At 31.0% G+C, this 57671-nt stretch carries 56 protein-coding genes (1 of these 56 running past the window's edge); 49 read left to right on the top strand and 7 right to left on the bottom strand.

What is annotated here, in order from left to right; genetic code table 11:
• The 23 genes from purM to HMPREF9131_RS01635 form a co-directional block, all read left to right on the top strand.
• On the top strand, positions 1-821 hold the 3' portion of the coding sequence (gene purM / locus HMPREF9131_RS01745) for a phosphoribosylformylglycinamidine cyclo-ligase (protein ID WP_009345033.1). Its footprint begins 208 nt before the window's first position; 821 of the gene's 1029 nt are visible here — the last part of the coding sequence; its start codon lies off the left edge, out of view; its stop codon occupies positions 819-821.
• Positions 805-1407 carry a phosphoribosylglycinamide formyltransferase gene (gene purN, locus HMPREF9131_RS01740; protein WP_009345029.1) on the top strand — a complete coding sequence of 201 codons (603 nt, stop codon included), beginning with the start codon at positions 805-807 and terminating at the stop codon, positions 1405-1407. The genes purM and purN overlap by 17 nt, the downstream gene beginning before the upstream one ends.
• Before the next feature lie 4 nt (positions 1408-1411).
• Positions 1412-2917 (top strand): bifunctional phosphoribosylaminoimidazolecarboxamide formyltransferase/IMP cyclohydrolase, encoded by a 1506-nt coding sequence (gene purH / locus HMPREF9131_RS01735; protein ID WP_009344996.1) that lies wholly within the window; start codon positions 1412-1414, stop codon positions 2915-2917.
• Positions 2918-2924: 7 nt separating this feature from the next.
• A complete protein-coding gene (gene purD / locus HMPREF9131_RS01730) occupies positions 2925-4175 on the top strand; it encodes a phosphoribosylamine--glycine ligase (protein ID WP_009344993.1) in 1251 nt (416 codons plus the stop codon).
• Between the two features lie 215 nt (positions 4176-4390).
• Positions 4391-4726 carry a hypothetical protein gene (locus HMPREF9131_RS01725; protein WP_036744135.1) on the top strand — a complete coding sequence of 112 codons (336 nt, stop codon included), beginning with the start codon at positions 4391-4393 and terminating at the stop codon, positions 4724-4726.
• Positions 4727-4818: 92 nt separating this feature from the next.
• The gene (locus tag HMPREF9131_RS01720) at positions 4819-5349 is read left to right on the top strand and encodes a hypothetical protein (protein WP_004825981.1); all 531 of its coding nucleotides are present in this window, start codon (positions 4819-4821) and stop codon (positions 5347-5349) included.
• Positions 5350-5632: 283 nt separating this feature from the next.
• Positions 5633-5863 (top strand): acyl carrier protein, encoded by a 231-nt coding sequence (gene acpP, locus HMPREF9131_RS01715; protein ID WP_004825905.1) that lies wholly within the window; start codon positions 5633-5635, stop codon positions 5861-5863.
• Positions 5856-6260 carry an acetyl-CoA carboxylase biotin carboxyl carrier protein subunit gene (locus HMPREF9131_RS01710; RefSeq protein WP_009345001.1) on the top strand — a complete coding sequence of 135 codons (405 nt, stop codon included), beginning with the start codon at positions 5856-5858 and terminating at the stop codon, positions 6258-6260. Before acpP ends, HMPREF9131_RS01710 begins: the two co-directional genes overlap by 8 nt.
• Positions 6254-7633: an acetyl/propionyl/methylcrotonyl-CoA carboxylase subunit alpha gene (locus tag HMPREF9131_RS01705; protein ID WP_009345026.1), complete on the top strand. Its 1380-nt coding sequence runs from the start codon at positions 6254-6256 to the stop codon at positions 7631-7633. The genes HMPREF9131_RS01710 and HMPREF9131_RS01705 overlap by 7 nt, the downstream gene beginning before the upstream one ends.
• Positions 7614-8468 (top strand): acetyl-CoA carboxylase carboxyltransferase subunit beta, encoded by an 855-nt coding sequence (locus HMPREF9131_RS01700; RefSeq protein WP_009345006.1) that lies wholly within the window; start codon positions 7614-7616, stop codon positions 8466-8468. Before HMPREF9131_RS01705 ends, HMPREF9131_RS01700 begins: the two co-directional genes overlap by 20 nt.
• Positions 8458-9345 (top strand): carboxyl transferase domain-containing protein, encoded by an 888-nt coding sequence (locus tag HMPREF9131_RS01695; protein WP_009345011.1) that lies wholly within the window; start codon positions 8458-8460, stop codon positions 9343-9345. Before HMPREF9131_RS01700 ends, HMPREF9131_RS01695 begins: the two co-directional genes overlap by 11 nt.
• A complete protein-coding gene (locus HMPREF9131_RS01690; protein ID WP_009345023.1) occupies positions 9336-10232 on the top strand; it encodes a 3-oxoacyl-[acyl-carrier-protein] synthase III C-terminal domain-containing protein in 897 nt (298 codons plus the stop codon). Before HMPREF9131_RS01695 ends, HMPREF9131_RS01690 begins: the two co-directional genes overlap by 10 nt.
• A gap of 1 nt (position 10233) precedes the next feature.
• Positions 10234-11166 (top strand): nitronate monooxygenase, encoded by a 933-nt coding sequence (locus HMPREF9131_RS01685; protein WP_009345025.1) that lies wholly within the window; start codon positions 10234-10236, stop codon positions 11164-11166.
• Positions 11150-12166, top strand: a complete 1017-nt coding sequence (locus HMPREF9131_RS01680; protein WP_009345034.1) for a nitronate monooxygenase family protein — start codon at positions 11150-11152, stop codon at positions 12164-12166. Before HMPREF9131_RS01685 ends, HMPREF9131_RS01680 begins: the two co-directional genes overlap by 17 nt.
• Complete coding sequence (locus HMPREF9131_RS01675; protein WP_009345032.1) at positions 12163-13071, top strand: ACP S-malonyltransferase; 909 nt, start codon at positions 12163-12165, stop codon at positions 13069-13071. Before HMPREF9131_RS01680 ends, HMPREF9131_RS01675 begins: the two co-directional genes overlap by 4 nt.
• Positions 13064-13774, top strand: a complete 711-nt coding sequence (locus HMPREF9131_RS01670; RefSeq protein ID WP_009345028.1) for an SDR family oxidoreductase — start codon at positions 13064-13066, stop codon at positions 13772-13774. The genes HMPREF9131_RS01675 and HMPREF9131_RS01670 overlap by 8 nt, the downstream gene beginning before the upstream one ends.
• The gene (gene fabF / locus HMPREF9131_RS01665; RefSeq protein WP_009344991.1) at positions 13771-14988 is read left to right on the top strand and encodes a beta-ketoacyl-ACP synthase II; all 1218 of its coding nucleotides are present in this window, start codon (positions 13771-13773) and stop codon (positions 14986-14988) included. Before HMPREF9131_RS01670 ends, fabF begins: the two co-directional genes overlap by 4 nt.
• The gene (fabZ, locus tag HMPREF9131_RS01660) at positions 14978-15403 is read left to right on the top strand and encodes a 3-hydroxyacyl-ACP dehydratase FabZ (RefSeq protein ID WP_004826083.1); all 426 of its coding nucleotides are present in this window, start codon (positions 14978-14980) and stop codon (positions 15401-15403) included. The genes fabF and fabZ overlap by 11 nt, the downstream gene beginning before the upstream one ends.
• Positions 15404-15806: 403 nt before the next feature.
• Positions 15807-16319 (top strand): GAF domain-containing protein, encoded by a 513-nt coding sequence (locus HMPREF9131_RS01655; protein ID WP_009345041.1) that lies wholly within the window; start codon positions 15807-15809, stop codon positions 16317-16319.
• Positions 16320-16493: 174 nt separating this feature from the next.
• A complete protein-coding gene (locus HMPREF9131_RS01650; protein ID WP_009345037.1) occupies positions 16494-17690 on the top strand; it encodes a dicarboxylate/amino acid:cation symporter in 1197 nt (398 codons plus the stop codon).
• Between the two features lie 120 nt (positions 17691-17810).
• The gene (locus HMPREF9131_RS01645; RefSeq protein WP_009345010.1) at positions 17811-18536 is read left to right on the top strand and encodes a YoaK family protein; all 726 of its coding nucleotides are present in this window, start codon (positions 17811-17813) and stop codon (positions 18534-18536) included.
• A gap of 244 nt (positions 18537-18780) precedes the next feature.
• A complete protein-coding gene (locus HMPREF9131_RS01640) occupies positions 18781-20019 on the top strand; it encodes a DNA polymerase IV (protein ID WP_009344994.1) in 1239 nt (412 codons plus the stop codon).
• 199 nt (positions 20020-20218) lie between these two features.
• Positions 20219-20674 (top strand): QueT transporter family protein, encoded by a 456-nt coding sequence (locus HMPREF9131_RS01635; RefSeq protein ID WP_009345021.1) that lies wholly within the window; start codon positions 20219-20221, stop codon positions 20672-20674.
• Positions 20675-20706: 32 nt separating this feature from the next.
• Here HMPREF9131_RS01635 and HMPREF9131_RS01630 read toward each other — a convergent pair whose 3' ends face one another.
• On the bottom strand, positions 20707-21333 hold the full coding sequence (locus HMPREF9131_RS01630) for an AraC family transcriptional regulator (protein ID WP_004825910.1): 627 nt from the start codon (positions 21331-21333) through the stop codon (positions 20707-20709).
• Positions 21334-21457: 124 nt separating this feature from the next.
• Here HMPREF9131_RS01630 and HMPREF9131_RS01625 point away from each other — a divergent pair, with 124 nt between their 5' ends.
• Positions 21458-21886, top strand: coding sequence for a flavodoxin (locus HMPREF9131_RS01625; protein ID WP_009345007.1), 429 nt, complete (start codon positions 21458-21460; stop codon positions 21884-21886).
• 12 nt (positions 21887-21898) lie between these two features.
• On the top strand, positions 21899-22480 hold the full coding sequence (locus HMPREF9131_RS01620) for a DUF3793 family protein (RefSeq protein ID WP_004826059.1): 582 nt from the start codon (positions 21899-21901) through the stop codon (positions 22478-22480).
• 60 nt (positions 22481-22540) lie between these two features.
• Here the strand turns inward: HMPREF9131_RS01620 and alr are convergent, their stop codons facing one another.
• From alr to lepA, 5 genes are all read right to left on the bottom strand, one after another.
• Entirely contained in the window at positions 22541-23707 is a 1167-nt protein-coding gene (alr, locus tag HMPREF9131_RS01615) for an alanine racemase (RefSeq protein ID WP_009345035.1), read from the bottom strand.
• A gap of 251 nt (positions 23708-23958) precedes the next feature.
• Positions 23959-26280, bottom strand: coding sequence for a bifunctional dihydroorotate dehydrogenase B NAD binding subunit/NADPH-dependent glutamate synthase (locus HMPREF9131_RS01610; protein WP_009344998.1), 2322 nt, complete (start codon positions 26278-26280; stop codon positions 23959-23961).
• A gap of 109 nt (positions 26281-26389) precedes the next feature.
• Entirely contained in the window at positions 26390-27139 is a 750-nt protein-coding gene (locus HMPREF9131_RS01605) for a nitroreductase family protein (RefSeq protein ID WP_009345002.1), read from the bottom strand.
• A 33-nt stretch (positions 27140-27172) separates the two neighbouring features.
• Positions 27173-28315, bottom strand: a complete 1143-nt coding sequence (gene hemW / locus HMPREF9131_RS01600) for a radical SAM family heme chaperone HemW (RefSeq protein ID WP_036744131.1) — start codon at positions 28313-28315, stop codon at positions 27173-27175.
• Positions 28299-30110: a translation elongation factor 4 gene (gene lepA, locus HMPREF9131_RS01595; RefSeq protein ID WP_004825970.1), complete on the bottom strand. Its 1812-nt coding sequence runs from the start codon at positions 30108-30110 to the stop codon at positions 28299-28301. The genes hemW and lepA overlap by 17 nt, the downstream gene beginning before the upstream one ends.
• Positions 30111-30412: 302 nt before the next feature.
• On the opposite strand from lepA, the gene hrcA reads away from it, so the two are divergent.
• From hrcA to HMPREF9131_RS01485, 22 genes are all read left to right on the top strand, one after another.
• A complete protein-coding gene (gene hrcA, locus HMPREF9131_RS01590) occupies positions 30413-31438 on the top strand; it encodes a heat-inducible transcriptional repressor HrcA (RefSeq protein WP_009345008.1) in 1026 nt (341 codons plus the stop codon).
• A complete protein-coding gene (grpE, locus tag HMPREF9131_RS01585; RefSeq protein WP_009345039.1) occupies positions 31438-32040 on the top strand; it encodes a nucleotide exchange factor GrpE in 603 nt (200 codons plus the stop codon). The genes hrcA and grpE overlap by 1 nt, the downstream gene beginning before the upstream one ends.
• A 13-nt stretch (positions 32041-32053) precedes the next feature.
• Positions 32054-33892: a molecular chaperone DnaK gene (gene dnaK / locus HMPREF9131_RS01580; RefSeq protein WP_009345016.1), complete on the top strand. Its 1839-nt coding sequence runs from the start codon at positions 32054-32056 to the stop codon at positions 33890-33892.
• Positions 33893-33981: 89 nt separating this feature from the next.
• Positions 33982-35109 carry a molecular chaperone DnaJ gene (gene dnaJ, locus HMPREF9131_RS01575; protein ID WP_009345031.1) on the top strand — a complete coding sequence of 376 codons (1128 nt, stop codon included), beginning with the start codon at positions 33982-33984 and terminating at the stop codon, positions 35107-35109.
• Between the two features lie 83 nt (positions 35110-35192).
• The gene (locus tag HMPREF9131_RS01570; RefSeq protein WP_009345014.1) at positions 35193-35615 is read left to right on the top strand and encodes a DNA starvation/stationary phase protection protein; all 423 of its coding nucleotides are present in this window, start codon (positions 35193-35195) and stop codon (positions 35613-35615) included.
• A gap of 220 nt (positions 35616-35835) precedes the next feature.
• The gene (locus tag HMPREF9131_RS01565; protein ID WP_009345036.1) at positions 35836-36984 is read left to right on the top strand and encodes an ArgE/DapE family deacylase; all 1149 of its coding nucleotides are present in this window, start codon (positions 35836-35838) and stop codon (positions 36982-36984) included.
• Between the two features lie 18 nt (positions 36985-37002).
• The gene (locus HMPREF9131_RS01560; RefSeq protein ID WP_009345040.1) at positions 37003-37725 is read left to right on the top strand and encodes a DUF5058 family protein; all 723 of its coding nucleotides are present in this window, start codon (positions 37003-37005) and stop codon (positions 37723-37725) included.
• Positions 37726-37738: 13 nt separating this feature from the next.
• Positions 37739-38422: a hypothetical protein gene (locus HMPREF9131_RS01555; protein WP_009344990.1), complete on the top strand. Its 684-nt coding sequence runs from the start codon at positions 37739-37741 to the stop codon at positions 38420-38422.
• Between the two features lie 88 nt (positions 38423-38510).
• Complete coding sequence (prmA, locus tag HMPREF9131_RS01550) at positions 38511-39416, top strand: 50S ribosomal protein L11 methyltransferase (protein ID WP_009345000.1); 906 nt, start codon at positions 38511-38513, stop codon at positions 39414-39416.
• Entirely contained in the window at positions 39409-40101 is a 693-nt protein-coding gene (locus HMPREF9131_RS01545) for a 16S rRNA (uracil(1498)-N(3))-methyltransferase (RefSeq protein WP_009345015.1), read from the top strand. Before prmA ends, HMPREF9131_RS01545 begins: the two co-directional genes overlap by 8 nt.
• Entirely contained in the window at positions 40102-41397 is a 1296-nt protein-coding gene (gene mtaB, locus HMPREF9131_RS01540) for a tRNA (N(6)-L-threonylcarbamoyladenosine(37)-C(2))-methylthiotransferase MtaB (RefSeq protein WP_009344992.1), read from the top strand.
• Between the two features lie 13 nt (positions 41398-41410).
• Entirely contained in the window at positions 41411-42103 is a 693-nt protein-coding gene (gene nth / locus HMPREF9131_RS01535; RefSeq protein ID WP_009345005.1) for an endonuclease III, read from the top strand.
• A gap of 219 nt (positions 42104-42322) precedes the next feature.
• Positions 42323-42661, top strand: coding sequence for a histidine triad nucleotide-binding protein (locus HMPREF9131_RS01530; RefSeq protein WP_004825930.1), 339 nt, complete (start codon positions 42323-42325; stop codon positions 42659-42661).
• Between the two features lie 342 nt (positions 42662-43003).
• Positions 43004-43312: an OadG family protein gene (locus tag HMPREF9131_RS01525; protein ID WP_004825924.1), complete on the top strand. Its 309-nt coding sequence runs from the start codon at positions 43004-43006 to the stop codon at positions 43310-43312.
• Positions 43313-43344: 32 nt separating this feature from the next.
• Entirely contained in the window at positions 43345-43776 is a 432-nt protein-coding gene (locus HMPREF9131_RS01520; protein ID WP_009345003.1) for a biotin/lipoyl-containing protein, read from the top strand.
• A gap of 17 nt (positions 43777-43793) precedes the next feature.
• A complete protein-coding gene (locus HMPREF9131_RS01515; protein WP_009345022.1) occupies positions 43794-44930 on the top strand; it encodes a sodium ion-translocating decarboxylase subunit beta in 1137 nt (378 codons plus the stop codon).
• 59 nt (positions 44931-44989) lie between these two features.
• Positions 44990-45958 carry a glutaconate CoA-transferase subunit A gene (gctA, locus tag HMPREF9131_RS01510; protein WP_009345017.1) on the top strand — a complete coding sequence of 323 codons (969 nt, stop codon included), beginning with the start codon at positions 44990-44992 and terminating at the stop codon, positions 45956-45958.
• Complete coding sequence (gctB, locus tag HMPREF9131_RS01505) at positions 45958-46755, top strand: glutaconate CoA-transferase subunit B (protein WP_004825866.1); 798 nt, start codon at positions 45958-45960, stop codon at positions 46753-46755. The genes gctA and gctB overlap by 1 nt, the downstream gene beginning before the upstream one ends.
• 10 nt (positions 46756-46765) lie before the next feature.
• Entirely contained in the window at positions 46766-48529 is a 1764-nt protein-coding gene (locus HMPREF9131_RS01500) for an acyl-CoA carboxylase subunit beta (RefSeq protein WP_009345004.1), read from the top strand.
• Positions 48530-48798: 269 nt separating this feature from the next.
• Entirely contained in the window at positions 48799-49614 is an 816-nt protein-coding gene (locus HMPREF9131_RS01495) for an acyl-CoA dehydratase activase (protein ID WP_009344995.1), read from the top strand.
• A gap of 13 nt (positions 49615-49627) precedes the next feature.
• Entirely contained in the window at positions 49628-50953 is a 1326-nt protein-coding gene (locus HMPREF9131_RS01490; RefSeq protein ID WP_009344987.1) for a 2-hydroxyacyl-CoA dehydratase subunit D, read from the top strand.
• A gap of 11 nt (positions 50954-50964) precedes the next feature.
• Positions 50965-52113, top strand: a complete 1149-nt coding sequence (locus HMPREF9131_RS01485) for a 2-hydroxyacyl-CoA dehydratase subunit D (RefSeq protein ID WP_009345038.1) — start codon at positions 50965-50967, stop codon at positions 52111-52113.
• A 329-nt stretch (positions 52114-52442) separates the two neighbouring features.
• On the opposite strand, the gene carB is transcribed toward HMPREF9131_RS01485, so the two are convergent.
• On the bottom strand, positions 52443-55646 hold the full coding sequence (gene carB, locus HMPREF9131_RS01480; protein WP_009345024.1) for a carbamoyl-phosphate synthase large subunit: 3204 nt from the start codon (positions 55644-55646) through the stop codon (positions 52443-52445).
• 330 nt (positions 55647-55976) lie between these two features.
• On the opposite strand from carB, the gene HMPREF9131_RS01475 reads away from it, so the two are divergent.
• Positions 55977-56549 carry a nitroreductase family protein gene (locus HMPREF9131_RS01475; protein ID WP_009345009.1) on the top strand — a complete coding sequence of 191 codons (573 nt, stop codon included), beginning with the start codon at positions 55977-55979 and terminating at the stop codon, positions 56547-56549.
• A gap of 97 nt (positions 56550-56646) precedes the next feature.
• Positions 56647-57671 (top strand): glycosyltransferase family 4 protein (locus tag HMPREF9131_RS01470; protein WP_009345042.1); only part of this gene is annotated, 1025 nt, incomplete at its 3' end.

Here is a 57671-nt window from a genome sequence, read left to right as displayed (position 1 = left end):
TAGCTCAAAAGATGAAAAAAAATGACACTATTGGCATAGATTGTGTAGCAATGTGTGTAAATGATATTTTGTGCCAAGGTGCTAAACCTTTATTTTTCCTTGACTATATTGGAGCTGGTAAACTTGTGCCTGAAAAAATGGCAGAAATTGTTAAGGGTGTAAGTTTAGGATGTAAGATTGCTGGAGCTTCTTTAATTGGTGGAGAAACTGCAGAAATGCCAGGTGTTTATAACATTGACGATTATGATTTAGCAGGCTTTGCAGTAGGAATTGTTGATAAGAAAAAAATTATAGATAAATCTTTAATAAAAGAAGGGGATATTCTTTTTGGACTATCCTCTTCAGGCATACATTCAAATGGTTATTCACTGGTTAGAAAAATTGTATTTGAAGAAAATAACTTTTCCCTAGATCAAAAATTTCAAGGACTAGAAAAAAACTTAGGTCAAACTTTATTGGAACCGACAAAAATTTATGTTAAAGAGATGCTACCCCTTGTGGAAGAAGGTCTAATTCATGGAATGTGCCATATCACAGGTGGAGGTTTCTACGAAAATGTGCCGCGTATGATTCCAAATGGATTTTGTGCAAAAGTTGATTTAAGTAAAGTTAAAAGACCTCAAATTTTTAATTTATTACAAGAATGGGGAAATCTTAAATTAGAAGATATGTATGGAACTTTTAATATGGGTATAGGTCTAATTTTTGCAGTGGATAAAAATGATGAAAAGAAAGTAATGGATCATTTTAAAGATTATGATTCAATTTATAAAGTTGGTAGTGTAGTAAAAGGGGATAATAAGATTGACCTCAAATATTAATATTGCAGTTTTTATTTCAGGTGGCGGCACTAATCTTGCCGCCTTAATAGAAGGACAAGACAAAAACGTTTTTAAGGGTAAAATTAAGCTTGTTTTATCTAACAAAAAAAGTGCCTACGGCTTAGTTAGAGCTCAAAATGCAGGCATAAAAAATATTGTAGAAAAAGATAATGAAAAAATCCTTAAAATTTTACAAGATGAAGATATTGATTTAATAGTCTTAGCGGGCTATTTAAAAATTTTACCAGATTTTATTATTAAAAACTTTGAGAATAGGATTATTAATATCCATCCTTCTCTAATACCATCTTTTTGTGGAGATGGTTTTTATGGTATAAAGGTTCATGAAAAAGTTATTGAAAGTGGAGTTAAGCTAACAGGAGCAACTACTCATTTTGTTACGGCTGAAACTGACATGGGACCGATCATTATGCAAGAAGCTGTAAAGGTTAATTTTGAAGATAGTCCAGAAGTTTTACAAAAAAGAGTTTTGGAAGTTGAACATAGAATTTTAGTAGAAAGTGTAAGACTTTTTTGCCAAGGGTCTTTAAGAGTTATTGAAAACAGAGTGAAAATAGAAAGGTAGTATTATGAGAGCTTTAATTTCGGTTTATGACAAAGAAAATATTGTAGAATTTGCAAGAGAACTTGTAGCTTTAGATTGGGAAATTATCTCTACTGGAGGGACATTTAAAACACTAAAAGAAAATAATATTCCTGTTAAAGAAGTTGAAGAAGTAACAGGACAAAGAGAGATATTATCAGGCAGAGTAAAAACCCTTCATCCTAAAATTCATGGTGGTATTTTATTCAGAAGAGATAATAAAGACGATAAAAAAACTATAGAAGAAGAACAAATAAAGCCAATTGATATGATAGTTAATAATCTTTATCCCTTTGAAAATTGTCTTAGAGAAGGTAAAGACCATGAAACTTTAATAGAAAACATAGATATAGGTGGTCCATCAATGATTAGGGCTGCAGCAAAAAATTATAAGGATGTACTTATTGTTACAGAACCGTCAGATTATAAGAGCATAATAGAAGCTCTAAAAGAGAATAAAATTGATATGACTTTTAGAGAAACATTAGCCAGAAAAGCTTTTTCATTAACTGCTCATTATGACTCAGTTATCTGTAATTATTTTCAAGAAAAAGCAGAAGAAAAATTTCCAAAATATATTAATAAATCATATACCTTCTCAAATAAGTTGAGATATGGAGAAAATTCTCATCAAGAGGCAGCTTATTACCAAGGTAAGATTTATGCACCATATAAAAAATTACATGGCAAAGAAATTTCCTACAATAATCTTTATGATATGTTTGCAGCAGTTAAAGCAGCTCGTGAATTTGATGAGATAACAGTTGTTGCAGTAAAACATACTAATCCTTGTGGCATAGGAAGTGGAAAAAGTGTTAAGGAAGCTTTTATAAAAGCAAGAGATTGTGATGATGAATCAATTTTTGGTGGTATCATTGCAATAAATAATATTGTAGATAAAGAAGCAGCCGAACTTTTGCATGAAATTTTCTTGGAAATTATTGTAGCACAAGGCTTTACTCCTGAAGCTCTTGAAATCTTGGAAAAGAAGAAAAATATAAGACTTATTGAGCTTAAAGATTTCAATAACTTTGAATTAGACACATCTTCTAAAGAAGTTTTAAATGGGATAATTGTTCAAGATTATGATGATATTTTATTAGATGAAGATAAGTTGCAAATTGTTTCAAAAAATAAACCCACAGAAAAAGAAATGGAAGATTTGAAATTTGCCTTTAAGTGTGTAAAATATACTGCTTCAAATTCAATAGTAATTGCAAAAGATGGAGCAAGTCTTGGGATAGGTCAAGGACAAACAAAGAGATCTTGGGCAGTTGAGGAAGCAATTGAAAGGGCTGGAGAAAAAATTAAGGGAGCAGTTTGTGCATCTGATGGATTTTTCTTTAGAGATACTATGGAACTTTTAAATAAGGCTGGAGTAAGGGCTATTATACAGCCAGGAGGTTCTGTAAAAGACAAGGAAGTAATTGAATATGCAGATGAACACGAAATGGCAATAATTTTTACAGGAATCAGACATTTTAGACACTAGGAGGAATATGAAAGTATTAATTATTGGAACAGGCGGAAGAGAAAATGCTCTTGCTTGGAAAATTTCTAAATCAAAAAATATAGATAAGATTTATATGGCAAAGGGCAACGGAGGAAGTCAAGATTTTGCTACAAATGTTGATATTTCCCCTACAGATATTGATGGACTATTAGATTTTGCCAAAAAAGAAAAAATTGATTTAACAGTTGTGGGTCCTGAAGATCCACTTTGTGCAGGAATTGTAGATAAATTCAAAGAAAATAATTTGAAAATTTTCGGACCCGATAAAGCTTGTGCAAGGTTTGAAGGGTCAAAAGAATTCACCAAGAAATTTTTGGAAAAATATAATATCCCTACTGCAAAATATAAATCTTTCATAGATTATGACGGTGCAAAAAATTCTCTAGGAGAATTTTCCTATCCCTTAGTTATTAAGGCTGACGGTTTGTGCTTAGGTAAAGGTGTATTTATATGCCAAGATAAAAAAGAAGCATTGGAATCTCTGGAAAAAATTTTTATAGATAAAATATTTAAAGACCAAGGAAAAAAAGTAGTAATAGAAGAATATCTAAAGGGTTTTGAAGCATCGCTATTGTGCATAGTTTCAAATAATAAACTCTTCCCATTACAAACTTGCAAGGACCATAAGCAAATATTTGACGGCAACGTGGGACCAAATACAGGGGGAGTTGGCACATATTCGCCAGGCGATAAATTTTCACAAAAAACCGAGGAAGAGATAAGAAAGATTTTAAAAGGCATAGAAATAGGATTTAATAAAGAAAAAATATCCTACTATGGAATTTTATTTATTGGTTTTATGATTGAAAATGATATTCCAAAAGTCTTGGAATTTAATGTGCGTTTTGGAGATCCGGAAACAGAAGTATTGATGCCAAGATTAAAAGGCGATTTACTGGAAATTATGATGAAAACTTTAGATAATACCTTAAGTGAAGATGATATAAAGTGGAAAGATGAGGTTTCTTTAACAACAATTTTATGTTCAGGAGGTTATCCCAGCTCCTATCAAAAAGGTAAAGAAATTACAGGACTTGATAAAGTTGATGGAGATGTAATTATTTTCCATAATGGAACAGTAAAAAAAGATGGAAAGTATTATACTGATGGTGGAAGAGTTTTATCAGTAACAAGCCTTGGAAAAGATTTAATAGAAGCAAGGAAAAAAGTATATAAAAATATTGAAAAAATAAATTTTCAAGATATGTACTACAGAAAAGACATAGGCTTAATATAAATTAATAATAAAATGTCATAGTGATAGGCTATGGCATTTTTTAAACGGAGAAATGGTTTGTAAATAAATTAGAAAGATAAATTTAATACAAAAAAGTTAACACAATAAATTGTTGTTTAAATAATATTTTTATGGTATTGTATAAACACAAAGGTTTTGTTGCATATAGGAGGTTATAATTAATAAAAATATAATTAAAAAAACTGAGTATAATGATGGCAATTTCTTTTATTTTTATTACAATGCAAACATTTGCATGTAATATTAATAGCTGTGCTAATGATATTACAAAAGAAGGGATGGAGATTCAAGAAAGTAAAATTATTGATACTTCAATAAATCTTAGAGGATTTGACGATGATGTTATATATGGCTATAGGACAACTCTAAGACAATCATATCCAAATTTCGCTAAAGAAATAAGAGGGTTTGAAATAGTTAGAAATGGTTTAAGGTTTAGAGGAACCTTATATTTTCAATATTCAGGAGGAACTCCAGGAGATTACTTTGGCGTTTATGAAGGTGACCTTTATTTTGCGGGACGTGCTTAAATTTTAGAGGATTTTAAATTATAGTAACAAATAATCATAATGTAGCAAGACCTTTAATTTATATATTTAAATTTATAAAGTGGAGTGATTAAATGAAAAGAAATTTAAAAATTTTGTGCGGGATTCTAATATTTATTTTATTAAGCTTTGTAGCTTGCAACAAAGCTCCAGCTAATGAAAAAAAGCCTGAAGTAGGAAAAAATGAAACAGAAGTTGTACAGGAAAATCCTAAGAATAATTCTTCGGTAAATGTAGAAGAAAATAATCTGAAAAACGAAACTAAAGACCAGGCACAAACCAGCACAAATCAAAATGTAAAAGTGGAAGAAGACGAAACGGATTTAAGTTCTGTTGATATGGAAAAAGAGAAATTTATAAATTATAAGGACGCGGGTTTTACTAAAGAAGAAAATGATAGTTTTAAAGAATCAGATGATGGGAAAAAACTTGAAAACTTTAAGATTAATTTCAGAAAAGATGACTTTGACTTTAGACAAATAGTTAAAGATTATGAATATAAGTATAAGGATAAAACTTACAGAGGAGATTTAACAATTCTTCTTACAGGCGGAGGAGAAGGAGATTATTTTGCTACTTATACTGGAGTTTTAGAAGAAGTTTAAAAAATATTGAGGGTGGTGCTTTAGTGCTACCCTTTTATAGACTGAATTTTTACCATAATATATAACTTTAATTAGAAACAAAAAACTTATTTTAAAAATATTGAAAAAGTTTAGAAATTTAACCTAATAAGTAATTAAATGTATCAGCTCATAATTTTAAGTGGCTGATTTTTTTTAATTTTTAGGAATAAAAAAGTTATTAAAAATCTATTGACATAGTTATTAAAACAATATAAACTATTTAAAGAAATTAAATAAAACAATTATAAAAAGGAGAATAATTATGACTTTTGATAAAATTAAAAATATTATTGTAGAAAATTTAGGAGTTAGCCCTGAAGAAGTTAAGCTCGACTCGCTTCTTTCTGATGATTTAGGAGCTGATTCTTTGGATGCTGTCGAAATTTCTATGGCTATTGAAGAAGAATTTGGTATAGATATTCCTGATGAAGTTTTGGAAAAGTTTAAAAAAGTTTCAGATATAGTAAACTTCGTAGATAAAGAAAATGAATAATTTTGACACTATCTTTGATAAATTTATAAATTCAAATTTGTCAAAATTAAAATTTAAAGATAATAATTTTGAACTTTTTTTAGAAAAGGGTGGAGAAAAAGCGGAAATTGAAATAAAAAATTCAAAGACACCTTTAAAAGAAAATCATGAAAAGACTTTTGAAGAGATACGTTCTCCAATTGTCGGTGTTATTTATTTATCACAGGGACAGGGTAAGGAAAATTATGTTTCACTAAATTCCAAGGTTAAGAAGGGTCAAGTTTTATGTATCCTAGAAGCAATGAAAGTTTTTAACGAGCTTAAGGCACCCTTTGATGGAATTATAAGAAAAATTAACTTCAATAGCGAAGACTTGGTTGGTCAGGGAGATGTAATTTTTGAGATGGAAAAATGTTAAAAAAAGTATTAATTGCAAATAGGGGAGAAATTGCCCTGAGAATTATTAGAGCTTGCCATGAAATGGGAATCAAAACTTGCGCAGTTTATTCCAAGGCAGATGAAAATTCATTGTTTGTAAAACTAGCTGATGAAAGTTATTCAATTGGCGAGGCTTTGCCGGCTAAATCATATTTAAATGTTGATAAAATTTTGACTGTGGCAAAGGCAAGAAATTGTGATGGTATTCATCCAGGCTATGGATTTTTATCAGAATCATATTATTTTGCAAATCTTGTCAGGAAAAATAAAATCAAATTTATAGGACCGGACCCAGAAACTATTAAAAATATGGGCAATAAATCTCTTGCTATAAAAACAATGAGAGAAAATGGAGTGCCAACAGTTCCTGGTTCTGATGGGAATGTAAAAAGTGTTGAAGAGGCTATAAAAATAGCCGAAAAAATTTCTTATCCCTTGCTTTTAAAGGCATCTAGTGGCGGTGGTGGCAAAGGAATAAGAAGGGTAGATTCTAGGGAAGAATTGGTGGAAAAATTTCCTCTAGTTAAAATGGAAGCTAAGGCATCTTTTAAAGATGATTCAATATACATGGAAAAATTAATAGAAAATCCTCGACATATAGAAGTCCAAATACTTTGTGATGATTTTTCTAATATTTTATGTTTAGGTGAAAGAAACTGCTCTATACAAAGAGAAAATCAAAAAATGATTGAGGAATCTCCATCACCTGGCATATCCCAAGGCTTGAGAGAAAAATTATATGATGCAGCAAGAAAATCTGCCAAGGCTTGTGCATATAAAAATGCTGGGACTGTGGAATTTTTAGTAGATAAAGATGAAAATTTTTATTTTTTAGAGATGAATACAAGAATCCAAGTTGAGCATCCGATTACAGAAATGGTTACAGGTGTTGATTTAGTCAAGAGCCAACTTAAAATAGCATCTGGTCTTGATATAAAAAATTTAAAAGTTGAACTTAAGGGTCATGCTATAGAAGCAAGAATTATAGCTAAAGACCCCCTAAATAATTTTTCAGTTTCCTGCGGACGAGTAAATTTTTTTCATGAGCCTGGGGGAGTTGATACAAGATTTGATTCAGATTTATTTACTGGATCAGAAATTTCACCTTATTATGATTCTATGGTCGGTAAATTAATTGTCAAGGATAGGACAAGAACTTTAGCTATAAAAAAACTTAGGAGGGCCTTGGAAGAAACCTTCGTTTCTGGAATTTCAACAAATATCTGGTACTTATACACAATTTGCCACGATTTTTCCTTTATTAAAGGTAATTATGATACGTCCTTTATAAAAAATAATGAAGAAAATATATTAAAAATAATGAGGTCTTACTATGACAAGTTTTTGGAATAATAGAAAAAAACTTTTAGCTGATATAAGGTCTGGAAGAAATTTGGCAAAGATTAAGGCTAGAGGTAAAAAAATCCGAAAATGTCCCATCTGCAACAAGTATATATCAGAGGAAGAATTAGAAAAAAATTCCTACATTTGCAAATGCGGTGGATATTTTCCCATTCCAGCCTTAAAAAGAATTGATGAAATTATGGATGCCTCCTATGAAGTCATTGATTTTGATATTTCATTTTCAAATAAAATAAATTATCCCAATTATGATAGAAAATATTTAAACGCTCATATAAGAACTGGTTTAAAGGAAGCTGTGGTACTAGCAAAAGGGAAAATTTTATCCTATCCTTGCCTTGTTTTTGCCATGGAAAAAGAATTTTTCATGGGTTCAATGGCATTAAATACAGGTAAAATTATCAGAAAAGCCATTGAAATCGCACAAGAAAACTCCCTTCCTTTGATTTCCTTCGCCCTAAGTGGGGGTGCAAGAATGCAGGAGGGGATTTTTTCTCTTATGCAGATGGCAAATACTGTCAACGCTTTATCAAAATTTTTGCAAAAAAATTTATACATTTCAGTTTTGACAAATCCCACAATGGGTGGTGTAACGGCAAGTTTTGCAAGCCTAGGCGATATAATCATTGCTGAAAAGGATGCTCATATTGGTTTTTCAGGTCCAAGAGTTATAGAAAAAACTTTAAATATTAAATTATCTGAGGATTTTCAAAGTGCTGAGCTTCTTTTAGAAAATGGTTTTGTAGATGAAATTTTATGTAGAAAAGAAATACGTCAATATTTAGGAAAAATTTTATCATTTCATGAGGATATGTATGGCAATTAAAGATATATTTGAAAATTATTACAGAAAATTAAATAAAGATATAGATATGAAAAGCTACAAAAAATATATGGAAAATAAAATTTCTAATATTTCCATCAGTCCGACTGATAGGCTCTATCTTGCTAGAGAAAAAAACAGACCAACATCTATAGATTTTTTAGATAATATTTTAGAGGATAAGCTGATTTTTAAAGGCGACCGTATAGGTGGAGAAGACTCTTCAATAATTTCTGGAATAGGTAGAATAAAAGACTTAAATATTTCTTTCGTAGCTATAGAAAAAGGAAAAACTTTTCAGGAAAAAGTAGAAAACAATTTTGGTATGGTTAGCCCTGAAGGTTTCAGAAAAGCTATAAGAATTTTTAAAGAAGCAGAAAAATTTAATAGACCTGTACTAACAATAATTGATACTCCAGGAGCTAATCCCTCACCAAAATCAGAAGAAAATGGTCAATCTCAACAAATTGCCAATTCTCTTTTAACGATGTCTTCTTTAAAAGTTCCTATAATTTCAATAATTATTTCTGAAGGATATTCCGGAGGAGCCTTATCTTTAAGTCTTTGTGATTATTTAATTATGCTTGAAAATGCAATATTTTCCATTCTTTCACCTGAGGGTTTCGGTTCAATAATTTTTAGAGATTCAAGTAAAGTAGAAGAAGCTGCAAAACTTTTAAAATTTACTGCAAAGGATATGAAAGATTTTGACATCTGTCAGGAAATAATTCCGGAGAAAATTGATCCATCTTATGAGTATTATAAAGAAATTTTTTCTTATTTACAAAAAGATGTATATGAAAAATTTAAAGATTTACAAAAATTTTCATCAGTAGAATTAATAGAAAAAAGACACGAGAGGTATATGAATTGGGATTAATTATAGAAAAAGCTTCAAAAATTGATTTAGAGGATAAAAGAGATAATGTTTATTTTGAAAAAAGACTGGATACTACAGATGAGTGGATAAGAAAAAGAACAGGAATAAAAGAAAGATTTATATCCCATACGCCTCTTTCTGAAATGGCTACAGATGTGGCTTTTAAATTAAACTTAAGTCAGGAAGAGAAAGAAAGAATAAAAATACTTATAGTTTCAACTATTGGTGGGGACTATATTGTTCCATCTTTAGCTTCTTATGTTCATGGAAAATTATCTCTTCCACAGGAAGTTTTAGCCTTTGATATAAATATGGCTTGTTCAGGTTTTGTTGGAGCAAGCATCTTATGCGAAACTTATCTCAAAGAAAATGAGCTAGCTCTTGTAATTGGAGCTGAAAAATTATCAGATTTTACAGATATGGCAGATAGGTCTACTGCGATAATTTTTGCCGATGGTGCAGGAGCAGTTTTGTATAAAAAGGATTCATCAAAATTTTATAAGGACTTAGGGACAATTTTTGATAGTAAAAATTTGACTTTAAAAAGAAATTCTTATTTAAAAATGAATGGTAGGGAAGTTTTTAAATTTGCTATCAATGAAGTTCCCAAGTCTATAAAGAAACTTTTGCAAGAATCATGCCTAAAAGATGAGGATATAGATATATTTTTACTTCATCAGGCAAATGAGAGAATAAAAAATTCAGTAGAGAAACATTTTAAAGGATATTTTTATTCAAACATAGAAACAATGGGCAATACATCTTCGGCTTCTGTGGCAATGAGCCTGGGAGATTTGTATGAAAAAAATAGATTAAAGGACAAAAAAATTCTTCTCTGCGGTTTTGGAGGAGGATTAAATTATCAAACGTGTATAGTTAGGGGTTAAAATGAATTTAGAAAAAATTTTGAATATAAAATATCCCTTTATTCAGGGAGGGATGGCAAATATTTCTAAGGGAAAGTTTGCAGCAAGCGTATCTGAAGCTGGTGGATTAGGTTTAATAGGTACAGGTGGGATGAGCCCAGAAGATCTGCTTAAAGAAATAAAAATCGCAAAAGAAAATACAGATAAATTATTTGGAGTTAATCTTCTTTTGCTAAATCCTCAAGTTGATGCCTTGGTTGATATTGTGATTTCACAAGGAATAAAATTTCTAACTACAGGAGCAGGAAACCCTGGCAAATATATGAAAAGATTTAAAGAAAATAAGATCAAAGTGTTTCCAATAGTATCATCCATAGCCCTTGCAAAAAGAATGGAAAAATTAGGTGCTGATGGAATAATTGTTGAAGGTGAGGAGGCGGCTGGCCACATAGGAGATATTTCAACAATGGTACTTCTGCCTCAAGTAGCACAAGCAGTAAATATTCCTGTAGTAGCAGCCGGTGGTATAGGATCAGGTAGGCAAATTTTTGCTGCGGAAGTTTTAGGAGCAAGTGGAATTCAGTTTGGCACAAGTTTACTAGCAACTTTTGAATGTCCAATCCACCAAAATTATAAGGAAAAAATAATAAAATCAAAATCTTCTAACATAACAGTTATAGGACTGACAAATGCTTATAAAACAAGAGTAATAAAAAATAAGATGGCAAGGACTTATCTTGAAATTGAAAAAACAAATAAAGATAAACTTGCTCTAGAAAAACTTACCTTAGGAGCCTTGAAAAAAGCAGTTGAGGTTGGTGATATGGAAAATGGGTCAATTATGGCAGGAGAAGTTGTCGGGCAAATAAATGAAATACTCTCTATCAAGGACTTATTTGAAAAATTTTACCATGAATATAAAGAAGTTCGAGAATTTTATGAGAATAGAAGATAAGGTAAAAATACCAATAATCCAGGGAGGAATGGGAGTAGGAATTTCTCTTTCAAAACTTGCAGGAAGTGTTGCATCATTAGGCGGCATTGGAACAATTTCAGCAGCTGATATTGGCTTTAAAGAAAAAGATTTTTTTAAAAACAGAAAGACTGCTAACTATAGGGCAATTTTTCAGGAAGTTAAAAAAGCTAAAGAAATTTCTAAAGGCAAAGGTATTATTGCCATGAATATTATGTATGCGAGCTTTGATTACGATGAGATTGTAAAAAAATCAATTGAAGCTGGTGTAGATTTGATAGTTTCTGGAGCAGGACTTCCTTTAAATTTAGCCGAGCTGGCAAAGGGAAAAAATGTCCTAATTGGTCCTATTGTTTCATCTCTAAGGGCATTAAAAATAATTTTAAAGAGATGGAAAAAAATTGATAAAGTTCCAGATCTAATAATTGTAGAAGGCCCTTTAGCTGGTGGCCATCTCGGCTTTAAAGATGTAAATAAAGCTAAAAGCCTAAGAGAAATTACAAAAGAAATTTTAGATTATTTAAAAGAAGAAAATTTACCCATCAAAGTTTTTCCGGCGGGTGGTATAAGAAATAAAGAAGAAGTCCAAGAATTTTTATCAATGGGAGCTTATGGAGTTCAAGTTGCAACACCCTTTATAGCAAGCTACCAGTGTGATGCTCATGAAAATTTCAAAAAAGAAATCATAAGGGCAAGAGATGAAGATTTGGCAATAATAAATTCTCCCGTAGGCATGCCTGCAAGGGCAATAAAAAATAAGTTTCTTTATGATATAGAAAAAGAAAATATCAAGAAAAGAAATATTTCTTGCATAAGATGTATAAAAACTTGCGATTCAATAAATATGAAATATTGTATTTCAGAATATCTAATAAAATCTGTCCTAGGCTTTGAGGGACTTGTATTTTCTGGAGCAAGAATAGATCAAATAAATAAAATTAGAAATGTAAAAGAAATTATAGGAGATTATTTTAATATATGAAAGCACTACTATTTGCTGGTCAAGGCTCACAAATAATAAACATGGGTCTTGATTTTTATGAAAATTCTAAAGAGGCAAGAAGTTTTATTGATAATTTAAAAGAAAAAGATGAAATTTTAAAAGTTTTTAATATGGATGAAAAAAAACTTAAAGAAACAAAAAACACCCAGCTTGCCCTTATAGGTTTCCAAACAATGGTATCTTTTTTGCTAAGAGATATAGATTTTGATGGCTTTTCTGGTTTATCTATTGGGGAATACTCTGCCCTTTATAAGTCAGATGTAATAAGCATAGAAGATACAATTAAAATTGCAAAATATAGGGGGCAAAGGATGCAGGAAGTTTCCAAAAAACTTGATACATCAATGTATGCCTTGATGACAAATAATTATATCCTTGTAGAAGAAGTTTTAAAAAAATTAAGTACAAAAGAAAATTTTGGACAAATTTCAAACATCAATACTGATGGACAGATAGTAATTTCTGGGTCTAAGGATATTTTGCAGGAAGCAGTAAAAATATTTAAAGATAGGGGAATTAGATCTATTTCCCTAAAAGTTTCAGGACCTTTCCACACATCTTATATGGATCCAGTAAAAGAAGATTTGCGAGATTTTTTTGAAAATATTGAATTTAAACCACCCAAAAAAAGTCTTTACCTAAACCTAAGCGGACAAAAATATAAGGGTGGAGATTTAAAAGAAATAATGGCTTTTCAAGTAGCAAGCCCAGTAAAATTTAAAAGTATAATTGAAAATATGATAAATGATGGAATTGATACCTTTGTAGAGATAGGATTTTATAATGTTCTTTCAAAGTTTGTCAAAAAAATTAATAAAAACGTAAAGACTTATGCTATATCAACTTACAAGTCTTATGAAGAATTTAGGAGTAAATATGAATAAAGTAGCCCTGATCACGGGAGCAAGTGGCAAGATTGGTCTAGCTTGTGCTAGAAAATTTAAAGAAGAAAATTATAAGCTTGCACTGGCTTATAGAAGTGAAGAAAAATTAATAAATTTATGTGAATTTAAAGATGATAAGGATGTAATATTCCTTAGAGGTGACTTAAGAAATTCATCCGATTGTAAAAATATTGTAGAAAAAACCATTGAAAAATTTGGTCAGATTCATGTCCTTATTAATAATGCTGGAGTCACAAGAGATAAACTTCTATTGACAATGAAAGATGAAGATTTTTCCTATGTTATAGAAAGCAATTTATATTCAGCCTTTTATATGTGTAAATATGTCTTGAAAAATATGATAAAAAATAAATATGGAAAGATTATAAATATTTCCTCTGTGGTAGCATTAAGAGGTAATATTGGTCAGGCAAATTATGCAGCATCAAAAGCAGGACTTTTGGGTCTAACAAAATCTTTAAGTGCAGAAGTTGCATCAAGAAATATAAATGTAAATGCCATATGTCCAGGCTTTATAAAAAGTCAGATGACACAGGGCTTAGAAGATAAATATGTAGATAAAATTTCAGCAAAAAGATTGGGAGAAGCAAAAGATGTTGCAAGTCTTGCATATTTTTTAGCAAGCTCAGATTCCTCTTATATTCATGGACAAGAAATTGTAGTTGATGGAGGCTTATTATGAATAGAGTCGTAGTTACTGGAATTGGTTTTATATCTCCCTTGGGAAATACCATAGATAAGCTTACAAAAAATTTAAAAATAGGCAAGAATGCTTTAAATGAAATTTCATTCTTCGATAACAAAAATTCTAAAGTAAAATTTGCATGCCAAGCTGATATAAATCTTGAAGATTTTTTTTCAAAAAAAGAATTGAGAAGGATGGATAGGGTCAGTGCCTTTGGCATTTTGGCAGCTAGAGATGCATTAAAAGATAGTAAACTTTCAAAAGAAGAAATAAAAAACGCATCAATAATTATAGGGACAGGAATTGGTGGACTTACAACAATAGAGGAAGAAAGCGAGAAAGCAAATACCAAGGGATATGAAAAAATTTCTCCATTTTTTATTCCAAAGTCAATAGCAAATATAACATCTGCCATGATAGCAATAGATTTAGGTCTTCATGGATACTCCTCCACAAGTGTAACAGCATGCGCTTCATCACTAACAGCAATTTTAGATGCTTACAGGCATATAAAAGATGGTTACAATAATATAGTTATAGTTGGTGGCAGCGAAGCATCTATTAATAGATTAGGAATTTTTGGTTTTGAATCAATGAAAGCTTTAAGCACTTCAGATGATATAAATAGAGCCTCTATCCCCTTCGATAAAGAACGACAAGGATTTGTAATGGGAGAGGGAGCAGGAATTTTAGTTTTAGAAGAATATAAGCAAGCTAAAAAAAGAAAGGCAAAAATTTATGGGGAAATTATAGGAGCAGGAGCAACAACAGATGCCTATCATATAACTGCTCCCTTAGAAAGTGGAGAATTTGCCAAAAGAGCCATGGAAGATGCCTTAGCTTCAGCTAAAATTGATGCCACAAAAATTGAATATATAAATGCTCACGGAACTTCAACTAAGTTAAACGACAAAGTAGAAAGTAAAATTTATAAAGAATTTTTTACTCATGCAAATATTTCCTCCACAAAATCAATGACAGGTCATCTCTTAGGTGCAAGCGGAGCCTTAGAAGCAATAATTTCTTTAATAGCCTTGAATAATAATTTCATTCCTCCGACAATTAATTATAAAGAAAAAGATGATGAGTGCCCAATAAATATAAATACCAAAGCCCTAGACAAAAATTTGACCTATGTAATGACAAATTCACTTGGTTTTGGCGGTCATAATGTTTCAGTAATTTTTAAGAAGGTAAAAGATGAAATATGAAATAGAAGAAATTTTAAAAATTCTTCCCCACAAATATCCTTTTGTATTAATAGATAAAATAATAGATGGTGAAGAAGGTAAATGGGCATTAGGGGTAAAAAATCTCACATACAATGAAGAATTTTTTCAGGGACATTTTCCAGATAGACCCATAATGCCAGGGGTTTTAATAATAGAAGCCTGTGCACAAACAGGAGCAATTGCAATTTTATCAGCAAATAAAAATAAACTTGCAGTCTTTACGTCTATAAAAAATGCAAAATTTAAAAGCCAGTTGAAGCCAGGCGACACAGCATATATAAAAACTCAGCTTGTAAAAGAAAAATTAAATATTGGCATAGCAAAATCACAAGTAAAAGTAGAAGATAGGATAGTAGCCACTTGCGAATTTTCCTTTGCCCTTATAGATAAATAAAAAAGTTTAAAAATTCATATTATATTTTACTTTAGTAACATTTAAACTTGAAATTTAATGTACTTTTATTATGAGTAAATTGTCCAATTCTATTTTTCTATATATTTTTATAGATATTATAGACCATTGTTAAAAATAAAATATAATTATTAATTATAGACTAAAATTTTATCCTACTATATAATTACAAGGAAAGTGCTAATATTTATGATTATCACTATTTATAAGTATGGTAGAGAAATTCTAAATTTATTGTTTTTGATAAGTTTTACTTTATTTATAAATTATTTTGTGCATAAAAATAATAACAAGTTTTAAAATATAGAATATTTTCTTTAGCACTTTAAAAAATATGGAAAAATATTATAAATTATTAAAATTCTATAAAAATTGCAGGTGTAAAATGAGTTTTGAAATAAAAGGAATAGAAAATTTAAATAATGAAGAAAGATTAAAATATATGGTGAGTTTTGCCAAAGCAACAATAGAAATTGAAAGTGATTTTGTAGCAATGATGGCAAATTTGTCTTCAGTAATAATGGCAACAATAAAAGATCTTAATTGGGCAGGATTTTATATAGTTCGTAAAGACCAGTTAGTTCTTGGACCTTTTCAAGGATTGCCAGCTTGCACTAGACTAAAAGATAAGGGTGTATGTGTAAGTGCTTGGCAAAATAAGTCTATTATAAGAGTCAAAAACGTGCATGAATTTAAGGATCATGTAGCTTGTGACAGTGCATCAAATTCTGAAATGGTTCTTCCTATAAAAATACATGGAGAGGTGATTGCGGTTTTGGATCTAGACTCGCCAAAAATTGCAAGATTTGGAGAAGTTGAAGAAAAATATTTTGCAGACTTAGTAAAACTTATGGAAGACCAATTAGAAAAAACATATGAAGAATTAAAAAATAATTAATTTTGGATTAAGCATTTATATAATTTAATATAATTACTACAGGTTTTTATTAAAAAATTTTTCTTGTTTATATTAACTCTGTGTGAATTTCAATTGACAAAAATTTATCATAGTTATATTATGGTAGAGGTTAGGCGATTTTTTGTCTAAGAAAAATGTTAATGGAGTGTGAATATGAAAAAGAAAGTTAATTTTTTTGATAGTCTTGTTTTTAAATTAATTATTGCAATAATTATAGGTATTTTTCTTGGGCAGAATATCAATGAGAATTTAGTAGGAGTTGTTGATGCCATAAAAAGAATATTAGGAGATTTTATTGGCTATATGGTTCCTCTAATAATACTTGGTTTTATTTCACCTTCTATTGTTAGTTTGAAAGATTCAGCAGGAAAGATTTTATCTGTAACTTTAGCTATTTGTTATATATCCTCAGTTGGAGCTGCTACTATGTCTTTATTTGCAGGAAGAATTATTATTCCTCATTTAAATATTGCTGAAAATGTAGTAAGTGCTAATGAACTTCCTAAAGCTATTTTTAATCTTGAAATAGCACCTATTATGCCTGTAATGACTGCTCTTATAACATCAGTCTTGATTGGACTGAGCGTCTTATGGACAAACTCAAAAACTTGGGAGAATCTTCTTTTGGAATTTAATAAGATTGTTTTAGCTATGGTTGATAAAGTCGTTATTAGATTTTTGCCTTTTTATATTGGTCTGACTTTTACCGAACTTTCTTATGAAGGTGTAGTTATACATGAACTTCCAGTATTTTTAAAGATAATTTTAATTGTTATAGTTGGTCATTTTATTTGGATGGGGCTTCTATATTCTATTGGAGGTTTTATTTCTAAGGTAAAACCTAAAGAAGTTTTTAAACATTATGGTCCGGCTTATTTTACAGCAGTGGGAACAATGTCTAGTGCGGCAACTCTTCCTGTAGCTTTAAAATGTGCCAGAAAATCTAAGGTTTTAGATGCTCAGATAAGAGATTTTGTCATACCTATTTGTGCTAATACACATCTGTGCGGCTCAGTTTTAACAGAAACTTTTTTTGTTATGACTGTATCTCAAATTCTTTATGGCGCTATGCCTAAAATTCCTACCATGATTTTATTTATTTTGCTTTTGGGTATTTTTGCAATTGCAGCTCCTGGAGTTCCAGGAGGGACTGTTGTAGCATCTCTTGGTTTGATTACTAGCGTTTTAGGTTTTAACGATACAGGCACAGCCCTTATGTTGTCAATTTTTGCCCTTCAAGATTCTTTTGGAACTGCTTGTAATATAACTGGAGATGGAGCTATCGCTCTTATTGTTACAGGTATTTTTAAAAAAGTTCCGGGGAAAAATGAAGATTCTATAAATGTGTAAAAGAATAATAATTAGTTAATTGGAAACTTGCTTTGTTCAAGTTTCTATTTTTTTATTTGACAAAATGAAAAATGAGTAATATTATAAGTGGGAATTCGCAAAAGAAGGAAAGTGGATGATATGATTATTGATTACAGAAGAGAAAATATGGCTGAATCTTTCCGATTGGCAGTTTTATTGACATTAACGGGTGGATTCCAAGATGCATATTCATACTTTGCCAGAGGAGGAGTTTTTGCAAATGCCCAAACGGGTAATGTGGTTCTTTTGGCTAAGCAGCTTGTTACAGGAAATCTTGAAGGCACAATAAAATACTTAATTCCTATAGGGGCATTTTTTATAGGAGTTTTTGTAGCTGTTTTTATTGAAGAAAAATTAGCCGATAAGTTAAAATTTAATTGGCGACAAATGATTTTAGGCTTACAAATTCTTATAGTTATTTTTTGTGGCTTTATGCCCGAAAAATATAACAGTATTGTTAATGCACTCTTGTCTTTGTCTTGTTCTATGCAGATTACTGCTTTTAAAAAAATAAAGGGACTTTCTACAAATACCGCTATGTGTGTTGGAAATATTAGAAATGCTAGTGATCACTTGGCAAGGTTTTTATTTTTAAAAGAGAGAGGATTCTTTAAAAATGCTATTCATTATTATACAATTATTTTTGTATTTGCTATTGGCGCAGCTTTTGGTTATACCTGTGTTAGCAAATTTTCTTTAAGAGGTGTTTGGGGAGCTTTGATTTCTTTAATTATTGCTTTTATTCTATTTTTCCTTGAAATTGATGAGGATGAAAGGGAAGAAGATATTGAAGAAGATATTAAAGAAGGAAAGTTAGTTAAGTAAAAATTTTATATTGTTTTAATAAATAAGGGAACTTCAAAAAATGAAGTTCTTTTTTTGTTGCCTTTTAATGATAAAAAAATTAGTGAATTTGCATATTATTTATATATTTTAAAATACCAATAAATTTTTGTATTTTGCTCAATGGCTGACATAAAAACAAAGTTTTATACAATCTATAAAAACATATTGACAAACGAAACTGATGTTTTTAGAATATATTTAAACAAATGTTTGGGAGGTTTTTATGGATATATTACATGTGGATATGAACAGTTTTTATGTTTCTTGCGAACTTATAGACAAGCCAAATTTAAAAAGTCAACCCGTTGCTGTTGGTGGAGATGAAAAGTTAAGACACGGGATAATTCTTGCTAAGACTCCTATGGCAAAAAAGTTTGGAGTTTTAACTGGTGAACCTATATGGCAGGCTAAAAAGAAATGCCCAAATCTTTTAATTTTCCCACCAAATTATGAGAAATACATAAGAATTTCCAAGGCTGCTCAAAAAATTTATTATTCTTATACAAATCAAGTTGAACCTTACGGTATGGATGAGTGTTTTTTAGATATCACGGGAAGTAAAAAACTTTTTGGAAGTCCTGAAAAGATTGCCTTTGAAATTAAGGAAAGAATAAAAACTGAGCTTAAAGTTACCGTTTCTGTGGGTCTGAGTTTTAATAAAGTCTTTGCTAAATTGGCAAGCGATATGAGAAAACCAGATTATTGCACTTTTATATATAAGGAAAATTATAAAAAAATTGTATGGCCTTTGAAGGTTCAGGATATGATAATGATTGGACCTCAAACTACTAAAAAGCTAAATAAAATCAATATAAAAACCCTAGGAGATTTAGCGGAGGCTGACCCTGAAATTTTGAGAAAAAATTTGGGCATTAATGGGATAAAAATTTATAATTGGGCAAATGGTATGGATAATACTAGGGTTAAGGATTATTATCAGATTATTCCAATAAAAAGTATAGGCCGTTCTATAACTTGTAAGGAAGATCTTTTAAATTATGAAGAGGTGAGGGCTGTAATTCAAAAGCTTTGTGAAGATATATCTAAAAGGTTAATAGAGAATAACTATCTGGCAAGGGGTGTTAATGTTGGTTATAGAAAAAATAATTTATCTCACGAGAGTTCAGATGTTTTATTAGATTATCCGTCAAATTCCACCCTGGAAATTTCAGCTAAGGCTATGGATGTTTTTTTGAAAGACTTTACTTTTAAAGATGATGAAAAAATAAGGGCCTTATATATAAGGGCTATAAAGCTTATACAAAATAGAGAGGCTATTCAGGTGGATTTATTTAATGATGTAAAAAAACATTTCAAATACTTAAGTCTGGAAAAAGCTATTTATAATATAAGAAATAGATATGGTAAAAATTCAATAACTTATGGGAATTTGATAGGGGATTTAAAAATGCCTAATGATGGTAGGGAACTTGTGACAATGCCGACTTCGTTTTGGATTTAAGAAAAATAAAGAGAAATTATGTAGATAAGATTAGAGGTTTTTATAAACTGATAAATTTGATGCAATTTTTAAGGTAAATTTTATATAATGAGGCGGCTCTATTTTACTATTATTTGAAAAATATATTAATTTCTGCTAAAATCTTTGATGTTGGTTCGAAACCATCCCAACTAAAAAAAACTAAGGAGGACAATTTAATATGAAAGTCAAAGACTTAGCCAAAAATGCTATATTAATTGCAGTTTATATTTTAGCAGTAAATATAAATCCTATAGGATTTATGGCTATTCAATTTCGTGTAGCTGAAGCACTTTCAGTTATACCATTTTTTAATCGCAAGTTTGTACCTGCCCTTATTATAGGTGGAGCTTTAGCAAACTTATATTCACCACTAGGATTAGTAGATATGGCTGTGGGGGGAGCATGTGCCATTATAACTTATATTTTTAGCAAGTACATCGAAAATAATTATATTAACTCATTTATTTTTGCACTTGCATCAGGCATACTTGTATCTCTAGAATTATATTATACAGCAGGAACACCGTATTTTTTAACAGTTCTAACAGTTGGACTGCCAACACTTGTAATAACTTGCCTTTCAGTTTATATTATTGAGCATACAAATCTTAAAGATATTATAAAAAGAGCATAAAAAAAGCAAGCCTAAGCTTGCCCCAGGTCCTATTATAGGGCCTGTTTTTTATATTCATTAGGAGTTAAGCCTACATACTTTTTGAAAGTTGTAGAGAAGTGAGATTGAGAAGAAAATCCACAATCAAATGAAATAAACTCAAAAGTTTTCTTATCTTCTTCTATTAAAGCCTTAGCTTTGTTTACCCTTTGTAAATTAATATACTCGCAAAATTTATAACCTGTTTTAATTTTAAACAAATGGCATAGGTAATTTCTTGAGATATGTAATTTTGAGGCAACTGATTGAAGAGTAATTTTTTTTGTATAATTTTTATTTATATATTCTAAGGCGATTTCTACAAGTTCATGGTCATTTTCTTTTAAAGCTAAGGAGAAATTGTTAGAGTATCCTATAAGCATTTTTTCTCCTATTGCACGAAGTTTTTCAGGACTATTTTCCTTGGTAAATAATTTTGAACATTTAAGTGCATAGCTTTCAAGGTCCTTATTATATTGAACAAGAAAATATGTGTATAGAAACATATTAAGTTTAGATAAGTATAATTTAAGTTCTTTAGCAGAGCGTTTAAAGTCTTTTATGTTAGACTCATAAATATCTAAAGCCATATTTATTGAATTAGACTTTAAATTCTTAGCAATATTTAAGTGATTTATCATTTCATACTCCTTTTTTAAAGATATTATATTAATTTTTTATAATTTATTGACTATACTTATATTATAATAGGTATGAGATTGATAGTCAATATCAAAAAAAGTTAAATAAATGGAGGATGAAAAAATGAGCAAAGTAAATGTAATTTATTGGTCAGGAACTGGTCATACTGAAGCTATGGCTAATGCAATTGTTAAGGGAGCTGAAGGAGCAGGAGCAGAAGTTAAATTAATTCCTGTTGGTCAAGCAACTGAAGACGATGTGAAGGAAGTTGAAAATATAGCATTCGGTTGCCCAGCTATGGGTTCTGAAGAACTAGAAGAAACTGAAATGAGACCATTTATGGATAATGTAAATTCTTTATTATCAGGTAAAAAAGTTTTATTGTTCGGTTCTTATGAATGGGCTGACGGTGAATGGATGAGACTTTGGCAAGAAGAAGTTGAAGGAACTGGAGCTAATTTAATAGCTGATGGTTTTGCTGCTTATGATGATCCAGATGAAGATGCTCTTGAAGAATGTGAAGCTTTAGGAAAGGAATTAGCTAACGCTTAATTAATTCTATCAATGTATAAAAAATTTGTTATAGATTTTTACAAACATATCAAAAAATTTGATGATTTTGAATATCTTGTAGCAATTTTACAAGCACAAATTGCCCCCACTTCAAAAAACTTGAAGCTGGGGACAATGTTAAATTTGAGGAACGGTAAAAGACCTACAAGGGATTATTTTTTACTTTATAAGGATTCTATAAAGGAAAAACTTGACATAGATTTTTGCGTATTGCGCTCAAGTGATGAGAGTGTTTTAGTATATTTTTATAAGGCAAAAAGGCTTTTGAAAAAGTTACAAGAAAAAAAGATCATTAATTTTCTTAGTCCTTTGGGCTATGAAGATTGTAAAAAAATTGGAGATTACTTAGAAAAATTACAGGAAAGATTCACAGGGGCTTGCCCTGATGAAATCGGAATATTTTTAGGCTATCCCCTAAAAGATGTAATTGATTTTAAAAATAAAGACAAAAAAAATTGCAAATGTGTAGGATATTGGAAGTGCTTTAATAATATTGAAAGTTCCAAAAAAGCTTTTGCAAGATATGACAAGGTAAAATATGAAGAAATAAAAAAAATAGTGAGTTCTATGTAAGATAAACATAAAAGTTCACTATTTTTTTATTTATTAATTTAATTATTATAATATAATTTTTTATAAATCTCTAACCAAATCTCTGTGGCATTTAATTTTGTTGTTCTCAATAAATGTTATAGGCATTCTGTAATTTAAGTGGTCTATAAAGGAAAGTTCAATATCTCCTGTAAGCTGACATAAATCAAAGGCACTTATCTCCTCATCACCATCTTTTCCCAATAAAACAGCTACATCATCAATTTTACAATCAATACCTGTAGCATCTACCATAAACTGGTCCATGCATATATTACCAATTTGTGGGCATTTCTTTCCACCGATAAGGACACTGAACTTGCCTGATAAGATTCTAGGAAATCCGTCTGCATATCCAAGAGGTATGGTTACAACTTTTGTATCTTTTGTAGCTATATATTTGTGCCCATAACTTACTCCTTGACCTTTTTTAATAGTTTTTATATTGGCAATCATTGCAAAAACTTGCAAATCTTTTTTTAAAGGGAGTTTTTCATCCTTAAAAAATCCTTTATATAAACCGTGCATTATAGCACCTGGTCTAACCATATCAAGATCATATTCTCGGTGTTTTAAAATAGAAGCGGAGTTTGATATATGTTTTAAACCTAAATTTACTCCTGCATTTTCGATTTCTTTAGTGAAAGATGTGAATGTGTCAAATTGTTTTTTTGTGAAATCTTCATCTACATCAGCTTTAGCAAAATGTGAAAAAACTCCATCAATTTTGATGTTGGAAAGTTTTGAAATTTTTATAATATCAAAAAAAGCTTCCTTTCCAGGAATAAAACCGACTCTATTCATGCCTGTATCAATGGACAAGTGAATTTTTCCAACTTTTCCATATTTCTTACATATTTCGTTATAGTCTTTACAATTATCGTATGAATAAATATTAGGCATTATATCATACTTACACAAGTCTTCTAAAAGATAGGAAGGAGTATAACCCAGTATCAAGATATTAATATCTTTAAAATGTTTTCTCAGAGAAATACCTTCACTAAGAGTTGCTACTCCAAAATAATTTATTCCAAATTTTATCGAAGCTTCAGTTAGTTCTAAAGCCCCTGCTCTATAACCGTCACTTTTAATGACGCACATAATTTTGCTATTTTTATTTATAATTGATTTAATATATTTTAAATTACTTATATAATTATCTAAGTTAACCTCTACCCAAGCACTTCTCGTGGGATTTTTATACATATTCTTTCCCCCTTTAGGATATTATATCATAGGGGAAAAAGCCTTTAAATAAAAAATATTTGAAAAACATTTAGGCTTATTTATCCAGTCTTTTGATTTTTTTTAAGAAACATTATATTTTCCATGATTTTATGTTTTCTTATTTTTTATAAGTATGCTAAATTACCTTTACTTTAAATTTTTTATATTTTGCCATCAAAAAAACCCCAAAATCTTTATAGCGGATTTTGAGGTTTACTTAAATAAGCTTATTAATTATTAATTTTTTCTTTTTCAGTTTGCTTTCTTAAATATTCATCAATAGATTTTGCGGCTTTTTTCCCTGCACCCATGGCAAGAATTACTGTAGCTGATCCAGTTACGGCATCTCCACCTGCAAATATATTTTCACGACTTGTAACTGCCTCTTCGTTTATAACAATACCACCTTTTTTATTTATTTCTAAATTTTTAGTAGTATGAGCAATTAATGGATTAGGGCTTGTTCCTAAAGCCATTATTACAGTTTGAAAATCTGCTAAAAACTCTGAACCTTCTATTGGGACAGGACTTCTTCTTCCTGATGCATCAGGTTCTCCCAATTCGTTTCTTACACATTTTAGAGATTTTACCCAACCTTTTTCATCAGCAATTATTTCAGTTGGAGCAGTAAGCATTTGAAAATCAATGCCTTCTTCTTTAGCATGGCCGACTTCTTCAATTCTTGCTGGGAGTTCTTTTTCAGTTCTTCTGTAAAGAATTGAAACATCTCCGCCGAGTCTTTTTGCAACTCTTGCAGCATCCATTGCAACATTACCGCCACCTATTACTGCAATTTTTTCTCCAACATTTACAGGAGTATCATATTCTTTGTCAAAAGATTTCATTAAATTATTTCTTGTTAAAAATTCATTGGCTGAGTAAACTCCATTAAGATTTTCTCCAGGTATTCCCATAAATCTTGGTAGACCTGCACCTGAACCTATAAATATAGCTTCAAAGCCTTCATCTATTAAAGAATCTATAGTAACAGTTCTTCCAACTATAACATCATTTTCAATTTTTACTCCCAAATTTTTTATATTTTCAACTTCTGCTTCAACTATTTTTTTGGGAAGTCTAAATTCAGGGATACCATAGACAAGTACACCGCCACTTTTTTGTAAAGCTTCAAAGATTGTTACTTGATAGCCCATTTTAGCAAGTTCGCCAGCACATGTAAGTCCGGCAGGGCCTGCACCAATAATTGCAACTTTTTTGTCAAGTTTCTTTAAGCTTTGATTTAGTTTAACATTGTTTTCTCTAGCATAGTCTGCTGCAAATCTTTCTAGTTTTCCAATTGAAACAGCATCACCTTTTTTTGCTAGGACACAACCTTTTTCACATTGAGATTCTTGAGGACAAACTCTACCGCAAACTGCTGGAAGAGCAGTATACATTGATAAAACCTTAGCTGATTGTTCGAAATTAGCATTGGCAATTTCTTTAATAAATCCTGGTATGTCGATAGAAACAGGACATCCCTTAACGCAACCAGGAACCTTACAATTTAAGCATCTGCTTGCTTCAACCACAGCTTCTTGTGGAGTATATCCCAAGCAAACTTCATCAAAGTTTTTATTTCTAACATTTGGATCTTGTTCAGCTATTGGTGTTCTTTTCCACCTATCTTTTGCTTTTTCTATCTTAACATCATTTATTTTTTTATTTTCTAAATTTGCATCTGTAACATTAAGCCCATCTAAATTATTTTTGTGTTCAGAAAGTTCTTTTGTCTTGAAATTATCTATATATTGCTTTGATCTTGACATTGCACTGTCCCAATCAACTAGATGGCCATCAAATTCAGGACCATCAACGCAAGCAAATTTTGTTTTTCCGTCAACAAGGCAACGGCAAGCTCCGCACATGCCAGTTCCATCAACCATAATAGGATTTAATGAAACGATAGTGGGAAGATTATATTTTTTAGTAGTAAGACAGACAAATTTCATCATTATCATTGGTCCGATACATACACATTGGTCATATTTTTTCCCTTGATTTTCATAAAGATCATCAAGCCTAGCTGTAACCATTCCCTTAAATTCATAAGAACCATCATCTGTACAAATATAAAGATTATCACAGACAGACTTTAATTTTTCTTCAAGAATAACAAATTCCTTATTTTTTGCGCCAAGAATTATGTCACAATGAAGTCCATGTTCTTTGAAAAATCTCGCTTGAGGATATACTGGAGCTGTTCCAACTCCACCTGCTACAAAAAGATATTTTTTGTTTTTTAGTGTATCTAAATCCATATTGCAAAATTCTGAAGGTCTTCCCAGTGGACCCACAAAATCTTTTAAGTAATCACCCTTATTGAGTTTGCATATCTTCTTTGTAGATTGGCCTGAAGCTTGCACTACAATTTGAACTGTACCTTTTTCTAAATCATAATCAGAAATTGTTAAAGGTATTCTTTCAGAATATTCATCAGCAATAACTATTACAAATTGACCGGGCAGCGCTGATGCAGCGACCCTTGGCGCATATATATCAAGTGAAAATATATTTGGCGCCAATTCTTTTTTTTCAACTATCTTATTCAATCTTACTCCCTCCATCAATTAAATTATAGCATATTCCACATAATAAAAACATAAAAAAGAAAGCTAAGTTTTAACTTATTACTTAGATAACAAATTAAGCATATATCAATTATTTACTCAGTATGAATCCTTGCTTTTCGATGGATTTTAAGATATCTTTTCTTTCAATAAAACTTTTTTTAGCTTGGGTAATTACTTGATTGGTATAGGAATCAACTCTTCTATTAGCATCTCTTAAATCATAATAAGTTTGCATAATATTATCATATTCTTTAAAAGTTTCCAAATAGTCATCATAAATCTTATAAGAATTATCGAATACCTTATTTTCTAAATTCATCCTTGGTTTAACTTGTGGATTTTGGTCTATTATGCCAATGCCTAAGGCTATTACAGGAAAAGTGAGTTTGGGTAATTTTAAAATTTCTATGACCTTGTCTATGTCGTTAAAAATATTTCCAAAGTAATTAGTGCCGTATCCTAAAGATTCAGCAGCCACAACTAAATTTTGACAAGCTATATAAGAATCACCGATAGATTGAAAAAGCATTTCAAAGGAAGTAAATAAAGACTCATTTTCTCCTTTTTCTTTTGCAATTTGTGCATTTCTGAAAAGGTCAGCTATAAAAATAAAAAGTTCTGTGGCATCTTTCATATAAGATTGTTTGCCTATTTGTGAGAGCTTATCTTTTATATTTTTATCTGTAACATGAATTATTGAATATTTTTGTAACCCATTGGCTGAAGGTGCACGATTAGAGGCTTCAAGCATCATTTTTAAATCTTCATCTCTTATTTTATCTTTAGTAAATTTTCTTATTGTTCTGTGCTTCATTAATAAATTTATAGTTTCATTCATAATTTACTCCTTTTAATAATTTTAATTAAGATTTTATTTTATAAAATCAACTTCTACAATGTTTGATAGGTCCCTGCCTTTTTTACTTAGGCATATTTTATCCTCCTTAACTTCTATAAGACCATCTTTTATATGCTTATAAATTTCTTTTTCATAATATTTAAAAAAATTAGTTGAAAAAATCTCTTCGAAATTTTTGGTATCAATTCCAGAATTTAACCTTATTCCCATAATAGAAAATTCGTTCATCCTATCTTTTTTACTTAAGATTTCAGAAAAATCTATAGGCTTTTTTTCCTTATCCAAGGACTTATAATAAGAAGAAAAAGAGCAAGTATTTGTAAATCTTTTGTCACGAAGATTAGACGAAGCGGAGAGTCCAAAACCTAAATAGTCTTTAAGTGTCCAGTAGGATAAGTTGTGCTTGCATTCAAAAGATTTCTTTGCAAAATTAGAAATTTCATATTGGTTATAACCAATTTTTTCTAAGTTATCTACAAGGTAATGATACATCTTTCTATCCATATTTTCTGATGGAAATAGAGATGAATTTTTATCATATAATTTTTTGATATTAGTATTATCTTCAATTATCAGTGAATAATATGAAATATGATTTGGATTTAGTATTTTTAAAATTTCTACAGATTCTTCTATATCTTTTAAAGTTTGGTAGGGAAGGGCAAGCATTAAATCTATATTAAAATTTATAAATCCAGCTTCTTTAATTTTTTCCACTGTTTTAAAAATTTCTTCCTTATTATGAATTCTTCCTATTGTTTTTAAAATTTTATTATTGAATGATTGTGCCCCGATTGAAATTCTATTTATATTAAAATTTCTATATTTTTTCAGTTTTTCTAAGGATAGTGAGTTTGGATTTGCCTCTATTGTTATTTCGATGTCTTTAGAAAAGTTAAAATTTTTAAATTCTTCTAATATTTGTCCTATGAAAATTTCATCAATTGAAGATGGAGTTCCTCCTCCTATAAATATTGTAGAAATTTCTCTACCTTCAAGTATATCTTTATATAAATGTATTTCTTTTTTTAGATATTTAATGTATTTTTCTACTTGTTTTTCATCTATAACAGAAGAGCAGAAGTCGCAATAATGACATCTGCTCCTACAAAAAGGTATGTGAATATATATAGATATTTTATTTTTCTTCATCATATTTTAACACCGCCAAGAAGGCATCTTGTGGTATTTCTACATTTCCTACTTGACGCATTCTTTTCTTACCTTCTTTTTGTTTTTCAAGAAGTTTTCTCTTTCTTGAGATATCTCCACCATAGCACTTGGCAAGGACATCTTTACGAAGAGCCTTTATTGTTTCTCTAGCTATAACTTTTGTGCCTATTGCAGCTTGAATTGGGATGGCAAATTGTTGTCTTGGAATTACATCCTTAAGCTTTTCACAAATTTTTCTCGCACGATTGTAGGCACTAGCTTCGTGAACGATCATTGAAAAGGCATCTACAAGTTCTCCATTAATTAAAATATCCAGTTTAACTAGACTTGATTCTTTGTATCCTGTAAGCTCGTAATCATAAGAAGCATAACCTCTAGTCTTTGATTTTAAGGCATCGAAGAAATCATATATAACTTCATTTAGAGGAAGGTCATATTTAATAAGAGTTCTTGTTTCTTCTAAATAAGTCATATCAATAAAAATGCCACGTCTGTTTTGGCAAAGATCCATAACAGGACCTACATAATCTGTTGGACACATTATTTCTGCCCTAACAATAGGTTCTTCCATCTTATCTATTTCTGTAGGCTCAGGTAAATTTGTTGGATTTTGAATATCTAAAATTTCTCCATCTGTTTTTTCAATTTTATATATTACTGATGGTGAAGTGGTTACAATATTTAGGTCGAATTCTCTTTCCAATCTTTCTTGAATAATATCCATATGAAGAAGACCTAAAAAACCACATCTAAATCCATAACCCAAGGCTTTTGAAGTTTCCTTTTCAAAAACTAAAGAAGCATCATTGACTTGTAACTTTTCAAGGGCATCACGAACTGATGAATACTCTTCACCTTCTCCTGGATAAATCCCACAAAAAACCATAGGAACAACTTTTTTATATCCAGGCAAGGCTTCCTTGCATGGATTTTTTACAGAAGTAATCGTATCGCCAACTCGTGCATCACCTACAACTTTTATTGAAGCACAAATAAAACCTACATCACCGGCTGAAAGTTCATCGGAGGGTATATGACCATTAGCGGTAAAACCAACTTCAACAACTTCAAAAATTTTTCCTGTAGCCATCATTAGAATTTGATCGCCTGCTCTGACTTTCCCGTCCACAATTCTTACTTGGCAAACTACACCTCTATATGAGTCATAAATTGAATCAAAGATCAAAGCTTTAAGTGGTTTGTTTTCATCTCCACTTGGTGGTGGGAAATTATCTACAATACCATGCAAAACTTCATCAATTCCAATTCCATTTTTTGCAGAAATAAGTGGTGCATCTTGGGCATCAATTCCTATAATATCTTCAATTTCTTTTTTTACTTCTAAAGGATGGGCTGAAGGCAGATCTATTTTATTTAATACAGGCAAAAGCTCCAAGTCTTGGTCAATTGCTAAATATACATTGGCAAGAGTTTGAGCTTCAACTCCTTGGGTGGAATCCACCACTACAACAGCTCCCTCACAAGCCGCTAAAGACCTTGAAACTTCATAATTAAAATCCACATGGCCAGGAGTATCTATTAAATTTAAAATATATTCTTTTCCATCTCTATCATCTTTATAAATTAGTCTGATAGCTTTTAACTTAATTGTGATACCTCTTTCACGTTCCAAATCCATTGAGTCAAGAACTTGTTCTTCCATTTCTCTTTTTGTCAGCATACCGGTAGACTCTATCATCCTATCGGCAAGAGTAGATTTTCCGTGGTCAATATGGGCAATTATACAAAAATTTCTAATATTTTTTTGATTTCTCATGTACACCTCATCTATAAACTATAAATAAAAAATTTTCATCTACTTATTAATAATTACTTAAATTTTATCATAAAAGGCAAGAAGTTAAAATATTGGCTTAATTTTCCTTTATTTTTGAGATTTAAAATTATTTTTATTAATTTGAAACAAAATCCTACAGGCATGCAAAAAATATGCTCATAAAATAATTATGTAAATTTGGTGAATTTTTAAATTTTTCTTGACAATAACAAATATTTATCGTACTATATATACAGATGGTTAGCACTCAATAAGAATGACTGCTAACAAAGGAGGGAATTATGGACAGGAGAAAAGTTGAAATTTTAAATGCCATAATAAGTTCATATATAGTTGATCCTATACCAGTTGGTTCGAGGACTTTGTCAAAAGATTATGAGCTGGGCATTTCCTCTGCAACAATTCGTAATGAAATGGCAGATCTTGAAGATTTGGGCTATCTCAACAAGCCTCATCAATCTGCAGGAAGAATTCCATCCTATAAAGCCTATAGATTTTTTGTTGATGAAGTTTTTTCATCAGGGAAAATTATTTATGATAAAGAAATTATTAGTCAAGTAAAAGATAGGATTTTGCAAGAAACAATAGATAGTGGAGGAATTTTTAAATCTGTTGCTAAAATCTTAGCTGATTTTTCAAATTGCACTGCTTATATTGTGGCTCCGCAAAAGGCTGACACCACTATAAAAAGAATAACACTTATGAAAATCGAATCTAATCTTATACTCCTATTGATTATAGGAAATAAAGGAGTAGTCGAAAGGCATTTCATTGAACTTTATGAGGATATAAATGAAGATGAATTAGAACAGATTGAAAATATTATTTCTAAGGAAGTTAGTGGGATTGATTTTAATAAAATTGACCAGGTTAATATTACTTTAAAGGGTCCAATGGTTTCTTATAAGTATTTAATAGCTGAGATTTTTAAAAGACTTAAGGGCTTTAATAACAAAGTAAGTGCCATTGAATTATATTATGACGGTCTTACAAATATCTTTAATTTTGAAGAATACAAAGACCCCAAAAAAGCTCAAGAATTTATGAGTTTTATTGAAGATAGAGATTCTCTTATGGAGATTCTTTCAAACAAGAACTTTTCCAAAAATTTGGATGTTCTTATTGGAGATGAAAATAAAGCGGATTTGATGAAAAATAATTCTATTATAAGAGCTGTTTTTGTTAATTCAAATAATTTAAATGGTTCTTTGGGTCTTATTGGACCAGCTAGGATGGATTATAAAAAACTTATCAAAACTGTTAGTATTTTTAAAAATGCCGTTGAAAAGGTACTGGAGGGAATGTAATGGTGGATAAAAATAAGAAAAAAGAGGATGAAAATATCTTTGATAAGAATATGAAAAATGAAGAAAATATAAAAGACGAAGATTATATCAATGAAGAAGATAAGGATTTTTCCGAAGATTTAGAAGAAAGTTTTAAAGAGGAAGAAGCTGAAATAGAAGTAGAAGAGAAAAAAGAAAAAGGTGATGATAAGTTACAAAATTTGACAGATAAGTTTATGCGACTTCAAGCAGATTTTGTAAATTTTAGAAGGAGAACAGAAAAAGAAAAGGCTCAATATGTAGACCTTGGAATTACAAAACTTGCAAATTCAATTTTGCCAGTTATAGATAATTTTGAAAGGTCAATGGATGCACAGACAGATCATGATGGTTTTTTTGAGGGAATCTGCCTTATTAAAGACCAACTCATTGATGCTCTAAAGGCAAATAATATTGTAGAAATGGATGCAAAAGGTAAAAAATTTGATCCAAACTTTCATCATGCAGTCATGACAGAAAAATCTGACGAATATGATGAGGGTATAGTAACAGAAGTTTTTCAAAAAGGTTATTTAATAAATGATAAAGTGCTAAGACCTGCAATGGTTAAAGTTTCTGAATAAGGAGGAATATATTATGAGTAAAATTATAGGAATAGACTTAGGTACAACAAATTCAGCAGTAGCTGTTATGGAAGGTGGCTCACCGATTATAATACCAAATATTGAAGGAAATAGAACAACACCTTCAGTAGTTGCTTTTACAAAAGATGGCGAAAGACTTGTTGGTGAAACTGCAAAACGTCAAGCAATTACAAATCCTGACAGAACTGTTTCATCTATAAAAAGAGAAATGGGTACTGACCACAAGATTACAATTGATGATAAGACTTATACTCCACAAGATATATCTGCAATGATATTACAAAAATTAAAATCTGATGCAGAATCTTACTTGGGAGAAAAAATTACAGATGCAGTAATTACAGTTCCAGCATACTTTACTGATGCTCAAAGACAAGCAACAAAGGATGCAGGTAAAATTGCAGGTTTAAATGTTAAAAGAATTGTAAACGAACCTACTGCAGCATCTCTTGCTTATGGTATGGATAAGGATGGAGAATCTCAAACAATTATGGTTTATGACCTTGGTGGAGGAACATTTGATGTTTCTATTCTAGAACTTTCTGACGGAGTTTTCGAAGTTCGTGCTACAAGGGGTAACAACAGACTTGGTGGAGATGACTTTGATAACAGACTTATTGATTATATAGCAGAAGAATTTAAAAAAGAAAATTCTATTGACTTAAGAGATGACAAGATGAGTCTTCAAAGATTAAAAGAAGCAGCAGAAAAAGCTAAAAAGGAACTTTCTTCAAGAATGACTTCCAACATTAATTTACCTTTCATCACTGCAACAGCTTCTGGTCCACTTCACTTAAATATGGATATTACAAGAGCTAAGTTTGATGAACTTACAAGTGATCTTGTAAAGAAAACTGAAGATCCTGTAACAAATGCTCTTAAAGATGCTGGCCTTTCAGCTTCAGATATAGATAAAGTTTTATTAGTTGGTGGTTCTACAAGAATCCCTGCAGTTCAAGAATGTATAAAAAGATTAATAGGAAAGAATCCACAAAAAGATATCAATCCTGATGAATGTGTTGCTTTAGGTGCAGCTATTCAAGGTGGAGTTTTATCTGGAGATGTTAAAGATCTTCTTCTTCTTGATGTAACACCACTATCTCTAGGAATTGAAACTATGGGTAATATTACTACAAGATTGATTGAAAGAAATACAACAATTCCTACTAAAAAATCACAAATATTTACAACTGCTGCTGACAATCAAACTTCAGTTGAAATTCACGTTCTTCAAGGTGAAAGACAAATGGCAAAAGATAATGTAACTTTAGGAAGATTTAATCTTGACGGAATTGCTCCAGCAAGACGTGGTGTTCCACAAATTGAAGTTACTTTTGATATAGATGCAAATGGTATAGTTAATGTTTCTGCTAAAGATTTAGGCACAGGAAAAGAACAACACATCACCATAACTTCATCTTCAAACTTAACTGACGAAGAAATAGATAAGAAAGTTAAAGAAGCTGAAATGTATGCCAAGGAAGATGAAAAGAATAAGAATTTAATTGAAGCTAGAAATAATGCAGATTCAATTATTTATCAATCTGAATCAACTTTAAAAGATGTCGAAGGAAAAATTTCTGAAGACGAAAAGAAGAAGATTGAAGATGCTCTTGAAGCTTTGAAATCTGTTAAGGATTCTGATAATTTAGAAGATATTAAGAAGAAAACTGAAGACTTAACACAAGCTTTCTATAGTGTTTCTGAAAAGATCTATAAGGATAATGCAAATAAAGGACAAGCGGACAATTCACAAGGACAAAAATCAGATGATGATGTTGTAGATGCTGATTATGAAGTTGTAGATGACGAAGAAGATTCAAATAAATAATTTATAAAATTTAATAAAAATAAAGTTGCAGGGAAACTTGCAACTTTAATTTTTTGTTATATTTTTTTATATTTCTAGCGAGGTGAGTGATGAGAAATTTTTATGAAATCCTTGATGTCACAGAAAATGTAACAAAGGAAGAATTAAAAAGCTCCTATAAAAAAATGGCAAAAAAATATCACCCGGACCTTAATCCTGGAGATAAAGAGGCTGAAGAAAAATTTAAAGAAATTAATTATGCTTATGAAGTTTTGTCTGATGATGAAAAAAGACAAATTTATGATACCTATGGAGAAGAAGGCTTAAAGGGAAATTATTCCACTTCTGGAGGTGGATTTGGAGGATTTTCTGATATTTTTGATGATATCTTCGATATATTTGGAAGTGGTGGAGGTTTCTCATCTTCATCATATAAGAGAAGTAAAAATTACCCACAAAAGGGTACAGATATAAATGTAGAAATTACCCTAGATTTCTTTGAGGCTGTATTTGGTTGTCAAAAAGAAATTAATGTTAAGGTAACAGATGATTGCCCAAAATGTCATGGTCAAAAAGCTGAGCCAGGGACAAGTAAAAATACTTGCGACAAATGTCATGGTGAAGGACAAATAAGAGTAGAATCTGCCTCTGCCTTTGGAAGAATTGTAAGAACAACAACCTGTGATAAGTGCCACGGTAGCGGAGAAATCATTGAGAAAGCTTGCACAAAATGTAAGGGCAAGGGTAAAATATTAAATTCTAAGAAGATAAATGTAAAAATCCCCGCAGGTGTTGATAATGGCAATATAGTATCACTTCCAAACCAAGGTAATTCTGGAGATAATGGTGGCGGCAAGGGTGATATATATGTTTATATAAAAGTACGTCAAGATTCAATTTTCAAAAGACGTGGCAATGATTTGTTTATTGATATGCCTATAACTTATTCTGATGCAGTTTTAGGCGGAACTATAAAAGTTCCCACCTTAGAGAAAATAGTAGATTATGACATACCAAAAGCCACTAAAGGAGGAACAACTTTTAAGTTAAAAGGACAAGGAGTTCCTTATGTAAATAAAAATATAAAGGGTGATCTTTATTTTACAGTTAATATTTTAATTCCTAAGAAAATTTCTGAAGAAGAAAGGAAAATTCTTGAAAAACTTAGGGACAATGATACGGAAATAAAGCATGAGCAAAAGAATTTCTTTGAAAAAGTAAAAGATTTCTTTGATTGATGTTTATTTAATTATATATAGGGTAATATATAAGTGTGATGAAATTAGGATAAATTGATTATTTATTATAGAGGAGGAAAATAATGAACAAATTAAACAAATATTTAGCTAATTTAGAAGTAGGTAATATTCTTTTACACAATCTTCACTGGAATGTTGAAGGCTTCACTTTCAAGGCAGTTCATGAATATCTAGAAGGACTTTATGACGAATTCTTTGATATGCTTGATGATGTTGCTGAATATGAAAGAAAAAATGGACAATTTCCACCAGCATCTCTTAAAGAATATTTAGAACTTTCTGATGTTAAAGAAAGAGTTTCAAAATCTGTTGATGCCAAGGAAGCTATCAAAACAGCTCTTGAATTAATTAAGAATATGGACAAACTTGCAAAAGAAATAAGAGAAGAAACTGATTGCTTCATACTTTCTAATATGATGGAAGATCACTCAACTCACTACGCAAAAGAAATTTGGTTTATGGAATCAATGTTAAAAGAAAACTAATTTTCTTTTATAAGTTTTTAATTTTAATGTTCCCCATACGAGTATCTGAAAAGGTGCTTGTATGGGGTTTTTTGTCTTGCTTTTAAATATAGTTATGACATAATAGTTGATTTTGGTTCTTTACAAATATTTATTTATGTTAACTTATGAAAAAATGGTATCATATAAATATATACATTATTAATATATATTTAAGTATAATAAAAATAGGAGGTAAAATATGTTTAATGAAAAAGAAAAGTTAAAAATACTTGCCGATGCTATTAAAATTAGAACAGAAAATGATAATGAAGCAAAATTAGCTAAGTATTTTCAAGAATTATTAAAAAAATATGGAATTGAAAGTAAGCTTGTTCATTATAACCCTCAAAGAGCATCTCTAGTTTGTGATTTAGACGGTAGTAAGGGTTCTGGAAAAATGCTTGTAGTTAGCGGACATTTGGATGTTGTTACGGCTGGAGATGAAAGTGAATGGACTTATCCACCCTTTGGAGGAGAAATTCATGATGGCAAGATGTATGGCAGAGGAACAACTGATATGAAGGCAGGTCTTTGTGCTTTGATTATTGCTATGATTGAATTGAAAGAAGAAGGAGCAAATTTCAAGGGAAAAATCCGTCTTGCGGCAACAGTAGGAGAAGAAGTTGGAATGTATGGCTCTAAGCAACTTGTAGAAGAAGGATATATTGATGGAGCTGATGGATTTTTAATTGCAGAGCCAAGCAGTAGCAATAGAATTATAAATGCTCACAAAGGTTCTCTACAATATGAAATTATAGCTACTGGAAAACCAGCTCATTCCTCTATGCCAGAAATTGGCATTGATTCAATACAATTAATGGTTGATTATATTAATGAAACCAATAAAAGATTTGCAAAAGCTTTTAATGAAGCTGAAAATAAACAGTTGGGCAAAACTTTAAACGTAAATACTGTAATTGATGGAGGAACACAAATAAATAGCGTAGCTGGAAAAACTATTTTAAAGGCTAATGCCAGATGTGTACCAGAAGTCAATAATGATAAGGTTGTGGAAATTATTGAAGAAGTAATTTCTGATTTAAATAGCAAAAACCAAGGAAAGTTAGAGCTAAATATTTTACAAAACAATCCTAATGCAGTATCTGAAAAAGATAATGATTTAGTTAAGGCAATTTTAAATTCATTAGACAAAAAGATACCTGTAGAAGCTTTGGCAGGAGCAACAGATGCATCAAACTTTGGAAGAATTTCAGATAAGTATGACTTAGCTATTTTTGGACCGGGAGAAGCAAGCGTTGCTCATATAATAGATGAGTTTGTTGAAGTTGATGATTATTTAAAATTTATTGATGTATATAAAAATACAATAAAAAATTACTTAGTTTAAAATTTATGAGGAGAAAATATGGATTATAAAAAACTAGCTAACAGCACAGAAATGTGTGCTTTGGTAGCTTTAGTAATATTAGTTGTTACAGTTCAGGCATTTTTATTTATTAGAAAAGCCTATAAGAGAGGACAAGAACTTGGCATGGAAAAAAGCACATTGAAGCGTGCCATGACAAATAGTGCAATTCTTTCAATTGTACCATCACTACCTATAATTGTAATGATGCTTGCACTTTCTGTACCTCTTGGAAAATATTTCCCATGGCTTAGACTTTCAGTCGTAGGTTCAGCTATGTATGAAGGGACAGCTGCAAATGTTGCAGTTCAAACTATGGGCTTAAAAGATATTTCAGATCCAAACATCACACCAAAGATTTTTGTAATTGTTATGTTTGTAATGACAACAGGAATTATTTGGGGAATTTTATTTAACATTTTCTTTATGAAACATTTAGACCAATTTTCAAAGAAGATGAAAGAAAAGCCTCACACTGCAGGTTTTATTAAATATTTTTCAGCAGCATTATTTTCAGCAATGATACTCACCCTTTCAGCACCTTATGTTGCAAATGTTAAAAATTTTTCATCCATAGTTGCTTTTTTGGCAGCAGGGGCTACTACTTTAATATGCAACAAAATTGCGAAAGTTACAAATAAATCAATAATTAGTGACTTCTCTATGCCTATAGCGTTAATTTTGGGTATGGCGGCAGTTATTGTACAAGTGAACTTATTCTAAGAGGGAGGATTTTATGCAAGAACATGAAAAATCAGTAAAATTTACAAAAGAAGTTAATATTCTTGGACGAATAACAAGTATAATTGCACTTATAGCCATGTATGCAGTTCCACTTGGAGTAGCAGCAATTTTTAAAATAGATTTTTCTATAACTAAGGCTTTGGCAGCAAGTTCAAGTTTAATAGCTATATTTTTACCTACTGCTGTTGTAGAAAATTTATCTTTTTATAATATTTTTGGGGCTGGGGGTATGTATTTATCTTCAATCACAGGTAACATTACAAACATGAAAATGCCAGTAACAGTTGCTGGTCAAAAAATTGCAGGAGTAGAATCAGGAACAGAGTCTGGAGATGTTATAGCAATAATTTGTGTTGGTGTTTCTTCTATAGTCACAGTTTTTATTTTAATCCTTGGAGTGTTTTTAATAGGAACTTGGCTTGTACCTATTCTTAATAATCCAATTTTAAAACCTGGTTTTGACCATATAACACCGGCTTTATTTGGAGCAATTGCAATTCCACAAGTAATCAACAACAAAAAATTATCTGCTACACCTTTAATTTATGCTTTTGGTATATTTCTAGTCTTAGGTTCAGCATTTTTTGGAAGATACCAATCTTATATTTTGATTACAAATATGTTTTTATCAGTGCTTGTTGCCTATAGACTATATAGCAAAGGTCATTTAAAATAAAATATATAATTAAAAATATATCCTTGCTAGGATATATTTTTTTATTCAAGGATTTTATTTATAATATATAATAAGATAGGTGATATTTATGAAATATATTGAGGCTGATATTTATAGCAGTAAATCAAAAAAAGATTTACTCATAGGATTTTTATATGATGAAGATTATTATACATTGGAAGAAATTACTAACGACTTAGCTAAGGAATTAAATCAGGATGAAAAGGACTGGGATTATGTTTCTGATATAAGTAATAATCTTAAAGACGATGAACTAATTGTTAGAGTGTATCCAAGTGATGAAAAATCTGCCCTAGATTTAAAAGAAAAGTTAGAAGAAAATAATCTTGGAACTTTAAAATTTTTTGAAAAAGATGATCAAGATTGGGCAAATAATTGGAAGGCATATTACAAAGCTTTTGAAATTGGCAAAAATCTTTTAATAGTTCCTGAATGGGAAACCTATGACAATGCTAACAATAGAAAAATTGTAAAAATTAATCCGGGTATGGCATTTGGAACTGGGACTCATGAATCAACTTATATGTGTCTTGAGGCTTTAGATAAGTATGTGAAAAAAGATATGAGTATTTTTGACATAGGCTGTGGGTCTGGTATACTAGGAATTGCTGCAATAAAACTTGGAGGAAAGAGCGCTACACTTGTTGATATTGACGATAAATGTATAAAAGCAAGTAAAGAAAATGCAAAACTCAATGAAGTTTATGATAAGGTTAAGGTAAAAAAAGGAAATTTACTTGATGTAATAGAAGGAAAATGTGATATTATTGTTTCTAATATTATTGCAGAAATAATAGTTGATGAAATTTCAAATTTAAGCAAGCATTTGAGTGGGCAAAAGATTTTTATAACTTCAGGCATAATCTTGGAAAAGAAGGACTTAGTTACTCAAGGTCTAATTAAAGAATCCTTTGAAATTTTAGAAGTTAAAGAAAAAAATGACTGGTGTGCAATTATAGCTAGATATGTATAGATTTTTTGAAGACAGAAATTACGACAATATAAATGAATTAAATAAAGAAAACCTACATCACCTAAAAAATGTTATTAGAATTAAAGATGATGAAGATTTTTCTGTGGTTTTTAATGACAAGATAATTCTTTTTAATTTGAAAGATGATAGGCTAATTTATAAAAAAGAAATATTTGATTCTAATGAGCCACCAATAAAATTATCCCTATTCTTTGGAATTTTAAAGGGAGATAAGAACGAAAAAGTAATTGAGCATGGGACTGAGGTTGGGGTTTATGATTTTTATCCTTTGATTATGGACCGATGCGTTTCAAACATTTCGGATAAGGTTGATAAAAAAATACAAAGATGGCAAAAAATAGCAAAATCTGCTGCTGGTCAATCAAAAAGAGATATAGTCCCCCTTGTTCACAGACCTATCAAGGTTGATGAAATAGCAAAAAACTATAGTGGAGATTTGATTTTATTCTATGAGGATGAAAGAAATTTATTTTTTAAAGATATAAAAGAAAAATTATCTAAAAATCTTGCTATAATAGTTGGTCCAGAAGGTGGTATCTCAAAAAGAGAGATAGAGGTTTTAAAAGACGCCCATAGGATAAGTTTGGGTAAAAGAATTTTGAGAGCAGAAACCTCATCAGTTGTTGGGGCTTTTTATATAATACACAATATGGAGTGTGATTAAATGGCAAAAACTTTTTCAATTTTAACTTTAGGATGCAAAGTTAATCAATATGAATCTGAAGCCATGGCTGAACTTTTTGAAAAAAATGGATATATACAAGTTGACAATGATACTGATGTTGCCGATGTTTATATTGTAAATACTTGCACAGTTACAAATTTATCTGATAGAAAATCAAGGCAATATATCAGACGTGCAAAAAGAGAAAATCCTGATTCTACAGTTGCAGTTGTCGGATGTTATGCTCAGGTTGCTCCTAAGGAAGTTGAAAAAATAGAGGGTGTAGATGTTGTAATTGGAACCAGCGAAAGATCTAAAATTGTTGACTTAATAGAAGAAGCCAAAGAAGAAGATAAAAAAATAAATATTGTAAGAGATATAAAAAAAGACAGAGATTTTCAATTTATAAAAATAGATGAAAATTTTCACAAAACAAGAAGTTACATGAAAGTTCAAGATGGATGTAACAGGTATTGCACTTACTGTATCATTCCCTATGCCAGAGGAACCATTAGATCAAGAAGAATTGGAGATTGTGTAAGAGAAGCGATAAGGCTTGCAAATGCTGGTTATAAGGAAATAATTTTGACAGGTATTCATGTGGGAAGCTATGGGGTAGATTTAGGACCTGTTAGGCTAATAGATTTAATTGAAGCCATAGCTGAAGTTGATGGCATAGAGAGGATAAGATTATCATCAGTTGAACCAAATATAATAAGTGAAGACTTCATGAGAAGAGCAATTGCGTGTTCAAAATTATGTGACCATTTTCATTTATCCCTGCAATCTGGATCTAATAAGGTCTTAAAGGATATGAATAGGCACTACAATAGAGAGGAATTTATAGAAAAAACAAAAATCATAAAAAAATATATGCCCTATGCCGGTTTAACAACTGATATAATAGTGGGTTTTCCTGGCGAAAGTGATGAAGATTTTGAAGATTCAATGTCAATAGTAAGAGAAGTTGAATTTTCTAAGGTTCATGTTTTTAAATATTCAAAAAGAAAGAATACACCAGCAGCTGATAGGGCAGACCAAGTTGATGGTAACATTAAAATTAAGAGGTCTGAAGAATTAATAAAACTTCAAGACCAATATTTAAAAAAATTCAGAGAAAAAAATATGCCAAGGACATTGAAAGTTTTGTTTGAAGAATTTGACCAAGGATATTATTTTGGTTATACGGATAATTATATAAGGGTTAAGGTTAAATCAGATAAAGATTTAATAAATAAAATATTAGATGTTAGGCTTGTCGATAATGAGGAAGTAGCTCTTGGAGAATTGGTATAATTTTGGTGAAAAAATGGAAAATATGATTTTAAATAGTGAAGAGGCTCTTGCAATTTTAAAAGCTTTGATAAAACTTTATCCGCAAAATCAGCCGGAATTAGAATTTAAAAATAATTACGAACTTTTGTGTGCTGTGGTATTAAGTGCGCAAACTACTGATAAATCAGTAAATAAAATAAGTCCTATATTATTTGAGAGATACCCTAGAGTTGAAGATATGGCTGATGCTGATGTAAATGAAATTCAAGAGATAATAAAATCTATAGGCTTATCAAAGAATAAATCTAAATATTTGAAAGAATTATCCATAGAATTATTGGAAAATTTCAACGGTCAAGTTCCTAGTACAAGAAAAGAGCTTATGTCACTTTCTGGAGTGGGCAGAAAAACTGCTAATGTTCTCTTAGCAAATGCCTTTGATATTCCAGCCTTTGCAGTAGATACACATGTAAACAGAATCTGCAAAAAATTAAAATTTGTAAAAGAGGATTTGAATGTTTTACAAGTAGAAGAAGAAATGATGAAAAAAATTCCTGATAAATACTGGAAACAAGCTCATCATTCCATATTACTTTTTGGAAGGCATCAGTGCGTAGCTAAAAATCATGATCACAGCATTTGTCTTTTAAGAATAAAAGATAAACTTCAAAAAAATGAAATAGCACAAAAAGCAATGGCAAAAATTTGCGAAGGTCAACAAATATGAAAGTAAATAAATTTGACCAAAACTTTGGCTATTATTTATAAGATATTTATGGACAAAGGACTTTTAAGTATAGTGTCAATGATTATATGGAATCTTATGAAATGAAAGAAATTATAAAAGAAAGAGATTTTGGTGGAAATTTTTGGCTAGCTAAATAATTAACTACTATATCTGTCTATAAAGAATTATAATATAAATTAAATTAGAAAGGAGGATAGTATGGACTGCTTATTTTGTAATATAGTAAAAGGTCAAATACCATCAGAAAAAGTTTATGAAGATAATGATGTTTATGCTTTTAAAGATGTAAATCCCGAAGCACCCGTTCATATACTTATTATTCCAAAAAGACACATAAAATCTGTTGATGAATTAGAAGAAACTGATAAGGAACTTGTAGGTCATATATTTTTAGTTGCAAAAAAACTTGCAAAAGAAAATAAACTTGAAAATGGTTATAGACTTGTATCAAATATTGGAGAAGAAGGAGGTCAAAGCGTAAAACATCTTCATTTTCACCTTTTGGGAGGAAGAAGTTTCAACTGGCCACCAGGTTAATATTAAAAGAGCTTTTATAGCTCTTTTTTATTGTAAGTAAATTTAAATAATAACACTTATAGAAATATTATTTAAAAATTGTAGAATTTTTTAAATAAAATGTAGCATTATTTGTTCATATTGTTACAAAGTGTAAGTTATTAGAAAATAATTATTAAATTTTATTTAGCTAACAACTTAGTCAAATGGCTTGAAGTCTTTAAATAAAGGTGAAATTAATGTATAATAATTGGCATATAGTTCTAATGTAATCTACATATTTAATTGATTAAAATTTTAGATTTTGATATAATAATCATATTGGAACTTATTCCGTAATATGAAATAATAGGAGGTGTGATTATGTGGGGAAAGGAAACTATGACAATTGCTGAGGCTTTTGGAGTATCATTAACAGGTATAGTGGTAGTATTTTTATCATTAGTATTCTTAGCTATAGCAATTAAAATAGTATCAGCTGTTTTAAATGGTTTTGTTAAGGAACCACCAAAGGGAGGTTCAGCAAATAAGCAACAAGTTAAAACACAAGCTGCACCACAAAATAAGGGTACAGACCCTAAACTAATAGCTGCAGTAGTAGGAGCTGTCAGTCAAGAACAAAGAGGAAGAGTTGAGAATTTTAGAATAGTCTCAATTAATGAAGTTAAGTAAAGTAAAAAAAATAAAAAAGAAGGGGAATTATTATGAAGTATCAAGTAAAAGTAGATGGAAAAATATTTGAAGTTGAAGTAGAAAAAGTTGGTGGAGGATATCAATCACTTACACCAGGTTCATTAAACGCTGCAGGAGCTTTCCAACCACAAGCACAACCTGTACAACAACAAGCACAACCAGCACCAGCTGCAGCACCAGCAGCACCAGCACCAGCTGCAGCACCAGCACCAGCAGCTAGCGGTTCAGGAGCAGATGGAGAAGTTGTTTCACCAATGCCAGGAAAAATTCTAAAAGTTATAGCTGATAATGGAGCTCATGTAGAAGCTGGAGATGTAATACTTATTCTTGAAGCTATGAAGATGGAAAATGAAATCGTAGCTCCAATTGCTGGAACAGTAAGCTTAAGCGTTTCTGTTGGACAAACTGTTGATACAGACGCATTACTTGCAACAGTTAAGTAATTTTTAGGAGGTAGAAAATGCTTATAAGGACCTTACAAGGAATCCTTGCCGAGTCAGGTTTTGCTAATTTAACTGTACAAAATGGTATAATGTTTTTGATTTCATTTATACTTTTGTACTTAGCCATTAAAAAAGAATTTGAACCATTACTATTGGTTCCAATTGCATTTGGTATGTTACTTAGAAACTTGCCTTTGGCAGGACTTATGGATACAGCTGAACCCTGGCAAAGTTCAGGAGTTTTAGCAATTATGTATAATGGTGTTAAGGCAAACTTATTCCCATGTCTAATATTTATGGGCGTAGGCTCAATGACTGACTTTGGACCATTAATCGCTAACCCTATTTCATTATTATTAGGATCAGCAGCACAAATCGGAATATATTGTGCATTTCTTCTAGCTATTGCTTTAGGATTTTCACCACAAGAAGCCGCATCAATCGGTATAATCGGTGGAGCTGACGGACCTACAGCAATATTTACAACATCAAATTTAGCACCACACTTATTAGCACCAATTGCAGTAGCTGCATATTCATATATGGCTTTGATTCCTATGATTCAACCACCAATTATGAAAGCACTTACTACTAAAAAAGAAAGAGAAACAAAGATGGTTGCTTTGAGACAGGTTTCTAAAACTGAAAAAGTTATATTCCCAGTTGTCGTAGTAGTATTTACAGCATTATTGCTTCCAGATGTAGCACCACTATTAGGTCTATTAATGCTTGGTAACTTATTTAAAGAAACAGGCTTAACTGATAGACTTTCAGATACTGCACAAAACGCATTAATGAATATAGTAACAATAATGTTAGGTTTAACTGTTGGAGCAACAGCGGAAGGAAATAATTTCTTAGCAAAAGAAACATTAATGATTATAGGACTTGGTTTATTCGCATTCTGTTGTGCAACAGCAGGAGGAGTTTTATTCGGTAAAGTATTATATTATATAACTGGTGGAAAAATTAATCCATTGATCGGTTCAGCAGGTGTATCTGCAGTACCAATGGCAGCCAGAGTATCTCAAGTTGAAGGTAGAAAATATAATCCTACAAACTTCTTACTAATGCACGCAATGGGACCAAACGTAGCAGGAGTTATTGGATCTGCAGTAGCTGCAGGTGTATTCTTACTGCTATTTAAGATGTAATAATACTTCAATTGTGAAGTTTATTTATAACACAAGAAAATTTTGAGGAGGTTATACTTTTGAGTAAAGTTATGGAACTAAAAGACGCCATTAGCAAATTTGTTGAAGATGGCGATGTAATATCCCTTGGTGGATTTACAACTAATAGAAAGCCATACGCTGCTGTTAACGAAATTCTTCGTCAAGGACAAAAGGATTTTATAGTTGAAGCAGGTCCGGCTGGAGGAGATTGGGATACATTAATAGGAGCTGGAAGAGTTAAAGCATACATAAATTGCTATACAGCTAACAGCGGTTATACTAATGTATCAAGAAGATTTAGAGCAGCAATTGAACAAGGAACTCTTCTTATGGAAGACTATTCTCAAGACGTTGAAATGCAAAGAATTCATGCTGCAGCTTTGGGTCTACCATTTTTACCAGTAAAGCTAATGATGGGTTCCGACTTAGCTGACAAATGGGGAATATCAAAAGAACAAAGAGAAAAAGTTGAAAAGTTACCAAATGATAAATTCGTTTATGTAGAAAATCCTTTTAAGAAGGGTGAAAAAGTGGTAGCTGCTCCAGTACCAGAAATTGATACTGCAATTATTCACGTTCAAATGGCATCTCCAGATGGAACTACAAGAATACTAGGAAATACATTCCATGATGTTGATATAGCAATTGCAGCAAGAAAAGTTATTGTAACTTGCGAAGAACTTGTTTCTGATGAATATATTAAGAACCACGGAAGCGATGATAATAAGATTCCAGGTTTCTGTGTTGATGCAGTTGTACATTGCCCACATGGTTCTCATCCATCTCAAATATATGGATATTATGACTATGATGCAGATTTCTATAAGATGTATGATAAAGTTTCTAAGACACAAGAAGATTTTGATAAATTCCTAGATGAATGGGTTTATGGAGTTAAAGACCATGAAGAATATCTAGAAAAACTTGGAGCAAATAGATTAATCAACTTAAAGAATACTCCGGGATTTGGATACGCTACTGACGTATTGAAGAAGGAGGTAAAATAATGCCTAGATATGATAATTATACTAACAAAGAAATGCAAGCTGTTACTATTGCAAAACAAATCAAAGATGGAAATATTGCAATAGTTGGTACTGGACTTCCACTAATTGGAGCTTCACTTGCAAAAGCAGTGTATGCACCTGATTGTTATCTAATTGTGGAATCTGGTCTTATGGATTGTAATCCTATAGAAGTACCAAGATCAGTTGGTGATAACAGATTTATGGCTCATGCAGCTGTTCACTGGACAAATGCAACTTATGTAGGATTCCAAGCTAATGAATATAAACATGACAAAAAGAGAATGATAGCATTTATAGGCGGAGCACAAATCGATCCCTATGGAAATGTAAACTCAACTGTTATTGGAGATTATAACCATCCAAAAACTAGATTTACAGGCTCAGGTGGAGCTAATGGTATTGCAACATATGTTAATACTATTATAATGATGCAACATCAAAAAAGAAGATTCATGAATAAAATTGACTATGTAACTAGCCCAGGCTGGATAGATGGTCCTGGTGGACGTGAAAGAGTTGGAATTCCAGGAAACGTTGGTCCACAAATGGTAGTTACAGACCTTGGAATCTTAAAATTTGATGAAAAAACTAAGAGAATGTATTTAGCAGGATATTATCCAACATCTTCACCAGAAGAAGTAATTGAAAATACTGGATTTGATATTGATGTTTCACGTGCAGTAGAACTTGAAGCACCATCAGAAGATGTAATTAAATTAATCAGAGAAGTAATAGATCCAGGCGAAGCATTCATTAAAAAACCAGTAGAAGAATAAAGGAGATATTATGGGTCAATATTCACTAGGTTCATATTTTCAAAATATGAAAACAATAGGCGCACCAATAAAAAAAGTTGATGAAGCTAATAGAGATGAACTTCTTGCAGTTGAAAATGAAATAAGAGAACACATTGAAAACTCTCTTAAAGCAGGTAAACCTGATGAAAAAGTAAACGAAAGAGGGGAAATGACAGCACTTCAAAGAATTGCTGAGCTTATTGATGAAGGTACTTGGTGCCCACTAAATTCATTATATAACCCAGGAGGAAACTCTCACGGCACAACAGGAATCATTAAAGGATTAGCTAAGGTTGACGGAAGATGGGTTTATATAATAGCAAGTGATAACAAAAAACTTGCAGGTGCATGGATTCCAGGACAAGCTGAAAACTTGTTACGTGGTTCAGATACTGCAGAACGTTTAAGAATACCACTTGTTTATATATTAAATTGTTCAGGTGTAAAACTTGACGAACAAGAAAAAGTATATCCAAATAGACGTGGAGGCGGTACTCCATTCTATAGAAATTCAAGATTAAATCAATTAGGAGTTCCTGTAATAGTTGGTATTTATGGTACTAACCCAGCAGGTGGTGGATACCACTCTATTTCTCCAACAATTCTTATTGCACACAAAGATGCAAATATGGCTGTTGGTGGAGCAGGTATATTAGGTGGTATGAATCCAAAGGGATTTATAGATGAAGAATATGCTGAACAAATAGCTGAACAAACAGCAAATGCTAAAAAGGTTGCTCCTCCAGGATCTGTTGGAATCCACTTCTCACAAACAGGATTCTTCAGAGAATGCTACGCTGAAGAAGAAGGAGTATTAGAAGGAATCAGAAAATATTTAAGTATGTTACCAAAATATGATCCTGAATTCTTCAGAGTTGATACACCAAAACTTCCATTATATTCAGCAGATGACATTTATTCAATTATTCCAATGAATACAAAGAGAGCTTATGATGTTTATGATGTTATAGCTAGATTATTCGATGGTTCTGAATTTATGGAATACAAGAAAGGCTATGGACCAGAAATGGTTACAGGACTTGCAAAAGTTAATGGTCTATTAGTTGGAGTTGTAGCAAATGTTCAAGGTCTATTATTAAACTATCCTGAATATAAAGAAAAATCAGTTGGTATGGGCGGAAAGCTTTACAGACAAGGTCTTATCAAGATGAATGAATTTGTTACTTTATGTGCAAGGGATAGATTACCAATTGTGTGGTTACAAGATACTACAGGTATTGATGTTGGTGATGATGCAGAAAAGGCTGAATTGTTAGGTCTTGGTCAATCACTTATTTATTCAATTCAAAATTCTGGACTTCCTCAATTGGAAATTACAATGAGAAAAGGTACTGCTGCTGCCCACTATGTACTTGGTGGACCTCAAGGAAATGATACAAACGCATTTTCACTAGGCTGTGCAGCTACTGAAATCAACGTAATGAATGGAGAAACAGCCGCTAATGCAATGTACTCTAGAAGACTTGTTAAAGATAAGAAAGCTGGAAAAGATCTTCAACCAACTATTGATAAGATGAATGAATTAATTCAAGATTATATCAATAAATCAAGACCAATGGCTTGTGGTCAAATGGGTCTTGTAGATGAAGTTGTTAACATGAATCTTTGGAGAAATTATATAATAGCATTCACAGAAAGCTGTTATCAAGATCCTGATTCAATTTGTCCAGTTCATCAAATGTTAACTCCAAGAGTTATAAGAGATTATGACAGAATAAATAATATTAAATAAAATATTAATATATTGAAAAAATTAATAATAGGGCGATTATGTTCGCCTTATTATTTTTTTTACATTATATTACGATATTTTTGACTAAAAGTTAATCAATGTATGAAAAATTTATTAAAATCTTAACAAAAGAATTAAAATTATTGGCACAAATGGGGTAAAGTGCCTAATTCCATCATTTAGAATTTTGACAAAAATAAATATACATAGTAGAATATATTTGTAATTAGGTTAATCTTTTGTAATTTTTTATAAAAAGAGGGGATTAAATGAGTGATGTTTTAACAATGGGTGTTGATGTTGGGTCAACTGCTTCAAAAAGTGTAATATTAAAAAACGGAAAAGAAATCGTTGCTTCCTCATGTATAGATGTAGGGGCTGGAACCAGTGGACCTGCCAGGGCAATCAAAGAAGTTCTTGAAAATGCAAAAATAACTAGAGATGACGTTGCTTATGTGATGGCTACAGGTTATGGTAGAAATTCGCTTGAAGAAGCTGATTACCAAATGTCAGAATTGTCATGCCACGCAAAGGGTGCATATTTTTTGTTCCCAAATGTTAGAACAATTATTGATATTGGAGGTCAAGATGCTAAGGCTCTAAAAATTGGCGATGGAGGTATGCTTGAAAATTTCGTTATGAATGACAAGTGTGCGGCAGGAACAGGAAGATTTCTTGATGTAATTGCCAGAGTTTTAGAAGTTGATGTATCAGAACTTCAAAATTTAGATGCAAAGTCCACAAAACAAGTAGGTATCTCTTCAACGTGTACAGTTTTCGCTGAATCAGAAGTTATTTCACAACTTGCAAGCGGAACTAAGATAGAAGATATTGTTAGGGGAATTCATGATGCTATAGCCTCAAGAGTGGGTTCTCTTGCTAAACGTGTAGGACTAAGAGATGATATAGTTTTTACAGGAGGAGTGGCGCTTAACAAGGGTATGGTCAGAGCTTTAAGTGAAAATACTGGTCATAAAATTTTAACGTCACCTTTATGTCAACTAAATGGAGCTTTAGGGGCAGCTTTGTTTGGTTATCAAAAATATAAACTAGAAGCTAGAAAAAAAGCTAGAGTTAAGGCATGATTAGGAGGGAAATATGTCTGGAAAAGTAATTGAAAAAATACCGGGTAAAAAACCAAGACCAATAGAAGGTCATAAACCCGCAGCAGCAGTATTAAGAGGTGTAGTAGATAGAGTATATGGAGCAGCATGGGATGCTAAGGCAAGGGGAGAGCTTGTTGGTTGGTCATCATCAAAGTTTCCTATTGAACTTGCAAAAGCTTTCGACTTAAATGTTACTTATCCTGAAAACCACGCTGCAACAACAGCGGCTAAAAAAGATGGATTGAGATTATGTCAAACTGCTGAAGATATGGGATATGACAATGATATTTGTGGTTATGCAAGAATAAGTCTTGCTTTTGCAGCAGGAGAACCTACTGACTCAAGAAAGATGCCACAACCTGACTTTGTTTTATGTTGCAACAATATCTGTAACATGATGACAAAGTGGTATGAAAATATTGCTAGAATGCATAATATTCCTATGATTATGGTTGATATTCCATTCCAAAATACTGTTGATGTTCCTGAAGAAAAAGTTGACTATCTAGTTGGACAATTCCAATATGCGATAAAGGAACTTGAAAAATTAACAGGCAAAAAATTTGATGAAAAGAAATTTGAAGAAACTTGTAAGATTGCAAATAGAACAGCAGCAGCTTGGTTAAAAGCTTGTTCCTATATGGCTTACAAACCATCTCCACTTTCTGGATTTGACTTATTTAACCACATGGCAGATATAGTTGCTGCTAGATGTGAAATTGATGCTGCAGAAGGTTTTGAACTTTTAGCAGAAGAATATGAACAATCAGTAAGAGAAGGAACTTCTACTTGGGAATATCCTGAAGAACACAGGATCCTATTTGAAGGTATTCCTTGTTGGCCAGCATTAAAGGCATTATTTAAACCTTTACAAGAAAATGGTATAAACGTAACAGCTGTAGTTTATGCTCCAGCATTTGGTTTCCAATATACAGACGTTCGTTCTATGGCTGCTGCATATTGCAAGGCTCCATGTTCAGTATGTATAGAAGATGGTGTTGAATGGAGAGAAACTATGGCTAAAGAAAATGGTATTTCTGGAGCTTTAGTTAACTACAACAGGTCATGTAAACCTTGGTCAGGAGCAATGCCTGAAATCGAAAGAAGATGGAAGGAAGACCTTGATGTACCAGTAGTTCACTTTGATGGTGACCAAGCTGACGAAAGAAACTTCTCTGAAGAACAATACAAGACAAGAGTACAAGGTCTAGTTGAAATCATGGAAGAAAGAAAGCAAAAAAGACTTGCAGCTGGTGAAGATGTTTATACAAACTTCGATAACACTAAAGAAACTGACTGGTCTAAGACTACAATTTAATGGGGTGTATTATGGCTGAAATAAAAGAATTATTAGAAAAATTAAAACATATTGCAGATAATCCAAGGGAACAACTTGACAACTATATTGCTCAAGGCAAAAAAGCTGTTGGAGTTTGGCCTTATTATGCACCTGAAGAAATTATTTATGCTGGCGGTCTTGTACCAATGGGAGTTTGGGGAGGAATTGGACCTATTGATAAGGCAAAAGAATATTTCCCAACTTTCTATTATTCACTAGCCTTAAGATGCCTTGAAATGGGACTTGATGGAACTCTTGACGGATTAAGTGCTTGTATGCTTACAACACTTGATGATACATTAAGACCATTATCACAAAACTATAAAGTTTCTGTTGGTAGAAAAATTCCTATGGTATTCTTAAATCATGCTCAACACAGAAAAGAAGAGTTTGGAAAAATTTACAATGCAAAATTATTTGAAAGTGCTAGAAAAAGACTAGAAGAAATTTGTGATGTAAAAATAACTGATGAAAATTTAAAGAAAGCTTTTGAAGTATATAATGAAAACAGAAGATTAAAAAGAGAATTTATAAAACTTGTTGGAAGTCATTCACAAACAGTTAAAGCTTCTGATAGATGCTATGTTTTAAAAGCTGCATACTTTATGCTAAAAGATGAATATAATACATTACTTAAAGAACTTAATGAAAAATTAAAGGCTCTTCCAGAAGAAGAAAATCTAGGACCAAGAGTTGTAACTTCAGGTATTATTTGTGACAACCAAGGATTATTGGAAGTTTTAGATGATTTCAATATTTGTGTAGTTGCTGATGATGTTGCTCACGAATCAAGAGCATTAAAAATTGATGTTGATACTTCTATTGAAGATCCAATGTATGCACTTGCTGACCAATTTGCTAGAATGGATGAAGATCCAATTCTTTATGACCCAGATATTTGGAAAAGACCAAAATATGTTGTTGATCTAGCAATTGATAACGATGCTGATGGATGTTTATTATTTATGATGAACTTCAACGATACAGAAGAAATGGAATATCCTTCATTAAAACAAGCATTTGAAAAAGAAGCAATTCCACTAATTAAAATGGGTTATGACCAACAAATGACAGACTTCGGTCAAGTTAGAACTCAACTTGAAACATTCTCTGAAATGGTTCAATTAAATAATATGTAATATCTAAGAGTAGCTAATAGCTACTCTTTTTTACCTTTTTTTGATAGTTATGTTGTCAAAAATTTATACTATATAACAGAAAGTGTTGATGGGAAATCATCAGCACTTTTTCAGTTTCTGTTGTAATTAGGTATTTATAAAAAGTTACCGTGAATATTAATTATTTATATGTGTTTTATGTCTTATTATTTAAACCATATTTTTTATGGAAAAAATTATAGCTTAAATAAAAAAATTCTAGGAGGAAAATTCACCACTAATCGCAATAATTTCCTCCTAGAAAATTTTAAAAAATTATAAATTGTTTAGGAATTAATAATTTAAAATTATTAATTTCCTAATTCTTCAAGTTCATAAATATTTAGATTATCTTCTTTATATCCTTCATTTTTAACCTTAACTCTAGCTAGAAGTGTGTCAAGGCTTGTAACTATATCAACTCCACATTCAATGGCAGTTCTTCTTATTTTAAAGCCATCACGTTTGGAATCTCCACCCTTAGTTGGTGTATTCACTACTAAATCTACTTGGTTATTTTCGATTATATCAATAATATTTGGATGAGATTCTGTCAATCTGTTTATTTTTGTAACAGGAATGTTATTTTCTTCCAACATTTTTCCTGTACCTTCTGTTGCGTAGAAACTGTAGCCCAAGTCATTCATAATTTTAGCTATGGATAAAAATTCTTTCTTGTCGTTATCATTTACTGTTGCAAGAACTTTCTTCTTATCATCTTGCATTGATGTGCCGGAAGCTAAAAATCCTTTATACAAAGCTTCTGAAATTGTCTTTCCTATTCCCAAAACTTCTCCTGTTGATTTCATTTCAGGTCCTAGAGAAATTTCAACTCTGGCAAGTTTTGACATTGAGAAAACTGGAACTTTAACTGCATATAGTTTTGGTTCTTTGTATAATCCTACTCCAAAGCCCATATCCTTTAATTTTTCGCCCATAATGGCACGAGTTGCAAGCTCAACTATTGGAATACCTGAAACTTTTGATATATAGGGAACAGTTCTTGATGCCCTCGGATTAACTTCAATTATATAAATATCATCCATATATTCTATGAATTGAATATTTATCATACCTAAAGCCTTGAGACCTTTAGCTATTTTTTTAGTATAATCAAGAATTTTTTCCTTAGATTTTTTGCTTAATTTATCAGCGGGGTAGATTGAAATGGAATCTCCTGAGTGGACGCCAGCTCTTTCTAAGTGTTCCATGATTCCTGGTATAAGAATATCTTGACCATCACAAATTGCATCTACTTCGATTTCCCTACCTAATAAATATTTATCTATCAGTACTGGATTCTTGCTATCTTCTTTGAAAGCCGCCTTTAAATATTTTTTTAATTGGTCTTCATCATGGGTTATTTCCATACCCTTGCCGCCAAGGACATAAGAAGGGCGAACTAATAGGGGGTATTTTAATTTATTAGCAAGTTTAATTCCTTCTTCTACAGAAGAAACTCCGCCTCCCTTGGGTCTATTTATATTAAGAGAATTTAAAAGTTCTTCAAACCTTTCTCTGTCTTCAGCCTTATCAATATTATCAAAATCAGTACCCAAAATTTTAATACCCTTGGAATCTAAAAATTCTGCAAGTTTAATAGCAGTTTGTCCGCCAAATTGAAGTATAACTCCGAGAGGTTTTTCAAGTTCCAAGATATTTAATACGTCTTCTTCAGTTTCAGGTTCAAAGTATAGCCTGTCTGAAATGTCAAAATCTGTAGAAACTGTTTCAGGATTATTATTTATGATTATTGTTGTGTAATTTAGCTTTTCAAGAGATTTTATTGCATGAACTGATGCATAATCAAATTCTATACCTTGACCAATTCTTATAGGACCTGCACCTAGAACCACTACCTTATCTTTTTGAGAAATTTTTATTTGAGCCTTTTTTTCATAGGAAGAATAGTAGTAAGACTCTTTTTCTCTAAAATGACTTGTGTCTACAGGTATATATGAAGGCATAATATTGTATTTTTTTCTTAAATTTCTGATAGTTTCTTCTGATACTTTTAAAAAATTTCCTATAGCCTTATCACTGAAACCATGACCCTTAAGATTTGACAAATATTCTTCAGATAAGTCATTTATATTGAGCTTTTTAAGTTTTTCTTCTTGGTCGACAATCCATTTGATTTTTTCTACAAAATAAGGAACAATTCCTGTAGCTTTTTCTACTTCTTTTATATCATAGCCTCGACGCAAGATTTCTGCCATATCAAAAATTCTTTCATCATCGGCAAATGCAATTCTTTTTTTAAGTTCTTCTAAAGTTTTTTCTTCTGAAAATTCATTTTCAAGAGAATATTTTTTGATTTCAAGGGAACGGATACCTTTCAAAAGAGCCTCTTCAAAATTAGAGCCGATAGCCATAACTTCGCCAGTAGCCATCATCTTAGTGCCTAATTTTCTCTTAGCGAATTTGAATTTATCGAAAGGCCACTTAGGGAATTTAACAACAACATAATCAGGATTTGGGGTGAAAGATAAAAGATTTTCACCATTAGGACATGAGATTTCATCAAGATTTAAACCTGTTGCAATTTTTGTTGCAACTTTTGCAATTGGATAACCAGTTGCTTTAGATGCTAGAGCTGATGAACGAGAAACTCTAGGATTAATTTCTATTACATAATAATCGTAAGTTTTTGGATTAAGAGCAAGTTGAACGTTACATGCGCCCTTAACACCAACTTCATTTACAATATCTATTGAAGCTTTCTTTAACTTATCAAGCACTTCTTTTTTAAGACTTTGACATGGTGCAACAACTATAGAATCACCAGTATGAACACCGACAGGGTCAACATTTTCCATATCACAAATTATTAAGCTATTACCAGCACCATCTCTAATTACTTCAAATTCTATTTCCATATATCCTTTTATGGATTTTTCCAAAAGAACTTGAGATACAGGAGAAATTTTTAAACCATGCTTTAATATTTCCTCTAATTCTTCTTCATTATTGGCAAAACCTCCGCCAGTTCCACCTAAAGTATAGGCTGGACGAACAACAAGTGGAAAACCGATTTTTTCAGCCAATCTTTTTCCTTCTTCAAGGCTTGTAACAATTTCTGATTCTACAAGAGGTTGATTTATTTTTTTCATTGTTTGTCGGAAAATGTCCCTATCTTCACCTTTTTTTATGGCATCAATATCGGTACCTATGACTTCAATATTGTACTTTTTCAAAATTCCCATCTTATCCAGTTCCATTGCCATATTAAGACCAGTTTGTCCACCCATAGCAGCAAGAAGACTGTCAGGCTTTTCTTTTTTAATGATTTTCTCAATAAAGTCAATGGTTATGGGCTCAATATAAATTTTGTCCGCCATTTTCTTATCTGTCATTATTGTTGCTGGGTTAGAATTAATAAGAACCGTTTCAATTCCAAGAGATTTCAAAGATTCAATCGCTTGAGACCCTGAATAGTCAAATTCAGCAGCTTGTCCAATAACAATAGGTCCAGAGCCAATAACAAGAGTTTTCTTAATAGATTTTTTAGGCATTGTATCCTCCCTTTAAAAATGCTCAAAAAAAAATCATGAACCAAGGGTCATGACTTTGTCCAACTCTTGGACTGATTTTTATATATTAATTTTTATCTCTACCATTTAATCACTAATATCAAAAATTTGCAAGTCTTTTTTTTAATTAATTTTTAAAAATTTTATAATAAAACAGATAAGTTAATAAATATTCACCATATATTTTAAAATATTTAATCAGAGAATACTTAAATTTTATTAACTATATTAAAGGCAAAGGTCCGTTTTAATCTGCTTTATTTGGGTATCATATTAAATAAGATTATTTAATTTAACCAGGGAGGAAAAAAGATGCTTATAGATTTAATAAAGAAAAGAAGAAGTTACTATAATATCAATAAGGAGATACCAGTTTCGGAAGAAGAAATTATTAACTTTATAAAAGAGGCTACTGAACTTGTGCCTGATGCCTTCAATATGAAATCACAAAGACTTGCAGTTTTTACAGGACAAAAACATGATGAACTTTGGGATAGTATATATGATGAATTTGGTGGAAAAGTTGCAAGAGAAAAGATAGATTCTTTTAAATCAGGCTATGGAACAATTATTTTTTCTATTGATGAAAATGTTGTAAAATCTTTGCAAGATAAGTTTCCAAACTATGCGGATAGATTTCCAAGTTGGGCTGAACAAGCCAATGCCATGTTACAATTTAGCATATGGGTAGGATTGACAGAGATGGGACTAGGAGCCTCTATTCAACATTATAATCCAGTAATTGATGAAGCCCTCAAGAAAAAATTTGATATTAAAGACCATCACAAAATTTTAGCTCAGCTTGTATTTGGTGGTATTGTAAAGGAGCCTCAAGCCAAGGAAAAAGAGAATGATATAAACCACAGAGTAAAAATTATAAAATAGATTATTTTAATTGCACCCTTTTTAGGGTGTTTTTTTATAAAAAAGCTACAAATATATGGAAATTTATTATATACTTATCTAAGTAAGGAGGAGAGTTATGATTAAAGTTCTCCATTTAATTAGTGGCGGAGATACAGGCGGAGCCAAAACTCATATTTTTTCTTTAATGAAGGGCTTAAAAAATCTTGTAGATGCAAGAATAATTTGCTTCATTAAAGATTCTTTTTATGATGAGGCTAAAGATTTAGGTTATAACATCAAAGTTTTTCCACAAAAATCTAGGGCCGATATGTCTGTTGTTAAAAAATTAAGAGAAGAGATTGATAGAGAAAAATTTGATATTATCCATGCTCATGGAGCCAGAGCAAATTTTATTGTTATGTTTTTAAAAAAATATATAAGAGTTCCTGTAATTACTACGATTCATTCTGATTATAAATTAGATTTTAAAGATTCATTTTATAAGAATCTTGTCTTTACAACTTTAAATAAAGTTGCTTTGAAATATTTTGACTATTATATAACTGTTTCAGATTCTTTTAGGCAAATGCTTATTGAGAGAAATTTTAATAAAGACAAAATTTTCGTATTATATAACGGTATAGATAAGGATAAAAAATTTAATTTTATCCCCAAAGAAGACTTTCTTTCAAGATATAATATTAATTATAATGGGGAGTTCTTGGTAGGTATAGCTGCAAGGCTTGACAAGGTAAAGGACCACCAAACTTTTATAGCCGCTTGCAAAGAAGTCTTAAAAGAAAACACCGATATTATTTTTCTTATTGCAGGAGAAGGGGAAGAGAAGGAAAATTTGCTTAAAGAAATTAAGGATTTTGAGAAAAATATTTATTTTCTAGACTTTGTTAAAGATAACTATTCTTTCTTTAATGCTATTGATTTAAATGTTTTGACCAGCATATCTGAGTCTTTTCCCTATGTTATTTTAGAAAGTGCCCTTATGAATGTAGCAAGCATTTCAACAGATGTTGGGGGCATATCTAAGGTAATTATAAATGATAAGACAGGATATTTGATTGGAGTTTGTGATTATAAGAGCTTAAGCCAAAAAATACTTTACCTGTACAACAACAGGCAAAAGTTAAAAGAATTAGGAGAAAA

The sequence above is a fragment of the Peptoniphilus sp. oral taxon 836 str. F0141 genome, assembly GCF_000179335.1.
Taxonomy (GTDB): Bacteria; Bacillota; Clostridia; order Tissierellales; family Peptoniphilaceae; genus Peptoniphilus_A; species Peptoniphilus_A lacrimalis.
Note: the sequence above shows the minus strand (reverse complement) of the source record. Positions and strands in the feature narration are given on the sequence as shown.

Bases quoted from the DNA above. Each gene is read 5' to 3' on its own strand.
- prmA (WP_009345000.1), top strand. From the start codon at position 38,511: ATGAAATATATTGAGGCTGATATTTATAGCAGTAAATCAAAAAAAGAT.
- HMPREF9131_RS01515 (WP_009345022.1), top strand. From the start codon at position 43,794: ATGCTTATAAGGACCTTACAAGGAATCCTTGCCGAGTCAGGTTTTGCT.
- purD (WP_009344993.1), top strand. From the start codon at position 2,925: ATGAAAGTATTAATTATTGGAACAGGCGGAAGAGAAAATGCTCTTGCT.
- HMPREF9131_RS01495 (WP_009344995.1), top strand. From the start codon at position 48,799: ATGAGTGATGTTTTAACAATGGGTGTTGATGTTGGGTCAACTGCTTCA.
- carB (WP_009345024.1), bottom strand. From the start codon at position 55,646: ATGCCTAAAAAATCTATTAAGAAAACTCTTGTTATTGGCTCTGGACCT.
- HMPREF9131_RS01725 (WP_036744135.1), top strand. From the start codon at position 4,391: ATGGCAATTTCTTTTATTTTTATTACAATGCAAACATTTGCATGTAAT.
- HMPREF9131_RS01630 (WP_004825910.1), bottom strand. From the start codon at position 21,333: ATGATAAATCACTTAAATATTGCTAAGAATTTAAAGTCTAATTCAATA.
- HMPREF9131_RS01645 (WP_009345010.1), top strand. From the start codon at position 17,811: ATGATTATTGATTACAGAAGAGAAAATATGGCTGAATCTTTCCGATTG.
- purH (WP_009344996.1), top strand. From the start codon at position 1,412: ATGAGAGCTTTAATTTCGGTTTATGACAAAGAAAATATTGTAGAATTT.
- HMPREF9131_RS01485 (WP_009345038.1), top strand. From the start codon at position 50,965: ATGGCTGAAATAAAAGAATTATTAGAAAAATTAAAACATATTGCAGAT.
- mtaB (WP_009344992.1), top strand. From the start codon at position 40,102: ATGGCAAAAACTTTTTCAATTTTAACTTTAGGATGCAAAGTTAATCAA.
- HMPREF9131_RS01525 (WP_004825924.1), top strand. From the start codon at position 43,004: ATGTGGGGAAAGGAAACTATGACAATTGCTGAGGCTTTTGGAGTATCA.
- HMPREF9131_RS01635 (WP_009345021.1), top strand. From the start codon at position 20,219: ATGAAAGTCAAAGACTTAGCCAAAAATGCTATATTAATTGCAGTTTAT.
- HMPREF9131_RS01625 (WP_009345007.1), top strand. From the start codon at position 21,458: ATGAGCAAAGTAAATGTAATTTATTGGTCAGGAACTGGTCATACTGAA.
- gctB (WP_004825866.1), top strand. From the start codon at position 45,958: ATGCCTAGATATGATAATTATACTAACAAAGAAATGCAAGCTGTTACT.
- acpP (WP_004825905.1), top strand. From the start codon at position 5,633: ATGACTTTTGATAAAATTAAAAATATTATTGTAGAAAATTTAGGAGTT.
- HMPREF9131_RS01680 (WP_009345034.1), top strand. From the start codon at position 11,150: ATGAGAATAGAAGATAAGGTAAAAATACCAATAATCCAGGGAGGAATG.
- nth (WP_009345005.1), top strand. From the start codon at position 41,411: ATGGAAAATATGATTTTAAATAGTGAAGAGGCTCTTGCAATTTTAAAA.
- HMPREF9131_RS01570 (WP_009345014.1), top strand. From the start codon at position 35,193: ATGAACAAATTAAACAAATATTTAGCTAATTTAGAAGTAGGTAATATT.
- HMPREF9131_RS01710 (WP_009345001.1), top strand. From the start codon at position 5,856: ATGAATAATTTTGACACTATCTTTGATAAATTTATAAATTCAAATTTG.
- HMPREF9131_RS01720 (WP_004825981.1), top strand. From the start codon at position 4,819: ATGAAAAGAAATTTAAAAATTTTGTGCGGGATTCTAATATTTATTTTA.
- HMPREF9131_RS01605 (WP_009345002.1), bottom strand. From the start codon at position 27,139: ATGAATGAAACTATAAATTTATTAATGAAGCACAGAACAATAAGAAAA.
- fabZ (WP_004826083.1), top strand. From the start codon at position 14,978: ATGAAATATGAAATAGAAGAAATTTTAAAAATTCTTCCCCACAAATAT.
- HMPREF9131_RS01555 (WP_009344990.1), top strand. From the start codon at position 37,739: ATGCAAGAACATGAAAAATCAGTAAAATTTACAAAAGAAGTTAATATT.
- HMPREF9131_RS01700 (WP_009345006.1), top strand. From the start codon at position 7,614: ATGACAAGTTTTTGGAATAATAGAAAAAAACTTTTAGCTGATATAAGG.
- HMPREF9131_RS01545 (WP_009345015.1), top strand. From the start codon at position 39,409: ATGTATAGATTTTTTGAAGACAGAAATTACGACAATATAAATGAATTA.
- HMPREF9131_RS01565 (WP_009345036.1), top strand. From the start codon at position 35,836: ATGTTTAATGAAAAAGAAAAGTTAAAAATACTTGCCGATGCTATTAAA.
- HMPREF9131_RS01640 (WP_009344994.1), top strand. From the start codon at position 18,781: ATGGATATATTACATGTGGATATGAACAGTTTTTATGTTTCTTGCGAA.
- HMPREF9131_RS01490 (WP_009344987.1), top strand. From the start codon at position 49,628: ATGTCTGGAAAAGTAATTGAAAAAATACCGGGTAAAAAACCAAGACCA.
- HMPREF9131_RS01675 (WP_009345032.1), top strand. From the start codon at position 12,163: ATGAAAGCACTACTATTTGCTGGTCAAGGCTCACAAATAATAAACATG.
- alr (WP_009345035.1), bottom strand. From the start codon at position 23,707: ATGTATAAAAATCCCACGAGAAGTGCTTGGGTAGAGGTTAACTTAGAT.
- dnaK (WP_009345016.1), top strand. From the start codon at position 32,054: ATGAGTAAAATTATAGGAATAGACTTAGGTACAACAAATTCAGCAGTA.
- HMPREF9131_RS01695 (WP_009345011.1), top strand. From the start codon at position 8,458: ATGGCAATTAAAGATATATTTGAAAATTATTACAGAAAATTAAATAAA.
- grpE (WP_009345039.1), top strand. From the start codon at position 31,438: ATGGTGGATAAAAATAAGAAAAAAGAGGATGAAAATATCTTTGATAAG.
- hrcA (WP_009345008.1), top strand. From the start codon at position 30,413: ATGGACAGGAGAAAAGTTGAAATTTTAAATGCCATAATAAGTTCATAT.
- HMPREF9131_RS01650 (WP_009345037.1), top strand. From the start codon at position 16,494: ATGAAAAAGAAAGTTAATTTTTTTGATAGTCTTGTTTTTAAATTAATT.
- HMPREF9131_RS01655 (WP_009345041.1), top strand. From the start codon at position 15,807: ATGAGTTTTGAAATAAAAGGAATAGAAAATTTAAATAATGAAGAAAGA.
- dnaJ (WP_009345031.1), top strand. From the start codon at position 33,982: ATGAGAAATTTTTATGAAATCCTTGATGTCACAGAAAATGTAACAAAG.
- HMPREF9131_RS01560 (WP_009345040.1), top strand. From the start codon at position 37,003: ATGGATTATAAAAAACTAGCTAACAGCACAGAAATGTGTGCTTTGGTA.
- lepA (WP_004825970.1), bottom strand. From the start codon at position 30,110: ATGAGAAATCAAAAAAATATTAGAAATTTTTGTATAATTGCCCATATT.
- HMPREF9131_RS01685 (WP_009345025.1), top strand. From the start codon at position 10,234: ATGAATTTAGAAAAAATTTTGAATATAAAATATCCCTTTATTCAGGGA.
- HMPREF9131_RS01520 (WP_009345003.1), top strand. From the start codon at position 43,345: ATGAAGTATCAAGTAAAAGTAGATGGAAAAATATTTGAAGTTGAAGTA.
- HMPREF9131_RS01705 (WP_009345026.1), top strand. From the start codon at position 6,254: ATGTTAAAAAAAGTATTAATTGCAAATAGGGGAGAAATTGCCCTGAGA.
- HMPREF9131_RS01530 (WP_004825930.1), top strand. From the start codon at position 42,323: ATGGACTGCTTATTTTGTAATATAGTAAAAGGTCAAATACCATCAGAA.
- fabF (WP_009344991.1), top strand. From the start codon at position 13,771: ATGAATAGAGTCGTAGTTACTGGAATTGGTTTTATATCTCCCTTGGGA.
- HMPREF9131_RS01475 (WP_009345009.1), top strand. From the start codon at position 55,977: ATGCTTATAGATTTAATAAAGAAAAGAAGAAGTTACTATAATATCAAT.
- HMPREF9131_RS01500 (WP_009345004.1), top strand. From the start codon at position 46,766: ATGGGTCAATATTCACTAGGTTCATATTTTCAAAATATGAAAACAATA.
- hemW (WP_036744131.1), bottom strand. From the start codon at position 28,315: ATGATGAAGAAAAATAAAATATCTATATATATTCACATACCTTTTTGT.
- HMPREF9131_RS01670 (WP_009345028.1), top strand. From the start codon at position 13,064: ATGAATAAAGTAGCCCTGATCACGGGAGCAAGTGGCAAGATTGGTCTA.
- HMPREF9131_RS01620 (WP_004826059.1), top strand. From the start codon at position 21,899: ATGTATAAAAAATTTGTTATAGATTTTTACAAACATATCAAAAAATTT.